This is a genomic window from Streptomyces adustus (assembly GCF_009377175.1).
In the GTDB taxonomy this organism is placed as follows: domain Bacteria; phylum Actinomycetota; class Actinomycetes; order Streptomycetales; family Streptomycetaceae; genus Streptomyces; species Streptomyces adustus.
This window is the reverse complement of record NZ_VJZD01000051.1, coordinates 1-45872: the sequence shown is the minus strand read 5'-3', so window position 1 is coordinate 45872 and position 45872 is coordinate 1. Positions and strand designations below refer to the sequence as shown.

Sequence of the window (45872 nt, the reverse complement as noted above, 5' to 3'; positions counted from 1 at the left end):
GAGTGCGGGGGCGGCGGGTTCGGGTTCGCCCTGGAGGCCGGCGGATCCGCCCTGAGGGTCGGCGGGTCCGCTCCGGGGGTCTGTGGGGACGGCCGGTGCGGGTGCCGGGGGTCCGAAGACCGCGAGCAGCAGACCCAGTCCCATTACGGCGCCCAGCAGTTGGGCCGCGATGAACGGACCGAGGGAGCCGGGCGAGATTCCGGCGAAGGTGTCGGTGAAGGCCCGCCCGATGCTGACCGCGGGGTTCGCGAACGACGTCGACGACGTGAACCAGTAGGCCGCGCCGATGTACGCGGCCACGGCCACGGGTGCGTGGCGGGCCTGATCCGAAGCGGTCGTGGGTGGACCACTGCACGAGCGGCCTGCCGAACATCGCGTCCGCCAGGACCGCACCCGTGACAGCTCCCGCGACCTGGGCCGGCAGGTACGCGGCGACCTCGCGCGCGGTCGGTCCGTCCCCGGTGCGGCGGCCGGTGACCCAGGCGGCGAGCGTGACGACGGGGTTGAAGTGCGCGCCGGAGACCGGACCCAGGAGCGCGATCAGCACGCCGAGCCCGAAGACCGTCGCCAGTGAGTTGGCGAGCAGTTGCACGCCCACGTCATGGGTCAGCTCGGTGGCCTGGATGCCGGAGCCGACGACCACCGCGACCAGGGCGGCGGAGCCGACCGCCTCGGCGGCGACCCGGCGGCCCAGCGGGACGCTCACGCGCCCGCCCCGGACGTGCTCGATGTGCGCAGGAAGTCGGCGAGCCGGTCGAGGGTGGCAGGCAGTGCCCAGTAGTAGACCCACGTGCCGCGTCGTTCGCAGTCGATCAGACCGGCCTGCCGCAGCAGCTTGAGGTGGTGCGAGATCGTCGGCTGGGACAGCTCGAAGGCCGGGGTCAGATCACAGACGCAGACCTCACCGCCCGCCCGCGACGCGATCATCGACAGCAGCCGCAGCCGCACCGGGTCGCCCAGGGCCTTGAACAGCCCGGCCAGCTCGGCCGCCTGGCCGTCGTCCAGTGGGGCGGCCACCAGGCCGGGGCGGCATGTGCCGCTCTCCGCGTCCTGGCCGAGGACCACAAGCTCTTGCTTTGACATGTGTCTATGTTGACATCCTTCGATGCAAGGGCGCAAGGTTGAATCGATAGACGTCAATGCAAGCCGATGGGAGCCCCTGAAATGTCCCGTGCTCAGCTCGCCCTGCGGGTCAGCGACCTGGAAGCGTCGATCACCTTCTACACGAAGCTCTTCGGCACCGAACCGGCCAAGCGGCGCGAGGGCTACGCCAACTTCGCCCTCACCGAGCCTCCGCTCAAGCTCGTCCTGATCGAGGGCGCCCCCGGCGAGGAGACCCGGCTCGACCACCTCGGCGTCGAGGTCGAGTCCACCGACCAGGTCCACGCCGCCACCGACCGTCTCAAGGACGCCGGCCTGGCCACCTTCGAGGAGAACGACACCTCCTGCTGCTACGCCCTCCAGGACAAGGTGTGGGTGCACGGCCCCGGCCGGGAGTCGTGGGAGGTATACGTCGTGAAGGCCGACGCGGACACCCTCGGCAAGAGCGCCGCCCCCGACACCACCGGTGACGGCTGCTGCGCCGACCGGGCCGCCGACCCGGCCCCCGCGTCGGCAGGCTGCGGCTGCGGATGAACCGCCGGTTCACGGGCTCGCCGCCGTCCCGTGAACGAGGAGACCGTCCAGCGAAGGGCCGGTGGCGGGCAGGCATGTCGGAGCCCCCCTCACCGCTGGCGAGGGGGGCTCCGCCGGTGCTCGGTCAGCAGACCGCGGGCGGAACGCTCTGGTCGTACTGGAAGACGTTCTGCGGGTCGTACTTCGCCTTGATCTTGCGCAGGCGGGCGAAGTTGTTCCGCCAGTAGGCGGTCTCCCAGTCCTGACGTCGTGCGGCCGGCTCTCCTTCTGCTCCTCCTCCTTCTCCTCCCTGTTCGTGCGGCCGTCGTGCCAGGGGTCCTCGGAAGAGGAGATCAGCCCGTCCGCCCGCGGTGGTACTTCCTCGGTCGTGGAGCCGGTGCGGTCGGCCCGACCTCACCCTTGGCTCGGGCCGGCATCGTCCCGGGCACGGAATGCGATGATGAGGACATGGGACGACAGAGGACCAAGCCGGCCCCGACGCCGCCGACCACGACGCGTGGCCGACGTACCCGGGACGGCCTGATCCTCGCCGGGCGGGAGATCCTGGAGCAGCGAGGCTGGTCCGCTTTCACTCCTGAGGCGGTGGCGCAGACGGCGGGCGTCTCGTACGGAACGTTCTATACGTACTTCGAGTCCCGCGACGACCTGCTGCATCACGTCGTCCGATCCGTCGCGGGCGAGATGCTGGCCGCGAGCCTGGTGTCACCGGACGGAGTCGACGATCCCTACGCGAGGCTCGTGGAGTCCAACCGTCTCTACCTCCGCGCCTGGGACCGGGCGTCGAAGGTGCTGCGGCTCGTGGACCAAGGAGCGGCCGCGGACGAGGCCCTGCGGCAGATCGTCCACGAGATCCGCGATTTCTACGTCGGCCGTGCCACGAAGGGACTGCGGCGACTTCAGGACGCGGGGCTGGCGAACCCGGACCTGGACCCGCGGCTGACGGCCCTGGCGCTGGGGTCGATGGTCGAGCAGGTCGCCCACGCGCGGTCCGCCATGGAGGAGCCGTACGACGAGGACACGGTCGTCGATCACCTTTCGCGGCTGTGGGCGTCGGCCATCGGCTTGCAGGGCGCGCCCGACGAGGGGTGGGCCGCTCGCGCCCGGGCCACCGCGGGGACGGCGTCCGACTGACCCGGACGGAAGCCGGGTCGAGGAGTGCGCCGGGACATGGGGCGCGGACGGGTCAGTGCCCCGTGAAGGAGGGCTTCTGCCGGGCGAGGAAGGCGTTCAGGCCGCGCCGGTAGTCCTCGGAGGCCCCGGTGTGGGCGATCTGCGCCGCTTCGTATTCGAGCGCCGCGTCGAGTGTGGATGCGGACGCCGAGGTCACGGCTGCCTTGATGGCGGCGAAGGCGCGGGTGGGGCCTGCGGCCAGTGCGGCGGCGCTGTGCCGGACCTCGGCATCGAGGTCCTCGTCGGCGGTGACCTGGTGCAGCAGTCCCAGGTCGAGCGCCTCTGTCGCGTCGATGAGGCGGGGGCGAAGCAGCAGGTCGAGTGCTGTTGCTCGGCCGGCGACGCGGGGCAGGGTCCAGGAGATCCCGGTGTCGCAGGACAGGCCGATGCCGGCGAAGGCGGTGGTGAACGTCGCGGACACGGCGGCGATCCGGAAGTCGCATGCCAGTGCCAGCGCCATGCCCGCACCGGCGGCGACTCCGTTTACGGCTGCGATCGCGGGCTTGGGCATCGTCAGCAGGGTTCGGACGAGGGGGCTGTAGTGCTCGCGCACGGCGTCCGCCATGGCGTCGGGGCCCTCGGCGGTCTGCGCTTCCTCCAGATCCTGGCCGACGCAGAAGGCCCGTCCGGATCCGGTGAGGACCACGGCGCGGACGTCGGAGGCGTCGGCCGCCGCCTGCAACGCGGCCAGCAACTGTGTCTTGGCGCCCAGGTCCAGGCTGTTCATCCGGGCCGGCCGGTCGAGTCGGATCGTACGGACATGTCCGTGCGTGGAGACGCGGACGGCGGGAGGCAACGGCATGGCGGGTCCTTGAACGGCTTCGGTGAGCCCTCGGCAACATGACCGGCGGAGTGGCTCTCGGCAGGGGCAGGCAGCGATTGTGCAACTCGTTGCAGAAGCGGGCAAGGGGGAGCCGGCGGGTCGTCGGGTCGGTCGGAGCCGCGCGGAGGTCTCCCGTACCGGGTCCCACCAGCGGCTTCCTGATCCAGGTTCCATCCACTCGTGTTACTTGACTATTTTGTCAGTGAGATGGAGGTCACAGGAAGGTGCTCCCTTCGGCGGTCTGACCTTTCGCGCGCCGAGATGGCCGATCTCGATGTGAATGCTGTTGTGGGGCAGCCGATCCAGCGCTCGGTGTCGCCCGCGCGGCCGCCGTCGCGAGCCATCGATGCCGAATCTCGTACTTGACTATTTTGTCATGTTGATTGACGCTGCCGTCACGTGACAGCTGCTCCCGTGAGCGGAGCGACCGATGACGTCACGGCAGCGAAGGAGAGACGCGCATGGACATCCGGTTCGACTTCAGCGGCAGGACGGTGGTGGTGTTCGGCGGTACGTCCGGCATCAACCTGGCCATCGCCGAGGCGTTCGCCGCGCGGGGCGCTGCCGTCGCGGTGGCCAGCCGCAAGCAGGCCAACGTCGACGCGGCCGTCCAGCGGCTCGGCGCACACGGGAACCCGGTACGCGGCTTCGTGGCCGATGTGCGCGACCCGGGGTCGGTCGAAGCGGTCTTCGGCGCGGTGCGCTCGGAGTTCGGGCCGGTCGACGTCCTGGTCTCGGGGGCGGCCGGCAACTTCCTGGCCGAGGCGAACGAGCTGTCGTCCAACGGCTTCAAGGTGGTCGTGGACATCGACCTCAACGGGACGTTCCATGTGCTGCGCGCCGGGTTCGAGCACCTCGCACCGGGTGCCTCGGTCATCAACATCACCGCGCCGCAGGCGGTGATCCCCGTGCGCTACCAGGCCCATGTCTGCGCCGCGAAGGCGGGAGTGGACCAGCTGACCCGGGTGCTCGCGCTGGAGTGGGGCGGCAAGGGGATCCGCGTGAACGCGATCGCGCCGGGCCCGATCGCCGGCACGGAGGGTCTGGCCCGGCTGTCGCCGGGAGACGACCCGGACGGCGACAGGTCGGTCAAGACGGTTCCGCTGGGCCGGTTCGGCACGAAGGAGGAGATCGCCGACCTGGCGATGTTCCTGTCGTCCTCGGCGGCCGCCTACATCTCCGGTGCGGTGATCCCGTGCGACGGCGGCGGCTCGTACGAGAGCGTCCGCGGGATCGAGGAAGCCGGCCGCTTCCTCGCGTCGGCCCCGCGGTGAGCAACTCGAACGCGCGCGACGGGTCGCCCCGGCTCAAGCCCTGCTCGTATCCCGATCCCGATCCCGATCCCGATGCCGCGCCCCGAGCCCGAGCCTCGCTCGCGACCCGGGCCCGCGCCGAAAAGGCTGCTGAAAAGCCGCTGAACGGCCCTACCGGTCCGCGGTCTGCGGACGGTCGCGGCGGGCGTCGTGCAGCACCGAACCCCACCAGAGCAGCTGGTCGAGCATGGCCCTGGCGGCGCTCTCGGGACCGTGCGGTTCCCGCAGCGTGCCGTCGGGGGAGAACAGGAGGTAGTAGCTGGGGAAGCTGACGTAGTCGCGCACGGTGTGGGCGTGCAACTCGTTGAAGACCTGGCGCAGTTGCTCGATCGCCAGCAGGCCGCCGCTGAGACCGCTGTAGCCGACGAAGCCGATCGGCTTGGCCTTCCACTGGGTGTAGTGCCAGTCGATGGCGGTCTTGAGGGAGGCCGGGAAACTGCGGTTGTAGTCGGGCGTCACGATGACGACCGCGTCGGCTGCGTCGAGCCGCCGGGTCAGTTCGGCCATGCCCTCGGGGCGCGGCAGTTCGGGCTGGAGGGCCGGCGGTGTGGGCGGCAGTGCGAGCGGGAGGTCGACGTCCGCCAGATCGATCAGGCTGATCGTGAACTCGTCGTGCCGCTTGGCCTGTTCGACGAACCAGTCGGCCACCACCGGACCGAAACGGCCCTCCCGGACACTGCCTACGATCACCGCGAGATTCAGTCGTGCACTGGACATGGCTGTGGCTGCTCCTACGAAGTGGTCGGCGCCGCCCCGGACCGGGGCGTGCGCTCCACGGTGTCCGACGGGCGGCCGTCGAGGGAGGCCGGGCGGAGGGTGGTAGGGACAGGGCCACGATCAGCCGGGGCCGCCGGTGCTACGTTCGAGCAATGAGCGACAGCGAGCTCGGCCTCTTCCTGCGACTGCGCCGGGAAGCCGTCACACCGGCCGAGGTGGGACTGCCCACCGGGCCGCGCCGTCGTACGCCGGGACTGCGCCGCGCGGAAGTGGCGACGCTCGCCGGAATGAGCGTCGAGTACGTCACCAGGCTGGAACAGGGACGGGACCGCAGACCCTCGACGCAGGTGCTGGCGGCCCTGGCGGACGCGCTGCTGCTCACCCCCGGTGAACGAGTGCATCTGCACCGGCTCGCCAAGGGGGCCGACCCCGGCTTCAGCTGCCGGGGCGAGGCGGGACCGAACAGGGCGGTCAGGGCCACGGTACGGGCGCTGCTGGAGCGGCTGGAACCGGCGCCCGCCGTGCTGGTGAACCGGCTGAGCGAGATCCTGGCCTGCACCGACGGTTACCGACGGCTGGCCGAACCGCTCGGCCTGCTGGACGGAGTCCGGCCCAGCCTCGCCCGGTTCGTCTTCTCCGACCCGCGGGCGCGCACGGTCTACCCGGACTGGGACACGGTCGCCGACGAACAGGTCGCTGCACTCAAGCAGGGCCCGGGGCGGACCGACGCCCATGTCGGCACACTGATGGACGAGTTGACGGTGTCCTGCGGGACGCCGTTCACCGGCCGGGTACAGACGCTGCCGGGGCTGCCGCGGGCGAACGGGCCGGTGCGCATGGTCCACCCGCAGGTGGGGGAGGTACGGCTGACGTACGAAACGCTCGGCCTGCCCGACGACGACCAGCAGCTCCTCGTTCATCTACCGGCCGACGAGGCGAGCGCCGCCGCACTCGACCGCCTCACCGGCCGCCGCCCCGGAGCCTTGCGGGCGGTCTGAGGAGGCACCCCCGTCCGGAAGGACGCGGGGCGCGACGCCCGGCCGGTGGATTCCGTGACCGTGCCGGACGCCTCATAGGCTGCGTACCACGCGGGCGGGATTGCCGACGGCGACGACGTTCGCGGGTACCTCCTTGGTGACGACGGCGCCGGCGCCGATGACGGAGTTGTCCCCGATGGTGACTCCGGGCAGGACGATGGCGCCGCCGCCGATCCACACGTTGTCGCCGACGACGATCGGACGGGCCGCTTCGAGCTTGTCGCGCCGTGGCTGCGGCTCCAACGGATGGGTCGGGGTCAGCAACTGGACACCCGGGCCGATCTGACAGTCCTCGCCGATGGTGATGGCCGCGACGTCCAGCGCCGTGAGGTTGTAATTGACGAAGGTGCGCGCCCCGACGCTGATGTTGCTGCCGTAGTCGACATACAGCGGCGGACGCAGATGGGCCCCGTCACCGAAGGATCCGAGCAGTTCGCGCAGCAGCGGCTGGGCGGCGTCGGCGTCCTCGACGTAGGCGGCCTGGAAACGGGCGGCCAGGCGGACGGCGCGCTGCTGGCGACGGCCGATCTCCGGATCGTCCGCGACGTAGAGATCGCCTGCCTGCATGCGCTGGAGGTTCGTGCGGGGGTCCTGGGCGAAGTAGTCCGTCTGCATGCGCCAGTCCTTCCCGGGGCGCGCACGGACGTACCCGCGTGCAGCCGTCCGGCCCGTTCCGTCGCCGGACGATCGGCCTGCGCCGGGACGGTCAGTCGAGCCACCACTTGCGGATCCGGCGCCTCACCGCCCACACGGCCAGGCCGACGAGGGCGAAGAGGATCCAGGTGCCGACGAAGTCGAGCGGGTCGCTCTCGTGTGCGTCGACCGTGACGAGGCCGGCGACGACCGTGACCACGCAAGCTCCGACGATCAGCCTGCCGGTGAGCGGGAACTCGTCGAAGACGCTGGACTCGTCCGACTCGTGCGTGCCACGGCGCAGTCGGTCGGCGCAGTACAGCGCGAGCACCCCGCCGCCCAGCAGGGTCAGACCGCTGCCCAGGTAGAGGGCTGGATACTTCGTCGGTGAGTCCGTCGTCTGCTGGACGTGCCCGCGGAAGGTGATGTCGGTGCGGTGGCCGTGCCAGACGACCACCCCGATGCGGTCGCCCTTGTGCAGCCTCGACAGCACGGGTCCGGAGTCGTCGAGGTCGATCCGGCCGGATACGGAAGGGGGGCCCGTGACCTCGACCCAGTAGTGGCCGCCTCGGCCATTGGAGTGGTTCTCCAGCTCCTTGACCACGGCAGGGATGCCCCGGGTCTGTGACGCGGCTTCGTAGGACCGCACGGTGGCAAGGCTGCTCCGATACGGCAGCGCGAGCACGGCGACTCCGCCGAGGAAGGCGAGCAGCGCCAAGGCCGCCAGTCCCCGGGCTCGTCGCCCGGCATCCCAGGTCCTGCCCATCTGCGCCTCCCTGCCCGGGAGTTCGACTCGCGGCGGACGGGGAAGGTTGCGCCGCCACTGCCGTGGCCGCCCGCGCTGTCCATATCCGGACTGCCACGGTGTCATGACCCGCTACTGACCTACGTCGCGCATGAGTTCGCGGGCCCGGTGCACGAACGTCTCGTGCAGCTCCCCGGCCGCTCGTGGCACGGACTCCGCCCGTCGGCGTTGCAGCATCAGCAGCACCCGGGCGGAGTCGCCGGCCAGCGGGCGGCACACGATCGCGCCGCTGCGCTCCAGCGGGTCGCCGAGCACACTGAAGTCGGGCAGCACGGTCACCCCGAGCCCCTCCGCGACCATCAGCTTGCCCATCTCCGCGCCGTCGGTCGAGTACGAGATGGCCGGGGCCCGGCCCGCCAGCAACCGGTGCACATAGCGGTGCATCACATAGCCGGTGCGCATCGCGATCAGCGGCTCGGTGAGCAGTTCGTCCACCGACACCTCCGCCAGGGCCGCCAGCGGCCGGTCCGGCCGTACGCACACCACCGGCCGTCCGCACAGCAGCTGGGTGGTCTCGAAGCCGGCGGGCAGGTCGTCGCCGTCGAGATGGTTGACCAGGCCCAGATCGAAACCGCCCTCGGTGAGGCCTCGTTGGATCTCGGTCTGCCGTGCGCCCACCACCTCCACCTGGGTCAGCGGATGCGTCGCCCGGAACCTGCGAAGCACCGGGATGAGCAGGGACACGGTCGCGGCGTTCACCGTGCCGACGCGCACCAACCGGCTGAGGCGGTGCTGCTCGCCCGCCGCGGACCGCAGCCGGTCCACCGCCTCCAGCACGCTCACGATGTGCGGCATCAGCTCCTGCCCCGCCGCGCTCATCGTCGCCCCGGTGCGCTTGCGCTCCAGCAGGTCGACGCCCAGTTCCCGTTCCAGATTTCGCACCGTCTCGCTCAACGCGGGCTGTGAAAGTCTGAGTTCGTCGGCCGCCCTGCGCAGTGAGCCGAGCCGGGTCACGGCCGTGATGTATTCCAGCTGTTCGGTCCGCATCCCGGCAGAATGCGTCGGCGTACGGAGCATGTTCAAGGGTTTCCCTGTCACACCTTCGTGAAATGCAATGGTCCGCGATGCGAGAACGGTCGGGTTTTCCTTGACGATGTTCGGCACCGGCTGCCACCATCGACGGCATGAAGATGCGACTGGACCTCACGCGGCGACGCCACGTCGACCTCGCACGTGTCGCCAGCGCCTCCTGTTGCGCCGCGGCCTGACCTCTCCGCCGCCATCTCTCCCTGCACCGCCTGAATCAGGCAGCCCGGTAGGCCCGTCGTGACGCCGGTGCATCCGTTCACGGCCTCTTTGTGTTCCCGTGCGCGTCCATCGATTCCGGCGTGCCCGAAAACAATTCCGCAGCAGGAGTCACGCAATGTCCGCAGCGCCCGTGAAATTCGCCTACTGGGTCCCCAACGTCAGCGGTGGCCTCGTCACCAGCAGGATCGAGCAACGCACCGACTGGGGGTACGAATACAATCGTGAACTCGCCGTCCTCGCCGAGAACAACGGCTTTGAATACGCGCTCAGCCAGGTCCGGTACATGGCCAGTTACGGCGCCGAGTACCAGCACGAGTCGACCAGCTTCAGCCTCGCCCTGCTGCTCGCCACCCAGCGTCTGAAGGTCATCGCCGCCGTGCACCCCGGCCTCTGGCACCCCGGAGTCCTCGCCAAGCTCGGTGCCACAGCCGACCATCTCTCCAGCGGCCGCTTCGCCGTGAACGTCGTGTCCGGCTGGTTCAAGGACGAGTTCACCGCACTCGGCGAACCCTGGCTGGAGCACGACGAACGCTACCGTCGCGCCGAGGAGTTCATCCGCGCCCTGCGCCAGATCTGGACCGAGGACCGCGCCGAACTCGCGGGTGACTTCTACCGGTTGCGGGACTTCTCCCTCAAGCCCAAGCCGCTGAACACCCCCGAGCGACCGCACCCGGAGATCTTCCAGGGCGGCAACTCCACCGCCGCCCGCGCGATGGCAGGCCGGGTCTCCGACTGGTACTTCTCCAACGGCAAGGACTTCGACGGAGTCGCCGAGCAGATCGAGGACGTACGCGCGTCGGCGGCCCGAGCCGGTCGCCAGGCGCCGAAGTTCGGCCTCAACGGCTTCCTCATCGCCCGCGACACCGAGGCCGAGGCCCGCGACACCCTGCGCGAGATCGTCGCCAAGGCCGACACCGAGGCGGTCGAGGGCTTCGGAGCCGCGGTGAAGCAGGCCGGCCGGTCCACCGCCGACGGCAAGGGCATGTGGCAGGACTCCGGGTTCGAGGACCTCGTCCAGTACAACGACGGCTTCCGCACCGGACTGATCGGCACCCCCGAGCAGATCGCGCAGCGCATTGTTGCCTACAAGAGGCTCGGCGTCGACCTCCTCCTGCTCGGCTTCCTGCACTACCACGAGGAGGTCGTGTACTTCGGCCGCCACGTGCTTCCTCTCGTACGCGAGCTGGAAGCCCAACTCCCCGACGCGGAAACAGAGTCCGAGTCCGCTCTCGTCTGACGGCATCCCGCGAGAGAGCCCCCGCTTCCCTCCCCTCCGGGCACCCATCCGTTACGGGCGTCCCGGCTCCCAGAAAGAGGCACCTCATGGCCACCGTCCTGTCCGTCTCCGGCAGCCCCTCCGCGTCCTCCCGCACCGGTCGTCTGCTGCGCCACCTGGACCAGCAGCTGATCGCCCAGGGCCACGACGTCGTCCCGCTCGACGTCCGCACCATCCCCGCCCAGGCGCTGCTGGGCGCGGACCCGCGCCACCCCGCGATCGTCGAGGCCGCCGAACTGTTCGCCCGAGCCGACGGACTCGTCGTCGGCACCCCGGTCTACAAGGCCTCGTACTCCGGTGTCCTCAAGGCGCTGCTGGACCTGCTCCCGCAGTACGCGCTCGCCGGCAAGACCGTGCTGCCGCTGGCCACCGGCGGCTCCGTCGCCCACGTGCTCGCCATCGACTACGCACTGCGCCCGGTCCTGACCTCGATGGGCGCCGCCCACATCGTCCAGGGCTGGTTCACCCTCGACAAGGACATCACCGTCCGCGAGGACGGCACCCTCGCCCTCGCACCGGCGGTCGTCGAAGCCCTGTCCCCGATCGTCGACCAGTTCTCGGCCGCACTCGGAGGCCGGCCCGCCCTGAGCACGGCGGCCTGACCCGATGACCGCCCACGTCATCGCCGACGACGCCGAAGCCCTCGCCGCCGCCGCGGCCCTCGCCGACGAGTTCCGTGCCGGGGCCGCCGAACGGGACCGCGAACGCAGGCTTCCCACCGTTGAGTTGGCACGGCTGTCGGCCTCCGGCCTGCTCGCCGTGACCGTACCCGCGCAACACGGCGGCGCCGACGTCAGCGCCCTGACCCTCGCGGAGATCTTCCGGCTGCTCGGCTCGGCCGACGGCAGTCTCGCCCAGATCCCGCAGAGCCACTTCGTGTACGCGGGCGTCATTCGCCGGCAGGGCAGCGAGGAGCAGCAGAAGTTCTTCCACGCCGAACTGCTCGCCGGGCGCCGGTTCGGCAACGCCCAGTCCGAGGCGGGCACCCGGCACGTCCAGGACCTGCGCACCCGCCTCACGCCCCAGCCCGACGGTTCCCACCTGCTCACCGGGGTCAAGCACTACTGCACCGGTGCTCTCTTCGCCGACTGGATCCCCGTCCTCGCCCTGGCCGAGGACGACCGTCCGCATGTCGCCTACGTTCCCCGGGACGCCGACGGGCTCACGGTGATCGACGACTGGGACGGCATGGGACAGCGGACGACCGCGAGCGGCACGGTGCGCCTGGACGCAGTCACGGTGCCCGCCGACCGGGTGCTGCCCCACCACCTGACCTTCCAGGGACCCCAACTACACGGAGCGACAGCGCAGTTGCTGCATGCCGCCATCGACGTGGGGATCGCCCAGGGGGCACTGGCCGAGGCGGCGGAGTTCGTACGGACGAAGAGCCGGCCCTGGTTCGAGAGCGGGCTCGACACCGCCGCCGAGGACCCGCTGCTGATCCAGCGGTTCGGTGAACTCGCCCTGCTGGAAAGGGCGTCGCGGGCGCTCCTGCGCGAAGCGGCCCGCGCTGTCGACAGGGCCCGCGGTCACCTCACCGACGAGTCGGCCGCCGAGGCGTCCCTCGCCGTGGCCGCCGCCAAGGTGAGTGCGGCCGAGGCCGCGGTGACCGTCGGCGGCGCGCTCTTCGAGGTGTCCGGCACCCGATCGGCCCTCGACGCCCTCAATCTGCACCGGCACTGGCGGGACGCCCGCACCCACACCCTGCACGACCCGACCCGCTGGAAGATCCAGCACATCGGCCGGTACGTGCTCAACGGCACCCTGCCGCCCCGTCACGGCCTGCTCTGACGGGCCCTCGCGATCGGAGTACCTCTCGTGTCCCTCACCTTCCACTGGTTCCTGCCCACCAACGGCGACAGCCGTCACGTCGTCGGCGGCGGCCACGGCACCCCTGCCACCGCCTCGGGCCGGGACCGGCCGCCCACGGTCGCCTATCTGAGCCAGATCGCCAGGGCGGCCGAGGACCTCGGCTTCGTGGGGGCGCTCACCCCCACCGGCGCCTGGTGCGAGGACGCCTGGCTGACCACCGCGATGGTCAGCCAGAACACCGAGCGACTGAAGTTCCTGGTGGCTTTCCGGCCCGGCTTCGTCTCACCCACCCTTGCCGCGCAGATGGCGTCCACGTTCCAGCGGCAGTCCGGCGGACGGCTGCTGCTGAACGTGGTGACCGGCGGCGAGAGCCACGAGCAGCGGGCCTACGGGGACTTCCTCGACAAGGACGCCCGCTATCGCCGTACCGGTGAATTCCTCCAGGTCGTAAAGGCGTTGTGGGCGGGTGAGACGGTCGACCTGCGAGGTGAGCACATCCAGGTCGAGGGCGCGCGGCTGGCGCGGGTGCCGGATCCCGTTCCCGAGGTGTACTTCGGGGGATCATCGCCGGTCGCGGGCGAGGTCGCGGCCCGGCACGTCGACGCGTATCTCACCTGGGGCGAGCCGCCTGCCCAGGTCGCGCGGAAGATCGCGTGGATCCGGGGCCTGGCGGCGAAGGCCGGGAGGACCCTGCGGTTCGGGATCCGGCTGCATGTCATCACCCGCGACACCTCCCAGGAGGCGTGGGCCGAGGCGCGACGCCTGCTCGACGGATTCGATCCGCACACGGTGCGCTCCGTGCAGGAGGGGCTCGCGCGCAGCGAGTCCGAGGGGCAGCGGCGCATGCTGGCCCTGCACGCGGGCCGACGGGACGCGCTGGAGATCCACCCCAACCTGTGGGCCGGGATCGGGCTCGTGCGCGGCGGCGCGGGTACCGCCCTGGTCGGCTCGCACGAGGAGGTCGCCGACCGCATCAAGGAGTATGCGGCGCTGGGCATCGAGGAGTTCGTGCTGTCCGGGTACCCGCATCTGGAGGAGGCGTACTGCTTCGGGGAAGGGGTGCTGCCCCGGCTGGCGGGGGAGGGGCTGTGGCGCCATCCGGCCGCGGCACCGGCTGTTCAGGAGGCGCTGGTGCCGTTCGCGTGAGAGGGCGCGGGCAGGACGTCCGGTCGGTCGACCGTGAGCACCAGCTTTCCCGTGACCCTCCCGGTTTCGCCGAGCGCGTGGGCGCTGAAGGCGTCTGCCAGCGGGAACACGGCGTCGACGTGGACCTTCAGCCTGCCGGTCTCGACCAGCTCCGTGATGGCCGACAGGGCCCGCCGGTCGGGCTCGACCAGCATGAAGCCCGAGCGGACGGAACGCGCGGCCGTGGCCGAGGCCAGTGCCTCGGTCTCGCGGGCCGGGAGGGTGACCAGCGTGCCGCCGTCGCGCAGTACCGACAGCGAGCGCTCCGCACTGGTTCCACGCCGCGCGTTTCCGCGAGCTCTACCCGAGGACCCCGCTCGATCCCGACGTGCTCCACGTGGACGACGACGACATCCTCACCTCGGCCGGCGCCGCCGCCGGGATGGACCTCTGCCTGCACCTGATCCGCCGCGACCACGGCAGCGAGATCGCCAACCAGGTCGCCCGCCTGTGCGTGGTTCCGCCCTGGCGGGACGGCGGACAGGCCCAGTACATCGCCCGGCCCGTCCCCGAGGCGTCCGGCAGCAACACCGCCGGAGCCCGCGAATGGGCCTCCGGCGGCTCCACGAGCCCATCCAGCCGGGCCGGATGGCCGCCCAGGCCGGTATGAGTGTGCGCACCTTCAGCCGCCGTTTCCTCGCCGAGACCGGCCAGACCCCCGGCCAGTGGCTCACCGCCCAGCGGCTCGAACTCGCACGCAGACTGCTGGAGTTCAGCGACCTTCCGGTGGACCGGGTGGCCGAGCGGGCCGGGTTCGGCAGCGCCTCCTCGCTGCGTCAGCACCTGTCCGCCGCGATCGGCGTCTCACCCGCCGCGTACCGGCGTACCTTCCAGGGCCTCGACCACGGCCCGACCGGCCGCCGGCCGGTCGACGCCGACAACTGACGGGGACTGCCCGGCCGTTCCCCGCTCACCTTGCCGAAGGGGACACGGTCTCACCTGGTGGTCAGTCGCATTGACATTCTTTTCGGGGCATGTCTAACTTGCGGCGCAGAGCGAGATGCCCCAGAGCCGGAGAAGTGATGGTGACAGCGATGTGCGCAGCTGAAGGGACGGCCGCATGGCGGCGTTCCGGCCGCGTCCTGCTGTGCACGGACCGCTCCGTCGACCTGCTGCGCGTCAACAGCGCGCTGTGTACGGCCGCTTGTTGCGCCCTCTGACGAGGCTGACGGCTTTCTGAGTCACCGACGACCACCGCTGTCACGGTGGTCCCTCTCCCCGCCCAGCCCCCTTCCCGCGTGAATCCGTGCGTCGCCGCGTACCGAGCCGTTCCCGCTCGGCGCGGAAGGTGCCGCATCGCGCGGTCCGGGGTGTCCGAATCCGCTGGAGCCCACCATGAGTGAATCTCCGGGTATCGCTGTGTCCTCCGGATCAGCACCGCCCGCCGAGGCGATCCCTCGCCCCGTCGTCCCTGCCGAACCGAAGCCCCTCGCGGCGCAGCGGGTCCTGCCGCTCCGGCGTCCCGGCCGCTGGATCACCACAGCCGTCGTGCTCGTAGTGGTCGCCCAGATCACCCACGGGCTGGTGACCAACCCGTTCTACCAGTGGGACCGCTTCCGCTACTGGTTCCTGCGCCCCACCATCCTCGACGGGCTCGCCATCACCCTCGAAGTGACCGCGTTCAGTGCGGTGTTGGGGCTGCTCGGCGGGATCCTGATCGCGCTCGGCCGGCTCTCCGCGAACCCGGTGCTGCGCGCCGTGACCTGGTTCTACACCTGGCTGTTCCGGTCCGTGCCGCTGGTCGTCCTGCTGGTCTTCCTCTACAACTTCAGTGCCCTGTACAAGACTTTGAGCCTCGGGGTGCCCTTCGGGCCCGCCTTCTTCACCTTCGACGAGTCGAAGCTCGCCACCGACATGGCCGTCGCGGTCGTCGGACTCAGCCTCAACGAGGCGGCGTACGCCTCCGAGGTGGTGCGCGGCGGCATCCTCTCCGTCGACCAGGGGCAGCACGAGGCGGCCGCCGCGCTCGGTCTGCCCAAGGGCTACCAGTTCACCAGGATCGTCTTCCCGCAGGCCCTGAGGTCCATCACCCCGAACTACGTCAACCAGCTGATCGGCCTGATCAAGGCCACCTCGCTGGTGTTCTACGTGTCGCTGCTCGACGTGTTCGGCACGGTGCAGATGATGGGCAGCACCTACCCCGGCGACATCGTGCCGCTGCTGCTGGTAGCCACCGTCTGGTACCTGATCCTCACCAGCGCAGTGTCCGTCGTCCAGTTCTATGTCGAGCGGTACTTCGCCCGGGGCGCCACCCGCACCCTGCCGCCGACGCCGTTGCAGAAACTCCGCGCCGGACTCGGTGAGTTGCGGGCGCGTGCACGCAGGGAGGCCGTCGTATGAGCACCCGGACCGCCGAGATCCCGACGGCCGCGGCGCCCGCCGCCGTCGAGGTGCACGACGTGCACAAGTGGTACGGCGCCCACCGGGTGCTGGACGGCATCGACCTGACCGTACGGCCCGGCGAGGTCACCGTCGTCCTCGGCCCGTCCGGCTCCGGCAAGTCCACGCTGCTGCGGGTCATCAACCACCTGGAGAAGCCCGAGGTCGGCTACGTCAGCGTCAACGGCGAGCTGATCGGTGTGAAGCGCCAGGGCGAGCGGCTGAAGGAGCTGAGCGAGCGGGCGATCCTGGCGCAGCGCAGCCGGATCGGCTTCGTCTTCCAGAACTTCAACCTCTTCCCGCACCTCACCGTGCTGGATAACGTGGCAGCCGCCCCGGTCGCGACCGGGAAGCTGACCAAGCCCGAGGCTCAGGAACTGGCCCGGGAACTGCTCGGCCGGGTGGGCCTGGCCGACCGGACCGGCGCGTATCCACGGCAGCTGTCCGGCGGCCAGCAGCAGCGGGTGGCCATCGCGCGCGCCCTGGCCCTGCGGCCCGGCGTGATCCTCTTCGACGAACCCACCTCTGCCCTCGACCCCGAGCTCGTCGGCGAAGTCCTCGCCGTCATCAAGGACTTGGCGACCAGCGGCACGACCCTCGTCATCGTCACGCACGAGATCGGCTTCGCCCGCGAGGTCGCCGACCGGGTCGTGTTCATCGACGGCGGCCGGATCGTCGAGCAGGGCCCGCCGTCCGAGGTCCTCGACCATCCGAAGCACGAGCGGACCAGGGACTTCCTCAGCAGAGTCCTCTGACCGCCGACCGCCGCTTGCCATCCGCCGACCGCCGACCGCCGACCGCCGACCGCCGACCGCCGACCGCCGACCGCCGACCGCCGACCGCCGCTTGCCATCCGCCGCCCGTCGTCCGCCGCTTGCCGTCCGCCGACAGACAACTCTTCGCCACAGGTGGCCCGTCGGGCCGCGCCGTGACCCGGCCCGGCTCCGGCCGCGCCCCGCAGCAGTCCAGACAAGGGAGACTTCGCACCGCCATGTCCACCAGCGTCCATCGCGCCCCGTCCTCGTCCTCGTCCCCGAGCCCGAGCCCGACGCAACCGCACATCCTGGACAACGCCGCCTGGGCCGCGCTCACCGGTCCGCACGCCCACCTCGCCGAGCGGGTCGGCCGGGCCGCCCGCTACCCCACGGACGTCTCCCCGTTCACCGCCCTGGAAGACCCCGCCGATCCCCGGGCCTGGGACGATCTGGCCGCGCTGGTGGGCCCCGGCACCGTCACCGCGGTCACCGCGGCCCCGAGCGTGCCCGCCGGATGGGAGATCGAGGAAAGCGGTGCGGGCGTCCAACTGGTGGACACCGCCCTCTTCGCCGAACCCGCACCCGAAGCGGTACGACTCGGGCCCGCCGACGTGCCGGAGATCCTCGACCTGATCACCCTCACCCAGCCGGGCCCCTTCCTGCCCCGTACCGTCGAGCTGGGCACCTACCTCGGCATCCGGGACCGCGGGCGGCTGATCGCCCTGGCCGGCGAACGCCTACGTCCGCCGGGCTGGACCGAGATCAGCGCCGTCTGCACCCACCCGGACCACCGCGGCCGGGGCCTGGCCACCCGGCTGGTCCGCGCGGTCGCGGCGGGGATCAGGGAACGCGGCGACACCCCCTTCCTGCACGCCGCGGCGAGCAACACCCGCGCCATCCGGCTCTACGAGTCCATCGGGTTCACCCTGCGCCGCCGCACCCAGTTCACGCTGGTCCGCACGCCGGGCGGCCGGCCGGAAGAGAAAGCATGAACCCCGCCCGGCCCCGCCGCCTGCACCTTTACTCCCGGCCGCACATCGACCTGCTGCGCACGGCCGGCGCGCTCTGTCGTTCCTGACACCCGTTGTCCTCGCGGCCGCCCCCTCACGCACGGGGCCGGCTCCCTCGTACAGCTGATCAGGAAGGCACCGATCCCGTGTCCTCGTCACCCTCCCCGCTGCACCTCGCCGTCGCCCTCGACGGCGCCGGCTGGCACCCGGCCGCCTGGCGCGAGCCCGTCGCCCGGCCCCACGAACTGCTCACCGCCGCCTACTGGACCGACCTCGTCACCGAGGCCGAGCGCGGACTGCTCGACTTCGTGACCATCGAGGACTCGCTCGGCCTCCAGTCCTCGTCCGCCACCGAACCCGACGACCGCACCGACCAGGTCCGCGGACGCCTGGACGCCGTCCTCATCGCCGCGCGGGTCGCCCCGCTGACCCGCCACATCGGTGTGGTACCGACTGTGGTGGCCACCCACACGGAGCCGTTCCACATCTCCAAGGCGATCGCCACCCTCGACTATGTGAGCAGCGGCCGCGCCGGTCTGCGCGTCCAGGTCACGGCGCGCCGCAACGAGGCCGCACACTTCGGACGCCGTACCTTCCCTCCGTTCCGGATCGAGGACTACGACACACCCGCCGTGCAGGACGTGGTGACCGACATCTTCGACGAGGCGGCCGACCACGTCGAGGTCGTACGCAGACTGTGGGACAGCTGGGAGGACGACGCGGAGATCCGGGACGTCGCCACCGGCCGCTTCGTCGACCGGGACAAACTCCACCACATCGACTTCGACGGCCGATTCTTCAGCGTCAAGGGACCCTCGATCACACCCCGCCCGCCCCAGGGCCAGCCGATCGTCAGCGCCCTGGCCCACGCGACCGTCCCCTACCGGCTGGTGGCCCGGGCCGCCGACATCGGTTACGTCACCCCGCACGACGCGGACCAGGCCCGCGCCGTCGTCGCGGAGATCCGTGCCGAGCAGACGGCGGCCGACCGCGCCGACGACACCCTGCACGTCTTCGGTGACCTGGTGGTCTTCCTCGACGACGACCCCGCCGAGGCCGCGGCCCGCCGGGAGCGCCTGGACGTCCTCGCGGGACACCCGTACACCAGCGACGCCCGCATCTTCACCGGCACACCCTCTCAACTCGCCGACCTGCTTCAGGAATTGCAGTCGGCCGGGCTGAGCGGCTTCCGGCTGCGGCCCGCCGTCGCCGGCCACGACCTTCCGGCGATCACCCGGGGCCTGGTTCCCGAACTCCAGCGCCGGGACGCCTTCCGCCGCGCCTACGAGGCCGACACCCTGCGCGGGCTGCTGGGGCTCGCCCGCCCCGCCAACCGCTATGCCGATGCCGCGCACGCCTGAGCCGGAGGGACCGTACGACATGAGCAAGCCCCTGAAGCAGATCCATCTGGCCGCCCACTTCCCCGGCGTCAACAACACCACGGTGTGGAGCGACCCCGAGGCCGGCAGCCACATCGAGTTCAGCTCCTTCGCGCACTTCGCGCGGACCGCCGAGCGCGCAAAGTTCGACTTCCTGTTCCTCGCGGAGGGACTGAGGCTGCGCGAACAGGGCGGGAAGATATACGACTTGGATGTGGTCGGCCGTCCCGACACCTTCACGGTCCTCGCCGCGCTCGCCGCCGTCACCGAACACCTCGGACTGACCGGCACCATCAACTCCACCTTCAACGAGCCCTACGAGGTCGCCCGCCAGTTCGCCAGCCTCGACCATCTCTCCGGCGGCCGCGCCGCCTGGAACGTGGTCACCTCCTGGGACGCCTTCACCGGCGAGAACTTCCGGCGCGGCGGCTTCCTGCCGCAGCAGGAGCGCTACTCCCGGGCCAAGGAGTTCCTGGCCACGGCAAACGAACTGTTCGACTCCTGGCACGGCGACGAGATCGTCGCCGACCCGGCCACCGGCACCTTCCTGCGCGACGCGAAGGCCGGCGCCTTCGAGCACCGAGGCCGGCACTTCGACATCCACGGCCAGTTCAACGTGCCACGCTCGCCGCAGGGCCGCCCGGTGATCTTCCAGGCGGGCGACTCCGAAGAGGGCCGGGAGTTCGCCGCCGCCGGCGCCGACGCCATCTTCAGCCGGTACAGCACCCTCGACGCGGGTCGGGCGTTCTACACCGACGTCAAGTCCCGCCTGGCCAAGTACGGCCGCCGGACCGACCAGTTGCTGATCCTCCCGGCCGCCACCTTCGTACTGGGCGACACCGATGCCGAGGCCGAGGACCTGGCCAAGGAGGTGCGCCGCCGACAGGTCAGCGGCGCCACGGCCATCAAGCACCTGGAGTTCGTGTGGAACCGGGACCTGTCCTCGTACGACCCGGACGGACCGCTGCCCGACATCGATCCGGACGTCGGCGACCACCACATCTCCCAGGGGCGCGCCCAGGTACGCATGTACCGCGACCCGCTGGCCACCGCTCGCGAGTGGCGCGAACTCGCCGCGGCCAACCGGTGGTCCATCCGCGACCTGGTCATCGAGACCGGCAACCGGCAGGCCTTCATCGGCTCACCGGCCACCGTCGCGAAGACCATCAACGACTTCGTCCAGGCCGACGCCAGTGACGGCTTCATCCTCGTGCCGCACCTCACTCCGGGCGGCCTCGACCCCTTCGCCGACAAGGTGGTCCCGCTCCTCCAGGAACAGGGGGTCTTCCGCACCGAGTACGAGGGCCCGACCCTGCGCGACCACCTCGGCCTGGCCCACCCCGACGAGGTGCGCGACGAGCGGGCGGCATCGTGAAGTTCCTCGCCATCACCCTGATCGTGCACGCCCCGCACCCGGTGACGGGCGTACGCAAGTCCACCCAGGACCGCTTCCGCGAGGTGCTCGACAACGCGCTGCTCGCCGAGGAGCTGGGCTTCGACGGCTTCGGCGTGGGGGAGCGCCACGAGAGGCCCTTCATCTCCTCTTCGCCGCCCGTCGTCCTCAGCCACATCGCCGCCCTCACCTCAAGGATCCGGCTGTTCACCGCAGTCACCACGCTCAGCCTCCTCGACCCGGTACGGGCCTACGAGGACTACGCGACCCTGGACCACCTCTCCGGCGGACGCCTGGAGCTGATCATCGGCAAGGGCAACGGGACCGCCCAGCGCGAGCTGTTCCAGGTCACCCCTGAGGACCAGTGGGACCGCAACGCCGAGAGCTACGAGGTGTTCCGCACGCTCTGGCGCCAGGACAAGGTGACCGCCGACACCCGCTTCCGCCCCGCACTCAAGGACGCGGAGGTGTGGCCCCGGCCTCTGCAACAGCCGATCCGGGTCTGGCACGGCAGCGCGACCAGCAAGGAGTCGGTCGACCTCGCCGCCCGCTACGGCGACCCGCTCTTCTCCGCCAACGTCACCAACCCCATCGAGCCCTACGCCGAGTTGATCCACTACTACCGGGAGCGCTGGGAGCACTACGGCCACGATCCGGCCGGCATCGCGGTGGGCGCGGGGACGGCGGGCCTCTACGCGGCCCGTACCTCCCAGGAGGCGATCGCCGCCTACCGGCCCGTGTTCGAAGGAAACCTCGCCTTCCAGAAACGGCTGGGTCTCGACCCGGTGTTCACGACCCTGGAGGACTTCGTGGAGCACAGCTCCGCGCTGATCGGCAGTCCCCAGCAGATCACCGAGAAGGTGCACCGCTACCACGAGCAATTCGGGCACACCGTACTGCATCTGCAAGCCGACGCAGGGGGACTGACGGACCGCCAACACCGCGACTCCCTCGCACTCTTCCAGTCGGACATCGCGCCGGTGCTGCGCCGCGAGATCCCCGACCCGCCGTTCCCCTGGGGCCCGGTCCTCGCGCAGCCCGCACCCGCACCCGTGCCCGCCGACCACTGAGGAGCCCTCCGCACATGTCCGACATCCCCCTTGGCGTCCTGGACCTGATCCCGATCTCGACCGGCTCCAGCGCCACCGAAGCGCTGCACAACTCCATCGACCTGGCCCGGCAGGCCGAACGCCTCGGCTACGCCCGGTACTGGGTCGCCGAGCACCACCTCAACCCGGGCGTGGCCGGCACCTCGCCCGCGGTCGTCCTGGCGCTGACCGCCTCCGCGACCTCGACCATCCGGCTCGGGTCCGGCGCCGCCCAACTGGGCCATCGCACCGCCCTGTCCACGGTCGAGGAGTTCGGCCTGATCGACGCCCTGCACCCCGGGCGCCTCGACCTGGGCCTCGGCCGCTCCGGCGGACGCCCGCGCGGCGGGGCCGCCAGCCCGCCGCCGACCGCTACCGAGGTGGTCGACGGATACGCCCCCAACGGCCTGCGCATCCCGCCCCGGTTCTCGTTCGAGCACCTGCTCGGCTCGCCGCGGGTCGCGCTCCAGCGCAAGCTGCTCCACCTGCCGAACGCCGAGTCGCAGGACTACAGCGAGCAGATCGACGACGTCCTGGCGCTGCTGGCGGGCACGTACCGCTCCGCCGAAGGCATCGAGGCCCATGTCGTGCCCGGAGAGGGCGCCGACGTCGAGATCTGGATCCTGGGCAGCAGCGGAGGCGAGAGCGCCGCGGTCGCGGGCCGCAACGGCCTGCGGTTCGCGGCGAACTACCACGTCAGTCCGGCCACGGTGCTCGAAGCGGCGGAGGGCTATCGCGCCGCGTTCGAGCCGTCCGACGTCCTGGACAAGCCGTACGTCAGTGTGTCCGCGGACGTCGTGGTCGCCGAGGACGACGAGACCGCCCGTGAACTCGCCACGGGATACGGCCTATGGGTGCGCAGCATCCGTACGGCCGAGGGCGCCATCCGGTTCCCCACGCCGGACGAGGCCCGCGCGCACGCCTGGTCCGACGCGGACCGGGCACTGGTGCAGGACCGTCTCGACACCCAGTTCGTCGGCTCCCCGAGCCGGGTCGCCGACCAGTTGGCCCGGCTCCAGGCGGCCACCGGCGCGGACGAGCTGCTGATCACCACGATCACTCACGACCACGCGGACCGGGTGCGTTCCTACGAGTTGCTGGCCGAGGAGTGGCGCAAGCGGTGAGGCGAGGCAGGTGAGGCGAGGAAGGTGAGGCGGGGAGGGAAGGCGCGGCTGGTGGGGCAAGGGGAGCGGAGGTGCGGGAGGATCCGACGCGGCGTTGACAGTCGCCGGGATCGGCGCGACGGTGAGGGGTCTGCTGTGACCCGAGACCGGAGGTCGCCCCGTGGCCGGTTCGTCAGCGCCTCGTTCGGACACCGACCTCGTCGCACGCGTACGCGATCTCCAGCCACTCATCCGCGCGCACGCCCTGCGCGCGGAGCAGCGACGCCGGGTGACGGACGAGGTCGTCGAGGCGCTCACCGATGCGGGGATATTCCGCATGAACGTTCCCCGTCACTACGGCGGTTACCAGTCCTCGCTCCGCACCCAGGTCGACGCGCTGAGCGAGGTCTCGGCCGCGTGCGGTTCGGCCGGGTTCATGGCGTTGATCCAGGCCGGGTGCGCCTTCATCGCGGCCCTGTTCGCCGACGAGGCACAGGAAGAGATCTTCACCGTCCCCGACGTACGGGTCGGTGGCACACTCATCCCGAGCTCCAAGGCCGTTGCCGTGGACGGCGGTTACGTGGTCAGCGGCAACTCCCCGTTCGCGACCGGCTGCCAGGACGCCGACTGGCATCTGCTGACCGCGCTGGCCGACACCGGACAGGGCCCGCCGGAGATGCTGTGGCTGGCGATCCCCATGACCGAACTGAAGGTGCTGGACGACTGGAACGTCTCCGGTCTGGCCGGGAGCGGCAGCAACACCGTCGTCGCCCAGGACGTCCACGTACCCGACCACCGCGTACTGCCGGTGGGGCCGTTGCTGGCGGGCGAGTTCGCGTCCCGGCGCAACAGTGCCGCCCCCTACTACCGGATGCCGGTGCTGCTGCTGTTCTGCGCCTGGACGGCCGCGAACGCCCTCGGCCTGGCGCGGGCGGCTCTGACGGAGTTCGGCGAGCGCATCCATCGGCGGGGCATCACGTACACCTTCTACGAGCGCCAGCACGAAGCCCCGGTGACGCATCTCCAGTTCGCCGAGGCCGAGATGAAGGTAGCCGCCGCGGAACTGCTCACCGCGGACTTCGTGGGACTGATCGACTCCAGGGTGGCCGACCCGGCGCCGTACACGACGCGGGAGCGGGCCCGGATCAGGGCGCAGTGCGGGTATCTGGTGCGGTTGTGCAAGGAGGCCGCCGACCTGATCGGGTCCGCTTCGGGCGCCTCGTCCCTCAACCGGGAGGTGCCGGTCCAGCGGATCGTGCGGGACCTGAACGCCCTGAGCCTGCACTCGTTCGTCAACCCGGTCGCCAACCTGGAGCTGTATGGCAGGGTGCTGTCGGGGCTCGACGCCGGGACGCCGTTCCTCTGAAGCGCGTCACCCTCGACCGCCCCACGCGGAACGCTAGGAGTTGACGTCCAGCGGTCGCAGGAAGCGGCGTTCGTACCGCTTGATGCAACGGGTGCTGCGAGCCAGCTCGATGGCGTCCTGGCATTCCGGGTCGGTCGCGCTGTCCTTGCGATACTGCTCGTACGCGGCGAAACTCGGAAAGGAGAACAGGGCGTAGGCGATGTCGCTGTCGCCCTCGCTCGGCAGGAAGTAGCCGTGGTGTGTTCCGCCGAACCGGTTGACGAGCCCGACCCAGCGGCGGCCGTACTCCTCGAAGTCGTCGAGCTTTTCGGCGTCGATCTCGTACTTCAGGTGAATGGTGATCACACCCACATGATGGTGCATGCCGGTTCGGGCTCGAAGGCTGCCCCCGCCGTCCGAGCGGTTCGGTTGCCAAGAGCGGCCGTGTTGGGCACTATCCACGTCATGACTACACGAAAGGGCCGTCGGCCCTCAGGTCGTTGACCGGCTCGTGGTGGGTGCGCGGCGGTGGTAGCGCCGACGAGAGTCCCACCCTCTTCGACCACGCACGGACACTTCGTGGTCGTTACGGTCCCGGTCCCTGGCCCGGGTTCGGTGATCCGCTCCCCGACTCACCCTCGGACAGCACTCGCCTCGTCATCGTCGGCGGCGGTGAGGACGCGCTGCTACGACGTACCCCGGACGGGGACGGTGTGGATCCTCCCACCGGTGTCGAACTCGCCGACCGCCTCCAACACCTGCTGTCGGCACCGGCGCCCGGCGTGAGCGGCGACGAACTGCGAGGCCTTCACGACCTCCTCGCCACCTCATCGCCGATCGAGGTCGCCGACGAGCTCAGTGCCGAGGTCCGTCGCCGCGGTCTGCCGCGCGACGGCCTGCGCAGACTGGGGCGGCAGTTGGCGGAGCACGGTACCCACCGGGCCCCGGTCAAGATCGGCCTGGTGCTCCTGGGCCTGGGCGGGGACGTCCGCGACCGGGAACTGCTGCTTCTGCTCGGCACCTTGGACGAGCTCACCCTGTACGCAGCCGTCGCACTGCACCGCTCCCAGCCCGACGGAGACCGGGCCGTCCACGCCCTGGCTCAGCGGGTCTCGGGCTGGGGCCGCATCCAGTCGGTCCGGACGCTGCGCGACATCACCGATCCCGGTATCAAGGCATGGCTGCTGCGCGAGGGCTTCCGCAACGCCATCATGGACGAGTACCTCGCCCACCTGGCCGCGACCACGGGCGACCTGCACGGCGCACTGAGCCGTCTCCACGTCGACACTGCGCTCCTGAACGGCTGCGGCGGCATTCTGGCCGCCATGGCCGTCGGCCAGGGAGGGCCCGCTCCCGGCCTGGCCGACTACGCGCACGCCGTCACCGTGCTGCACCGCTATGCCGACTTGGCCCAGGCCGGGACGCCCGCCATCGGCATGCTTCTCGATCTGATCAGCATCACCATGTTCATCCGTCACCCGCCCCAAGAACTGCCCTGGACATCCGCCGAAATCGAGGGCCTGACAGCACGCTACGAGGGACTGCTCCACGAACCCCGTTGGCAGGCGCTGGTCCTGGACCACCTCGACGGCCCCGGACGACCCGACTTCCACCTCGCTCTGCGGCCTGCCGAGATCCTGCACCTGAACCCGACAGCCCGACTCCTGGCACATCTGGAAACCGGACCGTCCCTGCTCGACCCGTCCTGGGGTCACGCGCTGCGCCACAGCCACCGCCGGCACGTCGCGCGCATCCTCGACCTGGCCGAACGACGCCTCGCCACCCCCCCCGTCCCGAACGCGACCACGCCCTGCTGCTGTTCGCGCACTTCCTGCGACGCCATCCTGAACACGGCTGGCCCCTGCTGCGGTCCGCCCTCACCACCAGCACGCCCGAAGCACGCCGCACCGCGCTGAGCACCCTCGCCGAATGGCCCGCAGACTCCCTCCCGCAGGAGGCCGCCGACCACCTGCGCGCTGCCCAGGGATGACTGGTCGCGTTCCGGTGTACGCCACCGCGCGGACGGCGGCGGGACCGGTGACGGGCCCGAGCGGGTGGTCAAGAGGGGCCGGTTGCCACCCTTTCCGCCGCGGCCAGGTAGGCCAGCACGGTGGGCCGCTCGTCGTCCGTGCGCGCGGCCACCGCCAGACGAGAGGGGGAAACGCCGCGGACCGGTACGGCGATCACCTCGTCCCGGACGACCAGCGAAGCGTTGCCGGCCGCCAGCAGCGCCACCCCCTGGCCGTTGGCGATCGCCTCGTGGGTCTCCTCGGCGCTGGCCACCACCCCGCCGATCCGGGGCGTGCGATCACCACGGGAGTCCAGGGCCAGCCAGTAGTCCCGCAGCGGACCGGCCTCCGGGGGAAGAGCCAGGAACGGCTCGTCGAGGAGATCGGCGAAGTCCACCGCACCCTCGTGGTCGGCCGCGGCCCGTGCCGCCAGGGGGTGTCCGTACGGCAGCGCCACAACGCGTGGTTCCTCGGCCACGATCGCGTACCGATAGCGTTCGTCGTCCGGTAGCGGCAGCCAGACGAACGCCACATCGCTGGAGCCGTCCGCCAGTCCGGCACTGGGGTCGGCCCAGTTGACCTGCCGCAGCACGGGCCGTGCGTCCGGGTACAGGGAGACCAGCCGGGCGCGGAGGGCGGGCAGCAGCCCGCGGCCGGGGCTGGTGGACATGCCGATGACCAGGGTGTGCCGTTCGGCGGCCTTCGCGTCCTCCACCGCCGCCTGGGCGGCCTGCCAGGAGGCCAGTAACTCGCGGGCGTGCGGCAGCAGGGCTTCCCCCGTTGCCGTCAGCCGCACCGACCTGCGGTCCCGGTGGAACAGAGACGTGCCGAGCTGCTTCTCCAACATCCGGATCTGCTTGCTGAGCGCGGGCTGGGAGACGAACAGCCGCTCGGCGGCCCGCGTGAAGTTCAACTCCTCGGCGACCGTGGCGAAGTAGCGCAGATCGCGCCCGTGGACGTCCATAACGCATGGCTATCACAACAGATCTTGGACATGGTCCCGTATCCCGGCGAAGGATGGGGGCTGTCGGCGGGAAGGTCCCGGACGGCAGATGACGGGGGAGACGAGAGATGACCGAGAACGGCAAGGTCTGGCTGGTCACCGGCGCGAGCAGCGGCTTCGGGCGGGCCATCGCCGAAGCCGCGGTCGCAGCCGGGGACACGCTGATCGGTACGGCCCGACGGCCCGAGGGCCTGGCGGACCTGGTCGCCGCGTACCCCGACCGGGTGGAGGCGATCGGCCTCGACGTCACGGACGGCGCGCGGATCGACGCGGTGGCCGCCGACATCCTGGCTCGCTACGGCCGGGTCGACGTGCTGGTGAACAACGCAGGGCGTACGCAGGTCGGGGCATTCGAGGAGACCACGGACCAGGAGCTGCGCGACCTGTTCGAGGTGCACGTGTTCGGCCCGGCCCGGCTGACCCGGGCGCTGCTGCCGCAGATGCGGGAGCGAGGCAGCGGATCGATCGTGAACATCAGCAGTTTCGGCGGGCAGTTGTCCTTCGCCGGATTCTCCGCGTACAGCGCGACCAAGGCGGCACTGGAGCAGCTGTCCGAGGGCCTGGCCGACGAGGTGACGCCGTTCGGCGTCAAGGTGCTGATCGTGGAGCCCGGTGCCTTCCGCACCAACCTGTTCGGCAAGGGCGCGGCGTACTTCTCCGAGGAGCACCCGGCGTACGCCGAGAAGGTCGGCGCGACCCGGAAGCTGGTGCAGGAGGGCGACGGCGCGCAGCCCGGGGACCCGGCGAAGGCCGCCGCGGCGATCCGGCTGGCCCTGGACGCCGAGAACACCCCGCTGCGGCTCGCCCTGGGCGGCGACGCGGTGGACTTCCTCGTGGGGCACCTGGATTCGGTACGGGCCGAACTCGCCGCGTGGGAGGAGGTTTCCCGGGGCACGGGGTTCGATCCGCAGTGACCCGGTTCAGCCCCCGAGGCGCTGCGCGAGGTCGAGCAGATCCGCCAGGCGCAGGACCCGTCCGTCGAAGCCCGGCAGGGGGACGTGGAGCGGGCGGGTCCAGCGGGCGGGGATCGCGTCCAGCCCGTAGTACGCCCCCGCGAGGCCTCCTGTCACCGCGGCGACGGTGTCCATCACGGTCGGGTACCCGACGATCGTTCCCGAGGACCCCAGCGGCTGTGACCGCAACGACCCGACGGAGCTGGCCGTCCACCTCAAGGGCGTGGGACTGCTCTCGGTCACCCGGGGGGACGTCGCCTGGCTGCACGAAGTGACCACCCACCTCGACGCCGTCATCCGGGCCGTCACCGAACGGAGCGGCGACGAGTACGTCGACACCGCCACCTCCAGCAAAGGCCACGACGTGTGCCGGCCGCAGGAGACGAAGTGGGTGGAGGGCATCTGCGGACAGGCCGCCTCGTACTGGCCCGACCACCTGGCCTTCGGCCCGCTCTCGCTGGACTGCTCCGACGGCAAGAAGGCCACGTTCGTACACCCCAACGCCGCCGGCCACGCCGCCATCGCCGCACAGGTCGAAGCTGCCGTCCGCAAGGCACTGGGCTGACTGTCGAAGGCCACTGCGATCAACCGGCCGGATCACGATGCTCGAACGCCGGATGCTCGACTCCGCAGACACTCAACTCCTGCTCCGCGTCGTCGAGTTCTGCTCGCTCGTGGCCGTGTCAGTGCCTGGTGCGAAGATCCGGACGACCTGACGCGAGGAGATCGGCATGGGTACTTGGGATATCGGTCCCTTCGACAACGACACAGCCGCGGACTTCGCCGCCGCTCTGGACGACGCCGAGCCCGAGTCACGCGAGATCCTGATCCGAGGCGTGCTCGTCCGGACGATCGACGCCACTGGCTGGCTCACGGGAGCGGAGGAGGCGGTGGCCGCCGCCGCGCTCATCGCGGCGCAGTGCCCCGGAGGCGAACCCGTCGATCCGGCCTACGGCCCGGCAACGCCCATGCCCGTGTTTCCTGCCGACCTTCGGTCCCTCGCTGACGAAGCCCTCGCACGTATCGTCGACGACGAGGACGGACCGGCCTCGAACTGGGTCGACCCGGAGGACTGGAGACGGTGGCGGGCCATACTCGGGCGCCTTCGCGCAGTCCTTGCCCCGCCACCACCGTCCATCGCACTTTTCGACGTTCAGCCGCCCGGGCCGTCTCTCGACCGCCGCCCGGGCGCGCCCTACGGACGGACGTAAGGTCGGGTCATAACCTCCAGGTTGTGGCCGTCCGGGTCGGCGAAGTAAGCGCCGCGGCCGCCGAACAGGCGGTTGATCTTGCCGGGTTCGGTGTGGCCCGGGTCGGCGTAGTAGGTCACCCCGACCACCTCCAGTCGGGCGATCACGGCGTCGAACCGCTCGTCCGGTACGAGAAAGGCGTAGTGCTGGGACTGGATCGGCTCGTCCCGCTTCTCGTAGTAGTCGAGCGTCACGCCGTTGCCGAGGTCGACGGGCAGGAACGGACCGAACGGGGCGCCGACCTCCAGGCCCAGAATCGCGGCGAGGAACTCGGCGGACAGGTGCCGGTCGCTTGCGTAGACGGCGGTGTGGTTCAGCTGGACGCCAGTGGTCGGCAGTTCGCATGCATGCGGGTACGGCTGGTCATAGGACATCGGTGGGGTGTCTCCGGTCGTGGGACTCGCGCGAAGGGGGCGCCGTACGCGGGCGCCGGGAGCAAAGACGCGGAGAGGGGTGGCGGGGCCCTTGCCCGCCTCGTGCTCACGCCGGGGCCGGGAACCTCACTCGTGCATGGCCCATGGCCGACCCGGCAGTCACCCGGCCGACTCTAGTGACCAGGGGAGGCCAGGGGCAACACCGGCCCGAGGTCCCGGCCGAGCCTGCTCGGGTAGTTTGGTCCGCCATGGATGATCTTCACGCCCTGCCCGCCGCACCGCTCACCGTGGCGGCCGGTCAGGCCGCCTGTGCCGGGTTGGATGTCGCCGCCGACGTCGCCGCCGCCGCCGACCTGGTCCGCCGCGCCGCCGACCAGGGCGCCGACCTGCTGGTCCTGCCGGAGCTCTTCCTCACCGGCTACGAACTGCCGGGCATCGTGGCCGACCCCACGACCTACACGCTGAGCCCTGCGGACGCCCGGCTGGATCCCTTGGCCACCGCCTGCGCCGAGACCCGCACCGCCGTGGTGGCCGGGGCGCCCACCTGCGACCCCGACACCGGCGAACTGCGCATCTCCGCCATGGTCCTGGGCCGTGACGGCCGCTTCGCCGCTCAGTACGACAAGCAGCACGTCACCCCGAGCGAGCGTGCTGCCGGCTTCGGGGCGGGTACGCGTGGTTGCACCATCGCTGTGGACGGCTGGCGACTCGGACTCGGCATCTGCTGGGACTCCGGTTTCCCCGAGCACGCCCGGGCCGCCGCCCTCGACGGCTGTCACGCGTACCTGGTCGGCGCGATGTTCGGCCGGGGAAGCGGTGAGCGCCAGCGCGCAACGGTCTTCCCGGCACGGGCCCTGGACAACACCACCTATGTCCTGCTGGCCAATCACAGCGGGCCCAGCGGCCCGTACCACGGCTGCGGCGGCAGTGCGATATGGAACCCGGACGGCACACTGCTCGCCGACGCCGGCACCGCCGAACCCGGCCTGGCCACCGCCTCTCTCCGACCTGACGTCCTGGCACGGGCCCGGGCAGAGGAGCCGGTACTGGTCGACCCCTCGCTGACGGCCCCGGTATGCCCCCGCGTCGGCGCCGACGTATGAGACAGGCACGGTGACCCGACATCAGATGGGTGCCCGACGCCGTGGAACAGTCCTGGGCGATCAGTACGTCCGGGTGCGCTGATCCCGGCATAGGTCTGCGGGACTGGACGAGGCCCCCGCGCGGATCGCCCGGCGTGGGCCTCACCTGGTTGCGCCTGTGTGACGCCGAGCCATGCCGTGAGCGGCGTCGCCCGGGGCGTGAGGCGTCGGCTAGGTGGTGTACTCGACCACCTGCACCCCAGGAGCGAAGTACTCGACGGCGGTGGTGAGCCGGCTTAGGTCCAGCCGCCAGCCGTTCACGGCCCGGGACGCCACGAGCAGTTCGGCCGATACGGGGGTGAGCGCCTCGCCGATGGAGCGGGCGATGCGTCCCTGCCCGGACCCGGGCAGCGGCGGGGCCCCCTCGCGTCGGGCGACGCCGACCCACAGGAGCACACTGTGCGGCACCGGTTGCTGCCACAGCACCACAGCCGTGATGTCCTGCCACGGCACATGCGCCGTGGTGCCGCGGTAGCGGACGGGGGATCCGCCGAGGAGTATGCCTGTCGCGTCGACTCTGAACGCCGTCTTCCGGGTCAGTGCTCCCGCGGCCATGAGCAGTCCGCCACCACCGAACAGCAGCAGGCCCACGATCCGCAGGCCCAGCGGAATGTTGAGGGAGGGCACCAACAGCAGCACACTGAACAGGGCCGAGACCGTCAGGACCGAGGTCGTCTTGCGGTCGAATCCGTACAGCGCCTCGTATATGGGCGCTTCGCTGTCGTTCATGATGAGATCATGGCTCTGAACCTCGACCGGAACCACTACGTTGCGATCCACGGTCGTCTAAAGGTGTCTCCATGTCTCTGTGCCCACCGGCCGAGATGAATCGCGGATCGGCCCGTTAGGGTCGGGGTATGACGTCACCTCTTGTCGGCAGTGCCTTCGACTTGCTCAGTCTCGACGCCGTGTCCGATCAGGACGCGCTGCGCCAGGTCTACGAACTTCCCGGCGACGCGGCTGTGCGCAAGCAGATGACGGAACTCACCGAACAGACCCGCCGGTTGATCGGATGCTCGTCGCTGGTCCTGGTCGCCAGCACGGACGCCGAGGGCAACTGTGACGTCTCCCCGCGCGGCGGACCGGCCGGATTCGTCGCCGTCCTCGACGCATGGACGCTGGCGATCCCGGACGCGACCGGCAACAAGCGTCTGGACACCCTCCAGAACGTCGTCGCCACCGGGCGGGCCGGACTGCTGTTCGTCATCCCCGGACGCACCACGACGCTCAGGGTGAACGGCCGGGCCTGCGTCTCCACTCGCCCGGAACTGCTGTCGCAGCTGACCGCGGTGGGCAAGCCGCCGGCCAGTGCGCTGGTGGTGGGGATCGAGGAGGTCTACCCGCACTGCCCCAAGTCGCTGCTGCGCAGCGGCGCCTGGAAGCCGGAGCAGTGGCTGCCGGCGGACGCCCAGCCGACCTCGGCCGAGGTGACGCTGGCTCAGCTGCGGATGCCGGAGCTGACGATCGCCGACATCGAGCAGGCGGAGGCGGATTCGCTGAAATACCGGTACGAGTAACGGGCCGAGCGGCGATTGCCGAACCCTCGGACCAGCTCCCCCGCTCCGTATGCCGCCCCGCCGGACAATCGGCGGGGCGGCATACGTGTACCGGCAGGCGCGCTCGCCGGGTGTCAGCGGGCGGCGGCCTCGATGCGGGCACGGACGATGTCGGCTCCGGCCGGGGTGGCCTCGGCGTTCATGAAGTCGGCTGCGTCGCCCGCGTACGGCAGCCCGTACACGGGGGTACCGGGCTGCGAGCGCCAGCTGTCGGCGAGGCTGCCGAAGGCCAGCGTGTCGAAGCCGAGCAGGTCGAGCAGTTCCGCCGCGTGCGCCACCGCAGCCGGGTCGTCGCCCGCGAGGGGCAGCGCGGTGCGGTCCGGCGCCCCCTTCGGGCGGGCCAGCGCGCCCAGGTGGCGGAAGAAGATGTTGTTGAATCCCTTCACCACATGCGCGTCCGGCAGATGGCCCTGGAGGAGTTGACTCTCCGTGATGGCGCCGTCCTTCAGTGCGGTGATCTCGCCGTCCCGCTCCGGGTAGTAGTTGCCGGTGTCGATGACGGTCTTCCCGGACAGCGGAGCCGCCGGGACCTGGTCGAATGCCTTGAGCGGCACGGTCACCACCACCCAGTCGCCCGCCGCGCCGGCTTCCGCCGGGGTCGCCGCGCGGGCCCGCGGGCCGAGCTCGGCGACCAGGTCGCCGAGTGTCTCGGGGCCGCGTGAATTGCTGAGCACGACGTCCAGGCCGGCGTCGACCGCCAGCCGGGCCAGTGTGCCGCCGATGTGTCCACTGCCGATGAGTCCGAGAGTAGCCATGGTTGTCACAACCTCGCGGCACGGCCGTGGATTCCGCTTCCGACCGGTTCTTTTGGATCAGGGGGTCGCAGACCCGGGCCGCGGTGACGCATCCGGCTCGCTCCTCCCGGCCGAGACGTCAGCCGAGCTGGGGTGCGACCTCGGCCGCGACCCATTCCATGGCCCTCTCGACATGTTCGGCCGCGACAGGCAGCCACAGGGTGCAAGCGGTGAGTCCTGCCTCGGCGAGCCGGCCGAGATCGTCGGCGACGCTCGCCGCGGTGGGCGCGGTGCCGCCGAGCGGCCGTCCCGGTGCCGCAATGGCCGCGGGCAGGCTCGGCGGAGTGAGGAACGCGGCCGAGGCGAGGGTCAGCCGGCCGGTGTCCTGTGCGTCGGCGAGGTCACCCAGTCGGCGCCGGACGTCGACGACCTCCGCGGCGTCGGCGCCGGTGCCGTACCAGCCGTGGCCGAACCGCAGTACTCGGCGCAGGGCGGCGTCGCTGTGGCCCCCGATCCATACGGGCGGCCCGCCAACGGTGACCGGAGGTACTCCCAGGTGCGCGGCCCGTAACGTCGTGAACGGTCCGTCGAAGTCGGCGGGGCGCCGGGTCCACAGGGCCTTGGCGGCGGCGAGGTGGTCGTCGGTGCGGGCACCGCGTTCCCGGGCGGGTACGCCGACGGCGTCGAATTCGGCGGGGTTCCAGCCGGTGCCGACACCCAGGATCAGGCGGCCGCTGGAGACGACGTCCAGGGTGGCCGCCTGGTTGGCGAGCACCAGCGCCGGGTAGTACGGCGCGACGAGCACGGACGTCAGCAGGCGCAGGCGGGTGGTCGCTCCCGCGACGGCCGACAGCAGCACCAGCGGGTCCGTGTCGAGGCCGAAGCCACTGTCCAGGAGGCGGTTGCCGACCGCGACGTGGTCGAAGCCCAGGTCTTCGGCGTGGCGTGCGGCGCGGAGCACCCGGGCTCCGTCGTCGAGCGGCCAGCGCGGCTGAAGGGAGATGCCGAGGCGCAGCGGGGGCATGAGATCGCCTTTCGACGGCAGTCCGACGGCGACGCGACGAACGGCGATCGCCCTGTCGCCATCCTCAACTCCCTTACCACCGCTCCTTCATCCCGGCTGAGAGGCGAAAGCACGCCCGAGGTGATGCAGGTCACGTCGTGAAGAGGGAACTCGTACGACGGCATCGGCGAACCACAGGTGTCCACGCGAACGACTTCAGGGGAAGCACATGAACCGAAGAGGCAACGAATGACGCTCTCGCCGGGCGTCGGTGCCTGGCCCGACGCCGGGGACGACCGTGCGTGCGACTCCGACGCCTCGGTCGTGGAGAGGTCCTGGGAGACACCGGACGTGTTCGCCGTGCTGTTCGACCGGTACGCCGACGACATCCACCGCTACGTGGCCAGACGGCTGGGCGTCGACGCGGCCGACGATCTGATGGCCGAGACATTCGTGATCGCGTTCCAGCGGCGCCGTCGTTACGACCTGACTCAGACTCAGGCACGCCCGTGGCTGTACGGCATCGCGACCAATCTCGTAGGACGTCATCGGCGGGTCGAGGCCCGTCGCCTGCGCGCGCTGTCACGTGCCGCGTCCTTCGCGGCCGACGGAGGTAACGCGGAGGGCGAGCCCATGGAGGACCGGGTCGCCGAGAGGGACAGCGCCGAACGTGCCGCGCGCGTCCTGGCGGGTGCGCTCGCCGGACTGCCGGCCCGCCATCGTGACGTCCTCCTCCTCGCCGCCTGGGGTGGCCTCGACTACGCGGAGACGGCGCGGTCCCTGGGCATTCCCGTCGGCACCGTGCGCTCACGCCTGCACCGGGCACGGGCCCAACTACGCAGATCCATAGGTACTCAGGACGCCCTTCCCGCGGCTGCGCCCCACAAGGAGCACGATCATGGATGAACTCACCGGGCTGCCTGAATGGGAAGCCGACAGCGTCCCGCTGGCTCCCCGGGCGCGCGCCGCCGCCCGGGCCCGGCTTCTCGAAGCGATCGACCACGAGACGCGACACAGCGCACGAAGCGGGCTGTCCCGACGCCTTGTGCTGCGGGGAGCCTTCATCGGTGTCGCCGCCGCCGCGGCAGGCGTCACGGTCGCGCTCACACGCGACGGCGACGACGCGAGCACGCCGAACCTCACCACGCTCAGCGCGGCCCAGCTCCTGCGCAAGGCCGCCGACACCACGCGGGCCGACCGTGGCCGGCTGCCCATCCCGCGCGACGACCAGTACTTCTACACCAGGACGTACATCGAACGGACGTATCGCAAGGGAGGCAGAAGACGTACCTGGACGGACGAGAGCTGGATGTCCGTCGACGGATCCAAGCCCTCCAGCCGACAGGAGTACGGGAAGGTCCACCATGATCCGCCGCTCGGCCCCCATGAGGTGGCGTCGCCGCCCACCGTCTACTCCGAGCTCAAGAAGTGGCCCACCGACCCCGACGAACTCCTCGCCCTGTTCCGTCGCGACATGCCCGACTCGCCGCTGCGGGACATGACGACGTTCAGCGACGTGTGTCTTCTCATGGAGGGACCGCGCGTGATGCCGCCGGGTCTTCAGTCCGCCGCCTTCGAGGCGCTCGCCGAGATCCGGGGGGTGCGCATCGACAAGGACGAGGTCGACGTCCTCGGCCGACACGGAATCGCCGTGTCCCAGCCGGGCTCCCAATTCGCCTTCCTCTTCGACCGCGACACCTACGCCTACCTCGGCACGCGCGTCCGAGGCGGCTTCACCACAAAGGTCGTGGACGGGGAGTGGCGAAAGACCAACGTGTACGACGAGACGAGGAGCCTCCAGCAGATCGCCGTGGTCGACCGCATCGGCCAGCGTCCCTAGGCCCTGTCGTCAAATTCCCGTCTGTCCCGCGACGCCTGGCACGCACTCTCGCCGCACCGGGCGAAAGCCCGAGTACGTCCAGTACGAGGACTTCCGCCCGGCACGCCGAGAGCACGCACCAGACGCCGCGGGCCGCCCTCCGGGCGACGACGGGAATTTGACGACAGGGCCTAGAGCGCCCTGGGGCCGGGGCGCGGGACCGGTTCGCGCTCCGGCCCTGGGGGAACATTCGTCCAATCCGTCGGCGGGCACCGGCGGAGACAGTGGGCCCACGGCCGATCCCGACGGCGGACCTGAATGAGGGGGAGCGTCATGCGGATTCTCGTTTCCGGCGCCAGCGTCGCCGGCCCGGTGCTGGCGTACTGGCTCACCCGGCACGGCTACTCGGTCACCGTCGTCGAGCGGGCGCCGACCCTGCGCAGGACCGGCGGCCACGCCGTCGACCTGTTCCGGCCCGCGGTGGACATCTCGGAGAGGATGGGCGTGCTCCCGCGTGTCGAGGAGCGGGCCACCGGCACGACCCGGATGACCGTCCACCCGGAGGGTTCACGGCGCCCCGTCCGGGCGGACCTCTCCAAGATCTTCGGCGCCACCTCCGACCGGCATGTCGAGATCATGCGCGACTACCTGAGCGAGATCTACTACGACGCCACCCGCGACGACGTCGAGTACGTCTTCGGCGACTCGATCACCGCGATCTCGCCCGACGGCGAAGTACGGTTCGAGAACGCCCCACCGCGCCGCTTCGACCTCGTCGTCGGCGCGGACGGGCTGCACTCCAACGTGCGCCGCCTCGTCTTCGGTGAGGAGTCCCGCGCCAACACCTCTTTCATCGGAGCCTACTTCGGGGTGCTGACCCTGCCGAACGTCCTCGACCTCGACGGCGAACTCGTCATCCACGTCGGTGTCGGCCGCACGGCAGGCATGTACGGCGCGCGGCACCTCGGCGAAGCGCGGGCGCTGTTCCTGTTCCGCAGCGAACGCGAACTCGACTACCACCACCGCGACTTGTCCCGGCAGAAGGAGCTGCTGCGCGGTGCGTTCACCGGCCTGCACGCCGACGTGGACGGCTGGCTGGCCGAGCTCGACCGCACCCCGGCGTTCTACTTCGACTCGGTCACCCAGCTCCGCATGGACACCTGGTCGAGAGGGAGGGTGACGCTCGTCGGCGACGCGGGCTATTGCCCCGGCCCGGCCGTCGGCGGCAGCACCAGCCTGGCCGTGGTCGGCGCGTACGTCCTCGCCGGAGAGCTGGCCCGGGCGGCCGGCGACCACGAGCGCGCCTTCCCCGCCTACGAGCGGGTGATGGCGCAGCACGTGCACGGCAGCCGCGCGGTCGCGCTGAGCGCGGCGAAGACCCTGATCCCCACGTCCCGCCTCGGCGTGTGGGGACTGGCCCAGGGCGCCCGGCTGATCTCCGCCCTGCCCGCGGGCCCCAGCCGTGCCCTCGTTCGGCTCACCACCCGGAGCGCGCGCTTCTACAACTCCGTGACCGTCGACGACTACGTGTCGTCGCCCGCCGCAACGGGTGACCAGGGCTGCCGCGCAGGCGACCCCGGCGGCGGCCTCGGGGCGGCGTAGCGGAGTGCTCGCTGGGCAGTCCTCGTACCTTGTGCCCCGAGATGCGCCGTTTCAGGGCGGATCGTTTACTGGTCGCACCGACCTTGGGCATCCCCCCTGTGCACTGGAGGAAAAACGTGGCGACTCTCACCGTCTGGAAGTTCGACTCCTTCGATCGCGCCGACAAGGCGGAGGACGCCCTGCTCCGCCTGCAGAAGCAGGAACTGATCAAGGTGGTCGACGCCGCCGTCGTCAGCTGGCCCGAGGGAGCGAAGAAGCCCAAGACGCGGCAGCTGCGCAACCTCACCGGCGTCGGCGCCCTGTCCGGGACGTTCTGGGGCATGCTCTTCGGCCTGATCTTCTTCGTGCCGCTGCTGGGCGCCGCGATCGGGGCCGCGGCGGGCGCGCTGGGCGGCAGCCTCGCCGACGTCGGCATCGACGACGACCTCATCGACACCGTGAAGGCCGAGGTGACACCCGGCACCTCCGCGCTCTTCCTGCTCACCCAGGACGCCGTGGTGGACCGGGTGAAGGCGGAACTGCCGGGCGGTCACGCCCAGCTCATCCGCTCCAACCTCAGCGGTGAGCAGGAGGCGAAGCTCCGCGAGGTCTTCGAGGGCTGACCTCGAGTGTGCCGTGCGCCCGCGAAGGAGACGGGCTCGTCCCGGGTTCCCCGACACGCACACCCCCTACGTGCGGACAGGCGTCGTCAGCCGAGAGCCCCGGGTGCGGCGCCCCTGCCGCCGCCCGCTGCGAAGGCCCTCGCGTGTGTGCACAGCCCTCACCCTCCCGCCGGGCCCTCCTGCGCACCACCATGGCCGCCGGCCTGAGCGCAGCCGTCCCCGGTCCGACCGTGGCAGGCTGCGCCGGCCCCCGGCAGACGGAAGCCGCCGCGGCCTCTCCGAGCCCCACCGCAACCGGCCCGGGAACAGGGACAGGAACCCTCGAAGCCGCCCAGTTCGGCCTGGGCTCCGCCCCGCCCAGGTCGACCAGCACCCCTTCCTGACCGGGCCTGCGACTCCGCGGGTCGGCCGGTCCGCTCACGCCACGACCACGGTACGGACGTTGGTGAACGCGCGGATGCCTTCGGCCGACAACTCCCGCCCGTAGCCGCTGCGTCCGGTGCCGCCGATGGGCAGACGCGGGTCGGAGGCCACGACGGCGTTGACGAAGAGGGCGCCCGACCGGATCTGCCGCCCCACCGCGAGCGCGTGCCCGGTGGCGCCCCATACGGCACAACCGAGCCCGAACGCGGTGTCGTTGGCCAGCTCGACGGCGTGCTCGTCGTCGCGGGCACGGACGATCGCGGCGGCCGGCCCGAACGTCTCCTCGACGAAGGCGGTCATGCCCGGGGTGACATGGTCGAGGACGGTCGGCGCGACGAAGTTGCCGGGACCCTCCAGCGCCTCCCCGCCGGTGACCAGGGTGGCGCCCTGCGCCACGGTCTCTCGAATCTGGCGCAGCAGGCCCTCGCGCAGGTCCGCGCGGGCCATCGGGCCGAGCGTGGTCGACGGCAGGGCCGGGTTGCCGACCTCCAGCATGCCGACCCGCTCGACGAAGGCGGCGACGAACGTGTCGGCGACCGCCTCGTGCACGATGAACCGCTTGCCCGCGATGCAGCTCTCGCCGACGTTCCCGAACCGCGAGGTGACGGCGGCCTTCGCCGCGGCCTCGATGTCCGCGTCGGCGAGCACGACGAACGGGTCGGAGCCGCCGAGTTCGAGGACGGAGGGCTTGACCGCGGAGCCGGCGACCGAGGCGACCGCCGTGCCCGCCCGCTCGCTGCCGGTCAGCGTCACAGCGGCGATCCGCGGGTCGCGGATGACCAACTCGCTGACCTCGGGCACGTCCGGAGCCGCGACGACGAGGGAGCGCAGCAGCCCGGCCGGCGCGCCCGCGTCGGCGAACAGTTCCTCGATCGCGAGCGCGCACCCGGTGACGTCCGGGCCGTGCTTGAGCAGCACGGCGTTCCCGGCGGCGACGGCACCCGCGCCGAACCGGATCACCTGCCAGAACGGGTAGTTCCACGGCATCACCGCGAACACCACGCCGAGCGGCTCGTACGAGAGCCATGAACGCGACCGGCCGGCCTCGACCTCGTGGTCGGCGAGCCATCCGGGGGCCTTCTCGGCGACCACCGAGCAGTTCCAGGCGCACTTGTCGATCTCGGCGAGGGACTCGGAGAGCGGCTTGCCCATCTCCGCGGTGATCAACGCCGCGTAGGTGTAGCGGCGTTCGAGCAGCAGCTTGCCGATGTCGCCCAGCAGCGTGAGGCGTTGCGCGAGCGCGGTGCCACGCCACACCTCGGCGGCGGCGTGGGTGCGGGCCAGCGCCTCCTCCACGGCGGCCGCGTCGTGGGTCGGATAACGACCGAGCACCTCACCCGTGGCCGGGTTGCGGGTGACGACCTCGTTCTCGGTGGGAAACACCATCGTTGATCAGGTCTCCTGACGTACGCGGCGCCGCGCCGGCGGGACGGGGGGAGCCGCGTCCTCGGCGGGTACGACGATCTCGTTGCGGATGGTGCCGAGACGGTCGATCGACATCTCCACCACGTCCCCGATCCGCAGGGGCGGCGGGTCGAGCGTTCCGTTGCGGCCCCAGGACTCGGCCAGCGAGCCCGAGGCGCAGGTGCCGGAGGCCAGTACCTCGCCGGCCTTCACCCACGACGCCCGTGACGCGTGCGCCACCAGGTGCTCGAAGGACCAGCCCATGTGGCCGGACCGGTCGGATCCGACGGTCACGCCGTTGACCTGGACCGTCATCCCGAGGTCCAGGAAGCCGTCCGCGTCGCGGCAGCCGTCGAGTTCGTCGGGGGTGACGATCCAGGGGCCGATCGTCGTCGCGAAGTCCTTGCCCTTGGACGGGCCGAGCTTCAGCGTCATCTCCCGGCTCTGGACGTCGCGGGCCGACCAGTCGTTCATCACGCAGTAGCCGCCGATGGCCGATCCGGCCTGCTCGACGGTGGCGTTGCGGACGTCCCGGCAGATCACGGCCGCGATCTCCAGCTCGAAGTCGAGGCGGGCGGTGTCGGGCGGCATCGGGATGTCGTCGTAGGGGCCGGTCACGGCGTGCGGCGCCATGAAGAGGAAGACGGGGGCCTCGTACCAGGCCTCGGGCGGGCCGGGGTTGCCGTGGCCCCGCTCCATGCCGTCGACGTGCGCCTCGAAGGTGAGGAAGTCGCGCATCGCCACCGGGTAGACCGGCGGCAGCAGTACGAGGTCCCGCAGGCGGATGCCGTCCGCCTGCGCGGCCGTGTCGGCCGCCGCCTCGCGCCTCGCGGCGTCCGCGGCGAGCAGGGGCACCATCTCGGTGCCCGGCTCGAACGGATGGATCCACCGATCCGGTCCGTCGCCCATCACCAGCCCGACGTGGCGCACTCCGGGCGGCTCGGTGCGGCGGCGGAAGGCAGCCAGCTTCATCGGGTCTCAGCCGATCGTCTCGTAGAACGCCCGCTCACGGTTGGCGAGCACGGGGATCGCCTGGCCGTGCCCGTACTCGGCGAAGTGTTCCGACGCGCCGTGCGCCGCGTACGCCGCCTCGTCGTCGTAGATCTCGAACAGACGAAAGACTCCCGGCTCCTCGGGGCTCTCGTACGCCTGGTAGAAGCGGTTGCCCGGCTCCTGACGGGAGGGCGGCGTGAGCTTCTCGATGGCGTCCCGGACGACATCCTCCTGTCCCGGCTGCGCGGTCCAGATCGCCGTCACGACGTAGGCCATGGGTGACTCCTTCGAGGGGGCGGGGAAGTTGCTCGCGGAAGTCGCGAGTGCCCTCACAGTAGGACCGGGTCCGACCTCCCTCATAAGCGCTCGTGGTGATGCCAGACATCACGTTCACAGGGGCCATGGCCCGGCGATGCCAGGTATCAGTTTGTGAAGGGTTCTCCCGCAGGCCCGGAGGGGCGAGTGTGTGACGCGTAACGCATCCGAGGAAGGACCCCACATGCCCGATTCGCAGACCCGTCGCGTCCTGATCGTCGGTGGCGGCATCGCGGGCGGAGTACTCGCCCTCGCCCTGAGGAAGCGGGGCATCGAGGTCGTCCTGGTCGACCTGCGCACCGACCTCGGGGGCGTCGGCCACGGCATCACCTTGCAGGGCAATGCCCTCAAGGCCTTCAAGTCGGTGGGCATCTACGACCGCCTCGCCGAGCGCGCCTACGCCTTCGACCAGGTCCGCCTGCGCCAGGCCGACGGCAGCCTCATGGTCGAGATCGACACCCCGCCGATGGGCGGTGCCGAAGTCCCGCCCACCATGGGCGCGTTGCGTGGCGACCTCGCGAACATCATCGCGGCCGACCTGCCGGCCGCCGGTGTCGACGTGCGACTGGGCACCACCGTCGAGTCGTACGAGGACGACGGCGACTCGGTCATCGTCCAGCTCTCCGACGGCACCCGGGAGCGGGTCGACCTGCTGGTGGGTGCCGACGGCATCCGCTCCAAGGTCCGCTCGATGATGGGCATCACGGACGAGCCGACCCCGGTCGGGATGGGCATCTGGCGCACCGTCGCGCGCCGTCCCGAGGCGATGGACTGCTCCGAGGTGTACTACGGCGGCCCGAAGTTCAAGGCCGGCTACACCCCGATCTCCGACGAGCTCTGCTACGCCTTCCTCATCGAGGGCAACCTCGACCGGTCGTTCGTCGGAGAGGGCCCCAAGGGCGCCGTCCTCAAGGAGCGCGGCCAGGGCTACGGCGGCATCTGGGGCCAGGTGCGCGACGGCATAGCGGACGACGCGATCGTCAACTACCAGTGGATCGAGGCGATGCGGGTCGAGTCCCCCTGGTACCGCGGCCGTACGGTCATCATCGGCGACGCGGCCCACGCGTGCCCGCCGCTGATCGCCCAGGGAGCGGCGATGTGCGCCGAGGACGCCGTGGTGCTGGCCGAGATGCTCACCGTCGGCGACAAGATCGAGGACGTGCTGCCCGCGTTCATGGAACGCCGCTTCCCCCGGGTGCGGATGGTCCTCGACAACAGCCTCCAGCTCGCCGAGTGGGAGATCCACCCCGAGACCCCGGGCGCCGACCCTGGCCGGGTCATGGCCGAGACCCTGCACGCCGTGATGGAGGAGGCGTGAGCGCGCCGCTGCCGCACTTCGACGGCGAACTCCTGCTGCGCGGCGACGCCGGTTTCGACGACGCCGCCGTCGACCGGATCTTCAACCGGCGGCTGCCGGACCGCACCCCGGCGGCTGTCCTGCGGGTCGCCAGTGAGGGCGACATCGTGGGCGGCGTCCGGCTCGCCCGTGAGCGAGGCTGGCAGGTGGCCGTCCGCTCCGGCGGCCACAGCTGGGCGCAGTGGTCGCTGCGCGAGGACGCCCTGGTGCTCGACCTGGGCGGCTTCAAGGAGATGTCGTACGACCCCGGGACGCAGGTCGTGACGGCGACGCCGTCCGTCAAGGGCGGCGTGGAGCTGGCGCCCTACCTCGCCTCGCGCGGCCGCTTCTTCCCCGGCGGCCACTGCCCGACCGTGGGCATCGGCGGCTTCCTGCTCCAGGGCGGGCAGGGCTGGAACGCGCGCGGGTGGGGCTGGGCCGCCGAGTACGTCACGGCCGTCGACGTCGTCACGGCCGAGGGCGAGCTGGTCCGGGCCGACGCCGAGCACCACGGCGACCTGTACTGGGCCGCTCGCGGCGCGGGACCGGGCTTCCCCGGCGTCGTCACCCGCTTCCACCTGCGGACCCTGCCGCACCCGCGCCACCTCGCGCACACCGTGCAGGGCTTCGCGCTGAGCGACTTCGACGAGGTCATGACCTGGCTGCACACCCTCCACGGCAGCGTCGTCGACACCGTCGAGATCGTCGCCCTGACCAAGACCGAGCCCGGCCTCGGCGACGAGCCGGTGCTGCTGGTGACCGCCGTGGCGATGGTCGACGACGCCCACGAGGCCGACCGGGCACTCGCGCCGTTCCGGACGAACCCGGCCCTGGAGCGGGCCCTGTTCGTCGTCGACAACGAACCGACCACGTTCGACGACGAGCGGCAGGGCCAGCTCGCCGCGAACCCCGAGGGCCACCGCTGGGCGGTCGACAACGCCTGGATCTCCGGAACGCCCGAGGACGTCGTGGCCGCCACCCGGCGCGTCTACACCACCCTGCCGAACGCGAAGTCGTTCACGATCTGGTTCAGCATGGCGCCGCTGCGCGAGCTGCCCGACATGGCGTTCTCGTTGCAGAGCGAGATCTACCTCGCCAGCTATGTGCTGTGGGAGGACGAGAACGAGGACGCGCGGCACCAGGAGTGGCTCGCGGCCGCGATGGCCGACCTCCAGCCGGTGACGGTCGGCCAGTACCTCGGCGACTCCGACCTCGCCCGCCGCCAGCTGCGCTTCGTCTCCGACGCGTCGTGGGAACGCCTGCGGAAGATCATCGCTGTACGCGACCCGGATGGCCTCTTCGTCGGCTACCTGGCCGGCCCGCGCGGCGCGACCAACGCCAACCACTGGCAGGCGTAGTACGGCGGCCGGAGCCCACCTGCGCGGGGGCTCCGGCCGCGGTGTCAGGCGGCGTCCCGGGGCGGCGCGAGCGCGTCCCGGGCGGCTCGGGTAGCCGCAAGGCTCTCACCTGCCCGAACGGGGGCTCCACGACGACCAGGCGGCTGGTCGGGCGGATCAGCATGCGCGCGAGGATCTCCGGCCCGACCGCCACCATCCCGGTGCCCTCGCAGACGCCCGTACGGGCCACGCAGACCGGTGATGCCTTTCCGCCTGAGGTGGCGTGCACCTGGGACGGCCTTCACGGACGGACGCCGGCCGTCCGACCGCCTGTCCGGGCCCGCCCCGGGCACGCCGTCGGCCGTTCTCCGGTCCAGGCAGTCGCATATTTTATGGTCATGGCTACCGCTCGCCGGAGAGGCGCTTACAAGGTCGGAGTCGCCCGTCGCGCGAAGATCGTCGAGTCCGCGACCCGGCAGTTCGCCGCCGATGGCTACCAGAACGTCTCGATGGCCCAGATCGCGAAGGACGTGGAGATCACCGACAGCGGGCTCCTGCACTACTTTCCGAGCAAGCACCATCTGCTGCTTGCCGTGGTGCATCACCGCATCGAGGCGGCGGAGGAATGGTGGAAGCGCATCCCCGTGGAGGCGGGAGTGGTCGCCATGCTGCGCGCCATGGTGGAGAGCTCCCGCTGGCACCTTTCCCAGCCGGGCCTGATCGAGCTGTTCGTCGTGATGGCGTCGGAGATGTCCAATCCCGCGAGTGCCGCCCACGAGGTGTACGCCCGGCAGTACGAGGGGGTCGTCGAGGCGATCGCGGGGCGCTTCCGGTACGGGGTGGAGTCCGGGGAACTGCGCGCGGGCCTCGACTGCGAGGCTCTGGCCCGTGAGTGCATCGCGGTGAGCGACGGACTCCAGATGCAGTGGGTGCTCAGACGTGGGCGGCTGGATCTGGTGGCCGCGGTCCGTGCCCACGCCGACCGTCTCGCCCGCGCCATCACCACTGACGGACGTGGACTCACCGAGTAGGCGGCGCGTGCGTGGTGCGGGAAACGCCTGAGGGAGCTGCCGTTGGGCATGCCGCGTCCTTCGCTGAAATGAAACGATTCATTTTCCGGGGGTTGAGGGTGGCGAAGATTTGAGTGGATGCGGCGATGTTCCGGCATGAAATCTTGGTGCACCAGATATTTGACATGTGATCCACGTCACACGTCGGGGGTGTGCGTGGTCGCCGGCCTGGCGGGGTGGCTGCGGCAGGGCGGCGTGCGGTGGTGGCGCGCAGTGGTCCGCTGGTCGCCTCGGCCTTCCGTAATGGTCTTATTTGACCGTTCGGTAACGGCAGGTCCGTCTGATGTGCCCGATGTGCCCGATGTGGTCCTTGCGGGGTCGATGGCGAGGTGGCCGGTGGGGTGGCCGGGCGGTCCGCGCGAGGGGTTGCGGGCCGCGAGTCGACCCGCTCGTCGAAACCCTGGTGCGTCCGTTATTCAATCGTGTCCATGCCTGCCTGCGCGAGTGGGGCGAGGCGCTTCTGGGCAGGTCAGGGCGGGTTTCGGAGGACTGATCTCGGGCGCTGTGGACGGGGATCGAACGCCCTTCGTCGGCGCACTACCTTGACGCGGCTTCGGGTGAGAACTAGCTTCCCGGCCACCTGACTGAAACCTTTCATGTCGTTATCGGAAACAAAACTCCCGTGAGCTCGGCCACCCCCACCTCGTAGTGCCGACTGTCCTTTCTCCCTTCGTTCGTCCGTGAGGAATCACCGTCATGCACAAGTCGTCGCTTCGTCGTGCCTGTGCGGCCCTGGCCGCCGTCACTTCCCTCGCCCTGGGCGTCACCGCGTGCGGTGGCACCACCAAGAACGATGTCGCCGCTGACAGCGGTTCGGCCGCCGCGGGCGGTACGGCCGACC

General features: G+C 70.9%; 49 protein-coding genes and 4 pseudogenes. 34 read left to right on the top strand and 19 right to left on the bottom strand.

Features of this window, described 5'->3' with window-relative positions; all coding sequences use genetic code 11:
- Positions 1-706, bottom strand: a pseudogene (locus FNH09_RS15580) (aquaporin); the annotation flags it as partial.
- Entirely contained in the window at positions 703-1083 is a 381-nt protein-coding gene (locus FNH09_RS15575; protein WP_152888225.1) for an ArsR/SmtB family transcription factor, read from the bottom strand. The gene FNH09_RS15575 and the pseudogene FNH09_RS15580, both read right to left, overlap by 4 nt.
- An 81-nt stretch (positions 1084-1164) precedes the next feature.
- Between FNH09_RS15575 and FNH09_RS15570 the strand changes: the two genes are divergently transcribed.
- Entirely contained in the window at positions 1165-1635 is a 471-nt protein-coding gene (locus FNH09_RS15570) for an ArsI/CadI family heavy metal resistance metalloenzyme (RefSeq protein ID WP_152888223.1), read from the top strand.
- Between the two features lie 124 nt (positions 1636-1759).
- On the opposite strand, the gene FNH09_RS48530 is transcribed toward FNH09_RS15570, so the two are convergent.
- Positions 1760-2032 (bottom strand): BBE domain-containing protein, encoded by a 273-nt coding sequence (locus tag FNH09_RS48530; protein ID WP_338017585.1) that lies wholly within the window; start codon positions 2030-2032, stop codon positions 1760-1762.
- A gap of 50 nt (positions 2033-2082) precedes the next feature.
- Here FNH09_RS48530 and FNH09_RS15560 point away from each other — a divergent pair, with 50 nt between their 5' ends.
- A complete protein-coding gene (locus FNH09_RS15560; RefSeq protein ID WP_152888221.1) occupies positions 2083-2766 on the top strand; it encodes a TetR/AcrR family transcriptional regulator in 684 nt (227 codons plus the stop codon).
- A 52-nt stretch (positions 2767-2818) separates the two neighbouring features.
- Here the strand turns inward: FNH09_RS15560 and FNH09_RS15555 are convergent, their stop codons facing one another.
- On the bottom strand, positions 2819-3607 hold the full coding sequence (locus FNH09_RS15555; protein WP_152888219.1) for an enoyl-CoA hydratase/isomerase family protein: 789 nt from the start codon (positions 3605-3607) through the stop codon (positions 2819-2821).
- Positions 3608-4089: 482 nt separating this feature from the next.
- On the opposite strand from FNH09_RS15555, the gene FNH09_RS15550 reads away from it, so the two are divergent.
- On the top strand, positions 4090-4902 hold the full coding sequence (locus FNH09_RS15550) for an SDR family oxidoreductase (RefSeq protein ID WP_152888217.1): 813 nt from the start codon (positions 4090-4092) through the stop codon (positions 4900-4902).
- A 150-nt stretch (positions 4903-5052) separates the two neighbouring features.
- Here FNH09_RS15550 and FNH09_RS15545 read toward each other — a convergent pair whose 3' ends face one another.
- The gene (locus FNH09_RS15545) at positions 5053-5658 is read right to left on the bottom strand and encodes an NADPH-dependent FMN reductase (protein ID WP_152888215.1); all 606 of its coding nucleotides are present in this window, start codon (positions 5656-5658) and stop codon (positions 5053-5055) included.
- 152 nt (positions 5659-5810) lie between these two features.
- On the opposite strand from FNH09_RS15545, the gene FNH09_RS15540 reads away from it, so the two are divergent.
- Positions 5811-6656, top strand: coding sequence for a helix-turn-helix transcriptional regulator (locus FNH09_RS15540; RefSeq protein ID WP_152888213.1), 846 nt, complete (start codon positions 5811-5813; stop codon positions 6654-6656).
- A 72-nt stretch (positions 6657-6728) separates the two neighbouring features.
- Here the strand turns inward: FNH09_RS15540 and FNH09_RS15535 are convergent, their stop codons facing one another.
- The 3 genes from FNH09_RS15535 to FNH09_RS15525 form a co-directional block, all read right to left on the bottom strand.
- Positions 6729-7310: a sugar O-acetyltransferase gene (locus FNH09_RS15535; protein WP_152888211.1), complete on the bottom strand. Its 582-nt coding sequence runs from the start codon at positions 7308-7310 to the stop codon at positions 6729-6731.
- A 91-nt stretch (positions 7311-7401) separates the two neighbouring features.
- Entirely contained in the window at positions 7402-8094 is a 693-nt protein-coding gene (locus FNH09_RS15530) for a hypothetical protein (RefSeq protein ID WP_152888209.1), read from the bottom strand.
- Between the two features lie 111 nt (positions 8095-8205).
- On the bottom strand, positions 8206-9120 hold the full coding sequence (locus FNH09_RS15525) for a LysR family transcriptional regulator (protein WP_162468624.1): 915 nt from the start codon (positions 9118-9120) through the stop codon (positions 8206-8208).
- Positions 9121-9257: 137 nt separating this feature from the next.
- Between FNH09_RS15525 and FNH09_RS50170 the strand changes: the two genes are divergently transcribed.
- The 5 genes from FNH09_RS50170 (at position 9258) to FNH09_RS15505 (ending at position 13615) form a co-directional block, all read left to right on the top strand.
- Positions 9258-9341: a putative leader peptide gene (locus FNH09_RS50170; protein WP_373299497.1), complete on the top strand. Its 84-nt coding sequence runs from the start codon at positions 9258-9260 to the stop codon at positions 9339-9341.
- 155 nt (positions 9342-9496) lie between these two features.
- Complete coding sequence (gene sfnG / locus FNH09_RS15520; RefSeq protein ID WP_152888205.1) at positions 9497-10618, top strand: dimethylsulfone monooxygenase SfnG; 1122 nt, start codon at positions 9497-9499, stop codon at positions 10616-10618.
- Between the two features lie 86 nt (positions 10619-10704).
- Positions 10705-11259: an NADPH-dependent FMN reductase gene (gene ssuE, locus FNH09_RS15515; RefSeq protein WP_152888203.1), complete on the top strand. Its 555-nt coding sequence runs from the start codon at positions 10705-10707 to the stop codon at positions 11257-11259.
- A 4-nt stretch (positions 11260-11263) separates the two neighbouring features.
- Positions 11264-12448 (top strand): SfnB family sulfur acquisition oxidoreductase, encoded by a 1185-nt coding sequence (locus FNH09_RS15510; RefSeq protein ID WP_152888201.1) that lies wholly within the window; start codon positions 11264-11266, stop codon positions 12446-12448.
- 27 nt (positions 12449-12475) lie between these two features.
- Complete coding sequence (locus FNH09_RS15505; RefSeq protein ID WP_162468623.1) at positions 12476-13615, top strand: LLM class flavin-dependent oxidoreductase; 1140 nt, start codon at positions 12476-12478, stop codon at positions 13613-13615.
- On the opposite strand, the gene FNH09_RS15500 is transcribed toward FNH09_RS15505, so the two are convergent.
- Positions 13588-13884, bottom strand: a complete 297-nt coding sequence (locus FNH09_RS15500) for a zinc-binding dehydrogenase (RefSeq protein WP_238426694.1) — start codon at positions 13882-13884, stop codon at positions 13588-13590. The two genes, FNH09_RS15505 and FNH09_RS15500, sit on opposite strands and share 28 nt — an antisense overlap.
- Before the next feature lie 38 nt (positions 13885-13922).
- Here FNH09_RS15500 and FNH09_RS15495 point away from each other — a divergent pair.
- The 11 genes and pseudogenes from FNH09_RS15495 to FNH09_RS15455 form a co-directional block, all read left to right on the top strand.
- Positions 13923-14539 (top strand): annotated as a pseudogene (locus FNH09_RS15495) (GlxA family transcriptional regulator); the annotation flags it as partial.
- Between the two features lie 149 nt (positions 14540-14688).
- Entirely contained in the window at positions 14689-14814 is a 126-nt protein-coding gene (locus tag FNH09_RS49500) for a hypothetical protein (protein ID WP_274390230.1), read from the top strand.
- Positions 14815-14989: 175 nt separating this feature from the next.
- The gene (locus FNH09_RS15490) at positions 14990-15994 is read left to right on the top strand and encodes an amino acid ABC transporter permease (protein ID WP_152888198.1); all 1005 of its coding nucleotides are present in this window, start codon (positions 14990-14992) and stop codon (positions 15992-15994) included.
- Complete coding sequence (locus tag FNH09_RS15485; protein WP_152888196.1) at positions 15991-16788, top strand: amino acid ABC transporter ATP-binding protein; 798 nt, start codon at positions 15991-15993, stop codon at positions 16786-16788. The genes FNH09_RS15490 and FNH09_RS15485 overlap by 4 nt, the downstream gene beginning before the upstream one ends.
- A gap of 236 nt (positions 16789-17024) precedes the next feature.
- A complete protein-coding gene (locus FNH09_RS15480; protein WP_152888194.1) occupies positions 17025-17780 on the top strand; it encodes a GNAT family N-acetyltransferase in 756 nt (251 codons plus the stop codon).
- Positions 17777-17866 carry a putative leader peptide gene (locus tag FNH09_RS50165; protein WP_375983884.1) on the top strand — a complete coding sequence of 30 codons (90 nt, stop codon included), beginning with the start codon at positions 17777-17779 and terminating at the stop codon, positions 17864-17866. The genes FNH09_RS15480 and FNH09_RS50165 overlap by 4 nt, the downstream gene beginning before the upstream one ends.
- A 78-nt stretch (positions 17867-17944) precedes the next feature.
- Positions 17945-19159, top strand: coding sequence for an LLM class flavin-dependent oxidoreductase (locus FNH09_RS15475; RefSeq protein ID WP_162468622.1), 1215 nt, complete (start codon positions 17945-17947; stop codon positions 19157-19159).
- 19 nt (positions 19160-19178) lie between these two features.
- On the top strand, positions 19179-20552 hold the full coding sequence (locus FNH09_RS15470) for an NtaA/DmoA family FMN-dependent monooxygenase (RefSeq protein ID WP_152888190.1): 1374 nt from the start codon (positions 19179-19181) through the stop codon (positions 20550-20552).
- Complete coding sequence (locus FNH09_RS15465; RefSeq protein ID WP_162468621.1) at positions 20549-21640, top strand: LLM class flavin-dependent oxidoreductase; 1092 nt, start codon at positions 20549-20551, stop codon at positions 21638-21640. The genes FNH09_RS15470 and FNH09_RS15465 overlap by 4 nt, the downstream gene beginning before the upstream one ends.
- 14 nt (positions 21641-21654) lie before the next feature.
- Positions 21655-22782 carry an LLM class flavin-dependent oxidoreductase gene (locus FNH09_RS15460; protein ID WP_152888187.1) on the top strand — a complete coding sequence of 376 codons (1128 nt, stop codon included), beginning with the start codon at positions 21655-21657 and terminating at the stop codon, positions 22780-22782.
- A 160-nt stretch (positions 22783-22942) separates the two neighbouring features.
- Positions 22943-24127, top strand: coding sequence for an acyl-CoA dehydrogenase family protein (locus FNH09_RS15455; protein ID WP_162468620.1), 1185 nt, complete (start codon positions 22943-22945; stop codon positions 24125-24127).
- Positions 24128-24160: 33 nt separating this feature from the next.
- On the opposite strand, the gene FNH09_RS15450 is transcribed toward FNH09_RS15455, so the two are convergent.
- Positions 24161-24472 carry an NIPSNAP family protein gene (locus FNH09_RS15450; protein ID WP_162468619.1) on the bottom strand — a complete coding sequence of 104 codons (312 nt, stop codon included), beginning with the start codon at positions 24470-24472 and terminating at the stop codon, positions 24161-24163.
- A gap of 347 nt (positions 24473-24819) precedes the next feature.
- Between FNH09_RS15450 and FNH09_RS15445 the strand changes: the two genes are divergently transcribed.
- Positions 24820-26022 (top strand): hypothetical protein, encoded by a 1203-nt coding sequence (locus FNH09_RS15445; RefSeq protein ID WP_152888183.1) that lies wholly within the window; start codon positions 24820-24822, stop codon positions 26020-26022.
- Between the two features lie 142 nt (positions 26023-26164).
- Here FNH09_RS15445 and FNH09_RS15440 read toward each other — a convergent pair whose 3' ends face one another.
- The gene (locus FNH09_RS15440) at positions 26165-27079 is read right to left on the bottom strand and encodes a LysR family transcriptional regulator (protein WP_152888181.1); all 915 of its coding nucleotides are present in this window, start codon (positions 27077-27079) and stop codon (positions 26165-26167) included.
- A 107-nt stretch (positions 27080-27186) separates the two neighbouring features.
- Here FNH09_RS15440 and FNH09_RS15435 point away from each other — a divergent pair, with 107 nt between their 5' ends.
- Positions 27187-28032 (top strand): oxidoreductase, encoded by an 846-nt coding sequence (locus FNH09_RS15435; protein ID WP_152888179.1) that lies wholly within the window; start codon positions 27187-27189, stop codon positions 28030-28032.
- A 6-nt stretch (positions 28033-28038) separates the two neighbouring features.
- Here FNH09_RS15435 and FNH09_RS15430 read toward each other — a convergent pair.
- Positions 28039-28203: pseudogene (locus tag FNH09_RS15430) on the bottom strand (ADP-ribosylglycohydrolase family protein); the annotation flags it as partial.
- On the opposite strand from FNH09_RS15430, the gene FNH09_RS15425 reads away from it, so the two are divergent.
- On the top strand, positions 28199-28636 hold the full coding sequence (locus FNH09_RS15425; RefSeq protein WP_152888176.1) for an SGNH/GDSL hydrolase family protein: 438 nt from the start codon (positions 28199-28201) through the stop codon (positions 28634-28636). The pseudogene FNH09_RS15430 and the gene FNH09_RS15425 sit on opposite strands and share 5 nt — an antisense overlap.
- 166 nt (positions 28637-28802) lie before the next feature.
- Positions 28803-29282, top strand: a complete 480-nt coding sequence (locus FNH09_RS15420; RefSeq protein WP_152888174.1) for a DUF4259 domain-containing protein — start codon at positions 28803-28805, stop codon at positions 29280-29282.
- On the opposite strand, the gene FNH09_RS15415 is transcribed toward FNH09_RS15420, so the two are convergent.
- The gene (locus tag FNH09_RS15415) at positions 29267-29695 is read right to left on the bottom strand and encodes a VOC family protein (RefSeq protein ID WP_152888173.1); all 429 of its coding nucleotides are present in this window, start codon (positions 29693-29695) and stop codon (positions 29267-29269) included. The two genes, FNH09_RS15420 and FNH09_RS15415, sit on opposite strands and share 16 nt — an antisense overlap.
- A 248-nt stretch (positions 29696-29943) precedes the next feature.
- On the opposite strand from FNH09_RS15415, the gene FNH09_RS15410 reads away from it, so the two are divergent.
- A complete protein-coding gene (locus FNH09_RS15410; RefSeq protein WP_152888171.1) occupies positions 29944-30798 on the top strand; it encodes a carbon-nitrogen hydrolase family protein in 855 nt (284 codons plus the stop codon).
- 210 nt (positions 30799-31008) lie between these two features.
- Here the strand turns inward: FNH09_RS15410 and FNH09_RS15405 are convergent, their stop codons facing one another.
- Positions 31009-31566 carry a hypothetical protein gene (locus FNH09_RS15405; RefSeq protein WP_152888169.1) on the bottom strand — a complete coding sequence of 186 codons (558 nt, stop codon included), beginning with the start codon at positions 31564-31566 and terminating at the stop codon, positions 31009-31011.
- Positions 31567-31694: 128 nt separating this feature from the next.
- On the opposite strand from FNH09_RS15405, the gene FNH09_RS15400 reads away from it, so the two are divergent.
- Entirely contained in the window at positions 31695-32354 is a 660-nt protein-coding gene (locus FNH09_RS15400) for an MSMEG_1061 family FMN-dependent PPOX-type flavoprotein (RefSeq protein ID WP_152888166.1), read from the top strand.
- Between the two features lie 113 nt (positions 32355-32467).
- Here the strand turns inward: FNH09_RS15400 and FNH09_RS15395 are convergent, their stop codons facing one another.
- Together FNH09_RS15395 and FNH09_RS15390 are read right to left on the bottom strand one after the other, a co-directional pair.
- The gene (locus FNH09_RS15395; RefSeq protein WP_152888164.1) at positions 32468-33148 is read right to left on the bottom strand and encodes an NADPH-dependent F420 reductase; all 681 of its coding nucleotides are present in this window, start codon (positions 33146-33148) and stop codon (positions 32468-32470) included.
- A gap of 118 nt (positions 33149-33266) precedes the next feature.
- The gene (locus FNH09_RS15390) at positions 33267-34151 is read right to left on the bottom strand and encodes a TIGR03619 family F420-dependent LLM class oxidoreductase (protein WP_152888162.1); all 885 of its coding nucleotides are present in this window, start codon (positions 34149-34151) and stop codon (positions 33267-33269) included.
- Positions 34152-34379: 228 nt separating this feature from the next.
- Between FNH09_RS15390 and FNH09_RS15385 the strand changes: the two genes are divergently transcribed.
- The 4 genes from FNH09_RS15385 (at position 34380) to FNH09_RS49495 (ending at position 38153) form a co-directional block, all read left to right on the top strand.
- Entirely contained in the window at positions 34380-35036 is a 657-nt protein-coding gene (locus FNH09_RS15385) for an RNA polymerase sigma factor (protein ID WP_152888160.1), read from the top strand.
- Positions 35029-35970 carry a CU044_5270 family protein gene (locus FNH09_RS15380; protein WP_152888158.1) on the top strand — a complete coding sequence of 314 codons (942 nt, stop codon included), beginning with the start codon at positions 35029-35031 and terminating at the stop codon, positions 35968-35970. Before FNH09_RS15385 ends, FNH09_RS15380 begins: the two co-directional genes overlap by 8 nt.
- Before the next feature lie 312 nt (positions 35971-36282).
- Positions 36283-37551, top strand: coding sequence for an FAD-dependent monooxygenase (locus tag FNH09_RS15370; RefSeq protein ID WP_152888156.1), 1269 nt, complete (start codon positions 36283-36285; stop codon positions 37549-37551).
- Between the two features lie 116 nt (positions 37552-37667).
- The gene (locus FNH09_RS49495) at positions 37668-38153 is read left to right on the top strand and encodes a DUF1269 domain-containing protein (protein ID WP_162468618.1); all 486 of its coding nucleotides are present in this window, start codon (positions 37668-37670) and stop codon (positions 38151-38153) included.
- A 417-nt stretch (positions 38154-38570) separates the two neighbouring features.
- Here the strand turns inward: FNH09_RS49495 and FNH09_RS15360 are convergent, their stop codons facing one another.
- The 3 genes from FNH09_RS15360 to FNH09_RS15350 are packed head-to-tail and all read right to left on the bottom strand — an operon-like array spanning position 38571 to position 41249.
- On the bottom strand, positions 38571-39962 hold the full coding sequence (locus FNH09_RS15360) for an aldehyde dehydrogenase family protein (RefSeq protein WP_152888151.1): 1392 nt from the start codon (positions 39960-39962) through the stop codon (positions 38571-38573).
- A 6-nt stretch (positions 39963-39968) separates the two neighbouring features.
- Positions 39969-40952 (bottom strand): fumarylacetoacetate hydrolase family protein, encoded by a 984-nt coding sequence (locus FNH09_RS15355; RefSeq protein WP_152888149.1) that lies wholly within the window; start codon positions 40950-40952, stop codon positions 39969-39971.
- A 6-nt stretch (positions 40953-40958) separates the two neighbouring features.
- Positions 40959-41249: a putative quinol monooxygenase gene (locus FNH09_RS15350; RefSeq protein ID WP_152888147.1), complete on the bottom strand. Its 291-nt coding sequence runs from the start codon at positions 41247-41249 to the stop codon at positions 40959-40961.
- A gap of 223 nt (positions 41250-41472) precedes the next feature.
- On the opposite strand from FNH09_RS15350, the gene FNH09_RS15345 reads away from it, so the two are divergent.
- The 4 genes and pseudogenes from FNH09_RS15345 to FNH09_RS15330 form a co-directional block, all read left to right on the top strand.
- Positions 41473-42606, top strand: a complete 1134-nt coding sequence (locus tag FNH09_RS15345) for an FAD-dependent monooxygenase (protein ID WP_152888145.1) — start codon at positions 41473-41475, stop codon at positions 42604-42606.
- Positions 42603-43982: an FAD-binding protein gene (locus FNH09_RS15340; protein WP_162468617.1), complete on the top strand. Its 1380-nt coding sequence runs from the start codon at positions 42603-42605 to the stop codon at positions 43980-43982. The genes FNH09_RS15345 and FNH09_RS15340 overlap by 4 nt, the downstream gene beginning before the upstream one ends.
- Before the next feature lie 377 nt (positions 43983-44359).
- Complete coding sequence (locus FNH09_RS15335) at positions 44360-44992, top strand: TetR/AcrR family transcriptional regulator (RefSeq protein WP_152888143.1); 633 nt, start codon at positions 44360-44362, stop codon at positions 44990-44992.
- A gap of 735 nt (positions 44993-45727) precedes the next feature.
- Positions 45728-45872: pseudogene (locus FNH09_RS15330) on the top strand (rhamnose ABC transporter substrate-binding protein); the annotation flags it as partial.

Bases quoted from the DNA above. Each gene is read 5' to 3' on its own strand.
- FNH09_RS15385 (WP_152888160.1), top strand. From the start codon at position 34,380: ATGACGCTCTCGCCGGGCGTCGGTGCCTGGCCCGACGCCGGGGACGAC.
- FNH09_RS15410 (WP_152888171.1), top strand. From the start codon at position 29,944: ATGGATGATCTTCACGCCCTGCCCGCCGCACCGCTCACCGTGGCGGCC.
- FNH09_RS15345 (WP_152888145.1), top strand. From the start codon at position 41,473: ATGCCCGATTCGCAGACCCGTCGCGTCCTGATCGTCGGTGGCGGCATC.
- FNH09_RS50165 (WP_375983884.1), top strand. From the start codon at position 17,777: ATGAACCCCGCCCGGCCCCGCCGCCTGCACCTTTACTCCCGGCCGCAC.
- FNH09_RS15550 (WP_152888217.1), top strand. From the start codon at position 4,090: ATGGACATCCGGTTCGACTTCAGCGGCAGGACGGTGGTGGTGTTCGGC.
- FNH09_RS15560 (WP_152888221.1), top strand. From the start codon at position 2,083: ATGGGACGACAGAGGACCAAGCCGGCCCCGACGCCGCCGACCACGACG.
- FNH09_RS15535 (WP_152888211.1), bottom strand. From the start codon at position 7,310: ATGCAGACGGACTACTTCGCCCAGGACCCCCGCACGAACCTCCAGCGC.
- FNH09_RS15420 (WP_152888174.1), top strand. From the start codon at position 28,803: ATGGGTACTTGGGATATCGGTCCCTTCGACAACGACACAGCCGCGGAC.
- FNH09_RS15490 (WP_152888198.1), top strand. From the start codon at position 14,990: ATGAGTGAATCTCCGGGTATCGCTGTGTCCTCCGGATCAGCACCGCCC.
- FNH09_RS15405 (WP_152888169.1), bottom strand. From the start codon at position 31,566: ATGAACGACAGCGAAGCGCCCATATACGAGGCGCTGTACGGATTCGAC.
- FNH09_RS50170 (WP_373299497.1), top strand. From the start codon at position 9,258: ATGAAGATGCGACTGGACCTCACGCGGCGACGCCACGTCGACCTCGCA.
- FNH09_RS15540 (WP_152888213.1), top strand. From the start codon at position 5,811: ATGAGCGACAGCGAGCTCGGCCTCTTCCTGCGACTGCGCCGGGAAGCC.
- FNH09_RS15480 (WP_152888194.1), top strand. From the start codon at position 17,025: ATGTCCACCAGCGTCCATCGCGCCCCGTCCTCGTCCTCGTCCCCGAGC.
- FNH09_RS15380 (WP_152888158.1), top strand. From the start codon at position 35,029: ATGGATGAACTCACCGGGCTGCCTGAATGGGAAGCCGACAGCGTCCCG.
- FNH09_RS15575 (WP_152888225.1), bottom strand. From the start codon at position 1,083: ATGTCAAAGCAAGAGCTTGTGGTCCTCGGCCAGGACGCGGAGAGCGGC.
- FNH09_RS15555 (WP_152888219.1), bottom strand. From the start codon at position 3,607: ATGCCGTTGCCTCCCGCCGTCCGCGTCTCCACGCACGGACATGTCCGT.
- FNH09_RS15435 (WP_152888179.1), top strand. From the start codon at position 27,187: ATGACCGAGAACGGCAAGGTCTGGCTGGTCACCGGCGCGAGCAGCGGC.
- FNH09_RS15545 (WP_152888215.1), bottom strand. From the start codon at position 5,658: ATGTCCAGTGCACGACTGAATCTCGCGGTGATCGTAGGCAGTGTCCGG.
- FNH09_RS15525 (WP_162468624.1), bottom strand. From the start codon at position 9,120: ATGCGGACCGAACAGCTGGAATACATCACGGCCGTGACCCGGCTCGGC.
- FNH09_RS15460 (WP_152888187.1), top strand. From the start codon at position 21,655: ATGTCCGACATCCCCCTTGGCGTCCTGGACCTGATCCCGATCTCGACC.
- FNH09_RS15370 (WP_152888156.1), top strand. From the start codon at position 36,283: ATGCGGATTCTCGTTTCCGGCGCCAGCGTCGCCGGCCCGGTGCTGGCG.
- FNH09_RS15390 (WP_152888162.1), bottom strand. From the start codon at position 34,151: ATGCCCCCGCTGCGCCTCGGCATCTCCCTTCAGCCGCGCTGGCCGCTC.
- sfnG (WP_152888205.1), top strand. From the start codon at position 9,497: ATGTCCGCAGCGCCCGTGAAATTCGCCTACTGGGTCCCCAACGTCAGC.
- FNH09_RS15440 (WP_152888181.1), bottom strand. From the start codon at position 27,079: ATGGACGTCCACGGGCGCGATCTGCGCTACTTCGCCACGGTCGCCGAG.
- FNH09_RS15570 (WP_152888223.1), top strand. From the start codon at position 1,165: ATGTCCCGTGCTCAGCTCGCCCTGCGGGTCAGCGACCTGGAAGCGTCG.
- FNH09_RS15400 (WP_152888166.1), top strand. From the start codon at position 31,695: ATGACGTCACCTCTTGTCGGCAGTGCCTTCGACTTGCTCAGTCTCGAC.
- FNH09_RS15360 (WP_152888151.1), bottom strand. From the start codon at position 39,962: ATGGTGTTTCCCACCGAGAACGAGGTCGTCACCCGCAACCCGGCCACG.
- FNH09_RS15470 (WP_152888190.1), top strand. From the start codon at position 19,179: ATGAGCAAGCCCCTGAAGCAGATCCATCTGGCCGCCCACTTCCCCGGC.
- FNH09_RS15355 (WP_152888149.1), bottom strand. From the start codon at position 40,952: ATGAAGCTGGCTGCCTTCCGCCGCCGCACCGAGCCGCCCGGAGTGCGC.
- FNH09_RS15350 (WP_152888147.1), bottom strand. From the start codon at position 41,249: ATGGCCTACGTCGTGACGGCGATCTGGACCGCGCAGCCGGGACAGGAG.
- FNH09_RS49500 (WP_274390230.1), top strand. From the start codon at position 14,689: ATGTGCGCAGCTGAAGGGACGGCCGCATGGCGGCGTTCCGGCCGCGTC.
- FNH09_RS15530 (WP_152888209.1), bottom strand. From the start codon at position 8,094: ATGGGCAGGACCTGGGATGCCGGGCGACGAGCCCGGGGACTGGCGGCC.
- FNH09_RS15415 (WP_152888173.1), bottom strand. From the start codon at position 29,695: ATGTCCTATGACCAGCCGTACCCGCATGCATGCGAACTGCCGACCACT.
- FNH09_RS15335 (WP_152888143.1), top strand. From the start codon at position 44,360: ATGGCTACCGCTCGCCGGAGAGGCGCTTACAAGGTCGGAGTCGCCCGT.
- FNH09_RS15485 (WP_152888196.1), top strand. From the start codon at position 15,991: ATGAGCACCCGGACCGCCGAGATCCCGACGGCCGCGGCGCCCGCCGCC.
- FNH09_RS15510 (WP_152888201.1), top strand. From the start codon at position 11,264: ATGACCGCCCACGTCATCGCCGACGACGCCGAAGCCCTCGCCGCCGCC.
- FNH09_RS15395 (WP_152888164.1), bottom strand. From the start codon at position 33,148: ATGGCTACTCTCGGACTCATCGGCAGTGGACACATCGGCGGCACACTG.
- ssuE (WP_152888203.1), top strand. From the start codon at position 10,705: ATGGCCACCGTCCTGTCCGTCTCCGGCAGCCCCTCCGCGTCCTCCCGC.